Source organism: Lientehia hominis, assembly GCF_021044755.1.
Lineage (GTDB): Bacteria > Bacillota > Clostridia > Lachnospirales > Lachnospiraceae > Lientehia > Lientehia hominis.
Map to the genome: position 1 here is coordinate 57,122 of NZ_JAJNOR010000009.1, position 51,906 is coordinate 109,027.

Below are 51,906 nucleotides of genomic sequence, written 5' to 3' on the forward strand. Positions count from 1 at the left end.
TCTCATATAAATCGGAAGAAGAGATCACCCGGCTCTTTTCTCCGCATTCGACGATGAGGCTGCCGGCTTTCAGAGTATCAGATGTATAATTCCCGGCAAAGGTAGGATATTTCACCAAATCCTTCTCCACGACCTTAATATGGCCGGAATAGCTTTTGTACTGCTCCAGCAGGTTCTCCACCATATTATCCGTGGAGCCGTCGTCTGTCAGCTTGTAGATCGTCACATCTTTGGACACACCCTTCAGCATATCCTTTGACTGATCGGACAGCGTATAATACTGATTGGCCGTCATATCCTTACTGGTGAATTTGGACGGAAGCTCCGCCACGATCAGATTGAGGATGATAATGATGGCGATGACTGCCGCCGCCCATACAAGACTATAGGAGCCATGCTTGATATTTTTCTTGTTCCATTTTATATTCGGTCTTTTCATTTTGGCTCCCTCCTAACTCCACCGGCGCTTCTGGATAGACTGTACAGAAAGACAGCCACACACAGCGATCACCGATATAAAATACAACACGGACCTCAAATCCAATATCCCATTCAGAAACTTGCTGAAAGGAGAACCGAAATCAAATATCCCGATGATTTTCTGAATTCCTCCGGCAAGCCAGGAGGATTTTGCAAAATAGCACACGGTCAGAAGGATAACAGCAAGTAAAAACAAGCCTCCCGAGATCACAGAGCTCTTTGTCATAGCGTATACCAGCAGGCAGACGAGCACCGCCGCCACGATCAGCGCGATATATGTGGCAAACGAGGTCCCTGATATAAAACTTCCCAAGGAATTCGCCATATAGCACAAAAAGCAGGCTCCAAAGGTAAGAACTGCCGCGAGCACAGGGCTTTCTGTAGTCGAAGACAGAAAAAGGCCCAGAGCCAGATAGGCACAACCTGCCAGAAAATACCCGAGAAGCGCTGTATAATCCGTTTTCAGGGGAACTGAACCAAAAGACGACAGGACCAGAGGATAGCATCCGATAATCACCATGGGAATCAGGAAAATCGTGACCAGAGCCAGGTATTTACCCAATACGATCTTCCCCGGACTGACCGGGGAAGTCAGAAGAAGCTGGTCCGTTTTCTGCCGGCGTTCCTCTGCCATCACCTTCATGGTCAGAATAGGCGTCGTGACGAGAAATACAAAGCTGACTCCGGACAGCGTGTAATCCAGATACGGATACCCGTACTGCAGATTATAAAATGTAAAATAGATACCCACCAAAAGCAGGTTCAGGGCTATGAACACATAGCCCAGCATGGAAGTGAGGTAAGACTTGACCTCTCTTTTATAAATTGCCAGCATGGTTTTCCTCCTCCTCTTCTAATTCTTCTTCGGGAGTTTTTTTAAGCCTGGTTCCAAACATCGATTTTCTTCGGCCTTTTTCTTCCCCCTCAGGTTCCTCGCCGCCCTCTGTCAGCTCCAGGAACACGTCCTCCAGGCTCATGCTGGTCGTCATCAGCTCAAGAATTGGCAGCTTTCTGTCAGCCATAGCAAAAAATATCTCTTCCCTGACGTCAGCCTCCGGTTCTGCTTCCAATGATACTTTAAGTACTCCTTCCTGTTCCGATTCTTCACAGCAGAAGGAAGATACCTGGTGGATGTTCCCGACGGCACTCTCCACCTCCTGGGGACTTCCCTTTACTAAAAGAGACAGCTTCTGTGCTCCTGCCATCTCTTTGCTCAAATTCTCGGGGGTATCGCTGGCTACCAGCTTTCCTTTGGATATGATCATGATATAATCGCAGACCGCGCTGACCTCAGACAGGATATGAGAGCTCAGAATAACGGTATGGTTCTTGCTGAGTGATTTGATGAGCTCCCGTATCTCGATCATCTGTTTCGGATCCAGCCCCACCGTCGGCTCATCCAGGATCAGAATCTCCGGAAACCCAATCAGCGCCTGGGCAAGGCCGACTCTCTGACGGTATCCTTTGGAAAGGTTCTTGATGACACGGCCGCCCACATCTGTGATACCAGTCATCTCCATGACCTCCTGTATCATCTCTTTTCTCTTAGGTTTCTCCACTTGCTTTAGTTCTGCCGCAAAATTCAGATACTCCGCCACCGTCATATCGAAATACAGCGGCGGCTGTTCCGGCAGATAACCGATACATTTTTTTGCCGCCTCCGGTTCTTCCAGTATATCATGCCCATCTACTGTCACAGTCCCTTCCGTGGACGCGATATAACCGGTGATGATATTCATCGTCGTCGATTTGCCTGCGCCGTTTGGCCCAAGAAAACCATAAATCTGGCCCTTCTCAACCGTGAAGTTCAAATTGTCCACCGCCAAATGGCCGCCATATTTCTTCACCAGATTTTTTACCTCAATCAAAGCTGCTCCTCCTTTAGACATTAATCTTTTACCATCGTAAAAAAAAATTGTGCCTATTATGAAACCATTGTGTGAAAGTTCTGTGAACATCCGTATCCGATTCCATTGTAAAATGAGAAAAGAGCCTGCCATTGCAGACTCTTTCCCCACCTTCCGGTGTATCCATGCCCGATTCCACTTATTTATCCAGGATACCGGATTTTCCCATGAGATAAAAAACAGCCAGCTGTGTCCTGTCCCTCAGCTCCAGCTTATCCAGGATCGTACTCAGATAGTTTCGGACAGTCCCTTCGCTCAGATACATCTCATCGGCAATCTCTTTATTGCTCAGCCCTCTGGCGACCAGCCGTATGACTTCTAATTCCCGTTCTCCTATGGCATAAGCAGACAGATCCACATTCTGCTTCCTTTTCATCAGCTCCGGAAGCCTGGTCACGATCTCGCTGCCGAACACACTCTGGCCCGACATGACCGCTTCAAGGGCTGGGGCAATGGAGGCAATGTCCTGTTTGATCAAATATCCCTTCGCGCCGATGCGGAGTGCTTTTACTATATATTCATCATCAGAGAAGGTGGTGAGGAACAGTATTCTGGCATCAGGATACCGGCTCAGAATCTCTTCCCCCGCATCCAGCCCGTTTCCTCCTCCCATTTGGATATCCATCAGCAGTATATCCGGCCGGTGCCGCTCATACAGCTCCACTGCCTCCGGTCCGCTTCCTCCGGTGGCTGACACCTGTATTTCCCCGTCCGCCTGCAGGATTGTCTTCAATGACATGCAGACCAGCTGATCATCGTCTACGATTATAATGTTCATCTGCTCTTTACCATCCTTTCCGCCCTGTCTCCTGCTCCGGCCTCTCCTTCCGCGCTTCCTGCTGTATCGGTACGGAAATGAACAGCCGGAAGCCATTGTCTCTTTCTACCCGGAATACCCCGCCAAAAGCTTCCACACGGTCGCGGATATTCTGCAGCCCGATTCCTCCTCTTCCATCCAAGGGCTCCTGTCCGTCTCCGTCTTTCTGCACGCCGTTGTCCCGGATGATCAGCTGGTACAGCGCGGGATGCTCTACAACCGTCACCTCAGCCTGGGTGGCCTCGCTGTGCCTGGCTATATTAGAAAGGCCCTCCTTGACAATGGAAACAAAACAGTATTTCAATTCCCTTGGAAGCTCGCCCGCCTTATAAGTAAGCTTCACCGGACAAAACTGATACTCCCCGATCAGCCTCTCCAACTGAAGGCGGAGATCCATCGCCCCCTCATGGAGATCATGTACGCTGCTCCTCACGCTATCCATAGCGTCCGACAAGGTATTCTTTACCTGCTCCAGCTGTTCCTTCAATTCTTCTTCCTGCTTATGGACCACCAAAAGGGCGCTCACCTGCAAAAGCGACCTGGTCAGCAGGTGCCCCACATTATCATGGATCTCTCTGGCGATCCGGTTCCGTTCGTCCAGCGTAGCGAGACGTACCTCATAGTCCTGTTTCTCCATGAGCTCCACATTCTTTTTTTCAAGATGGAGCGCTTTCTCTCTCGTGGTGTCCTGCATATCGTAATATGCTTCCACGGCTGTCTCAAAAGACTCTGTCCGTACCTCCAGAAGGAATGCGAGGGCACAGAAAGCGGTGACCGACAAAAGTCCCGTCAAATCTCGTTCCCCCACAAAAACCACCAGGGAAAGGATCCAGGGAAATCGGAAATACCATTCCTTCTGTCCCGCGCAGTCATAGACAACCGGCGCCAGAAATGTAAGGAGCCCCGGCCTCCAGATACAGAGAAGACTGTAGATCAGACCTCCCGCGCCGGCTTTCTTTCCGCGAAAATAGCTGTTCAAAGATGATATGATCACGGCAGTCAGGAATCCTGCCACCGCACCCGTATTCGTTTTTCTGAATATCAAAAGCAGAAAAGACACTGCAAACAAAATCAGTTTATCAATCAGCTTCCGCACATTCCCCTCCTTCTTCCTCTGCCTGTCACCTAGGCCACAGCCGGCAGAGAATAATCGGTATAAAAGGCGTCAGCAGGAAATTGGCTACCTTTATCTTAGTCATCTTCATCATATTCAGCCCCAACATAATGATCAGCAGGCTGCCCGCGCAGGCCATCTCGTTTATAACAGTTTCCGTCAAATACACCGCGACAAAGCTGGATGCCAGCGTGATAACCCCCTCATACAGAAAGACCGGTATGGCCGCGAATCCGACTCCGATTCCCAAAGCTGCTGCCATCACCACAGCCATTACCCCGTCGATCAGGGCTTTGGAAAACAAAATCTCATGGTTATTGTTCATTCCACTCTGCATGGAACCGACAATCGCCATTGCCCCTATGCACACCAGCAGGGAATAGCTCACAAATCCCTCGGCAAAACGGCTGCTCCCGTCGCCCTGTCTCAGCTTTTTCTGTGCATAAACACCCAGATTTTCCATATGTCTGTCAAAGTCAAGATAATGCCCCAATACCCCTCCGATCACTATGGACAATATGGTGATCATGGTATTTTCTCCTGCCAGAGAGCCTTTTATTCCCACGTAGATCACACAGATCCCCAGTCCCTGACCCAGAAAATCGCCTAGTTCCGATGAAATCCTTTTTCGCAGCAGAATACCTGCCAGCGCTCCGATAATTATAGCTGCCGTATTCACGCCCACACCTGTCAATATCATGTCTTTCCCCTCCAGAAACATCATACCCTGTTCTGAAACATTTGTAAACGGCTGTAATGTGACATTTGTCATAAGCAAACCATGACAGAGCTCACTGTCTTTTCCGGTTTTCGTTTTCTATAATAAAGCTGAGATCAAGGAATTCAGAAAGGACATTCATTATGATAAAAGTTAAAAATCTGGTAAAACGATATGGCAGCCTGGTGGCCCTGGATCATTTTAATCTGGAAGTCCGGGACGGAGAAATCTTCGGCCTGCTCGGACCCAATGGAAGCGGCAAAACCACCGCCATCAACTGTATGCTTTCTCTGCTGAAATACGATAAAGGTGAAATCTCCCTGTTCCAAGAGCCCATGTCTCCAACCAACTATGAGAGCAAAAGGAAAATCGGAATCGTCCCCCAGAACGTAGCCGTATTCAACGAACTGACCGTCTATGAAAACATCGACTATTTCTGCGGCCTTTATGTTCCCGAAAAAAGCAAACGCAGGCCCCTTGTGGAAGAAGCCATTGAATTTGCCGGCCTTAAGGAATACCGGAAATTTCTTCCCAAAAAACTATCTGGCGGCCTTATCCGGCGTCTGAACATCGCCTGCGGCATCGCCCATAAGCCCCGGCTGATCTTTTTGGATGAGCCGACCGTAGCCGTAGACCCCCAGAGCAGGAACAGCATATTGGAGGGCATAAAAGCACTCAATGCCGGCGGCGCTACCATCGTTTATACCTCTCACTACATGGAAGAAGTGGAACAGCTCTGTTCCAGGATCATGATCATGGATAAAGGACGGCAAATCGCTACCGGAACAAAGGAGGAACTGACCGCCATGATCAACACCGGTGAAAAGCTGACCGTAGAAATCTACAGCCTGCCTCTCCGGGTCCTGGATCAGATCCGCTCTCTGGAAGACGTGATAAAGGCGGAATATTCCGACAGCCATCTGTCCGCCGAGTGCAAAACCGGCGGCCACGCCATCATCGAGGTTCTGGACCTGCTGCGGCAGAACAATCTGAAATTCGGACTGATCTATTCCGAACCGCCCACGCTGAATGATGTATTTCTGGAAATAACCGGAAAACAGCTGCGGGATTAAAGAAGGAGGTTCTCATGTTTATCAATATTTTTGGAAAACGGATCCGGGCCGCGCTCCGGAACTGGAGTACCCTCATATGGACCTGGATCTTCCCCATAATGATGGCCACCCTGTTTTACTTCGCTTTTTCCGCCCTCGACGAGGCGGACCTTCTGACTGTGATTCCGATCGGAATCGTGGATAACCAGGAATACGGAGAGGATACCGCCTTTCGCTCTGCGCTGGGTTCTCTATCCGCGGATGGAGATGATAAGCTTTTCGAAGCAACCATATATCCGTCGGCGGAGGACGCTGGAAAGGCCCTGGAAAACCAGGATATTGACGGCTATATTACTTTAGAAAACGCTGCCCCGAATCTCACCGTGTCCGGCAGCGGACTCAACCAGACCATCATCAAAAGCTTTTTAGACCAGTACAGCCAGACAAAGCACGCGATCACCAGTATCCTCGCAGAAAATCCGGGCGCGGTCTCTGAAATTTCAGAACTTTTTAACAGGGAATCCTTCACCAAGGAAATCTCCTTGACTCAGAACCCTCCTTCCCAGACAATCAACTATTTTTATGCCCTGCTCGCCATGGTCTGCATGTACGGCGCTTTTCAGGGGCATGAAAGTGTGTCTTATCTGCAGGCCAACCTGTCCCCGCTGGGCGCCAGGCGGACTTTATCCCCGGCTAAACGGCTTCCAATGGTAGTCTATGATTTATTAGCTTCCTTCGTCGTCCACGTTCTCTGTCTGATGATGCTGGTCGCCTATATCGTATTGGTTCTAGGAGTGGATTTCGGATCCAATTTATGGATGGTGATTCTCACCTGCGGTCTTGGAAGCCTTTTGGGCATCGCTTTCGGCGCACTCATATCCGCGGTGACAAAGTTCAAAGAAAACATAAAAGTGGCGCTCATCATCACCATCACAATGATCTGCAGCTACGGCGCCGGCCTGATGGTCTCCGGCATCAATTACACGATCGCCCGGACTCTTCCCGTACTGTCCTGGCTGAACCCCGCAGCCCGCATCGCGGATTCCTTCTATTGTCTGTACTATTATGACAATCTCAGTAAATATTTCCTGAACCTGGGGATCCTGGCCGCCATGACCTTCACCATGTTCACCATCACCGCGTTTTTCTTGAGGAGGCAGCGTTATGAAAGTATTTAAAGCATGTTTGCTGATCATGAAACGGCATAAAGGGCAGATACTGATTTACCTGATCATTTTCATGGGAATCTTCGTAGTCATTTCTGCTTTTATGTCCACAAAGATCACACCGGACTTCTCTGAGACCAAACCGGAGTTCACTGTCATCAACCGCGATAAAGAAACGGCATTCACCGAAGGTCTCAGAGGTTTCCTTTCCAATCATGGCACAGAAGTGATTTTGGACGATAAAAAAGACGTCCTTCAGGACGCCATGTTTTATCATGCTACCGAATATATCCTGATCATCCCGGAAGGCTTTGATGCCTCCCTCGCTACCGAAACGCCGATTTCACTGGAAATGGCTGCCGTTCCCGGCACGGGTGACAGCTATTATCTGGATAATCTGGTGAATCAATACTGGAGCTTTATTAACACCTATCAAAAGACCGGCTCCCAGATGGACGACGAGGTCCTGGTCTCCAAAGCCCTGGAGTCGCTTTCCCTGGAGACCTCGGTGGAGACAATGCGTTTCTCTACCGGACAGCCGATGGATGACGCTTATTACGCTTACAACAGGGTACAGAGCTACATCCTCCTGGTACTGATTCTTCTCTGTGTGAGCTCCGTGACCCTGTCCTTCAAGCGGCCCGAACTTCAGATGAGAAACTTATGCGCCCCCACCACCGTCCGGGCCAAAAATTTCGGACAGTTCCTTTACTGCGGCGTAGTCAGTCTTTTCGTATGGCTCCTCTTGAGCGTCATGGGAATCATCCTGTCCGCCGGCAGACTGGCCGGCACAGACTGGCGGCTTATAGGACTGATGCTCTTAAACAGCTTCCTCTTTTCCGTGACCTCCCTGGCGATTTCCATGCTGGTCAGCCATTTTATCAAAAACCCCAATACCCAAAACGCTTTCGCCAATTTCTTGGGCCTCGCCCTGAGCTTCCTGGGCGGAGCTTTTGTCCCGCTGGAATTTCTGAGTCAGAGCATTCAAGCCTTTTCAAGATTCACTCCGGTATACTGGTATTCAAAAGCAGTCACAGGCATCTACAGCCTGACCTCGCTGGACAGAGCTTCCCTTCGTCCGATCTGGCAGGCTTTCGGCATAGAACTCGCCTTTGCCGCCGCCATCCTCTGTGTCTCCCTGGCTCTGGGAAAATATAAGAGCAGGGCGGAGAATTCCTTTGGAAGTATTCGCACAGAACTGGATTCCTGATCAGACGATGAAATCAGAATTTCACGCCTTTGCTCACATTGACCACAAAATCCTGTACATTAGTCACAATTCCCTTGGCAGACAGACTTCCTCTGTCTGCCAGTTTATTTACCGCAAACTCAGCAATGTCCACACAGTAGAAATACACCTGGCGCACCGTACCGTCGGGCAGCACCCGGAAGGACGGTGTCATGTTCCCCACGGCGATGGAATGCAGGGTGGTGGCCATACAGATTACCGTCGTCGCCTTACGCACACAATCCCGCATGGCATTCTGTCCGTCATATACATTCGCATAAACCTCTGGGAGAGGACCGTCGTCACGAATGGAACCCACCAGAACAAACGGCACATCCTTTTTCACACAGCTGTATATAATGCCGTCCTGAATGTTTTCTCCTTCAATGAATTTGGGGATCGAACCATAATATTTTACCCGGTTTATGGTGTCCAGATGATTGTAGTGTCCCATAGGCCGGCTCTCCTGAGTATAAATATCCTGTCCCAGGGCTGTTTTCAGATAGGCGCCCTCGAGATCATGAGTCGCCAGGGCATTGCCCGCAAGAAGGCCGTGGACATATCCGCCCATGACCAGTTTGGAGAAAGCCGCTCTGGAATCCGCGTCAAAAGCGCAAGCCGGCCCCATCACCCACAGAATATTTCCATGCTCCCTCTCATATTCCAAAAGCTCATATAAATGGTCATAGTCCTTGGAAAACGCAGTCTCTCTGGAACGGCCGAGGCGGAACGCGAAAGAATCGTCCAGGCTGCTGCCCCTTTCATTAAAACCGTTGGTATATACATATATGCCGTCCTCACAGTTCTCTGTCCTGCCCACAAAGACAAGATCGCCCTGCTTCAGGTTTCTGAACTCCCGGACATAAATCTTTCCATTCTCGTATACCGCCACGCAATCCATCCTGCTCTCTTCTGCCAGAAGCCAATTTCCGTTCACCTTGAAATACTCCGGAAAAATGGTAGTGGAATGGTACGTTACGGGCGCCACCATATCCTTAGGCGCGGGCTCCCATTTCGCATCCGGGGCTTCCGTGAACATCCTCTGGGTAAAATCAGGCGCCGTATACTTAAGCAATTCAAAACTCATGACTCTCCTCCTTATTTTTCTCCTCATTATCAATTCCTGGCATGACCAGCGGAAGCCGACAGTTTCTATCGAAACCGCCAGCTCCATTTATAATTAGCATATCAAAATCCATGATAAAATGCAAAGCCTTTATTTCATAACTTTTTTCAGTGTCCTTATCAGCTCATCAATGTCGATCGGCTTGGCCAGATGACCGTTCATCCCGCTTTCAATGGACTTTTTCATGTCCTCGTCGAAGGCATTGGCCGTCATGGCGATAATGGGCACCGTACCGGCATCCGGCCGTTCCAGACGCCGTATGACTCTTGCCGCTTCCAGCCCGTCCATGACCGGCATACGGATGTCCATGAGGACCGCATCATAATAACCCTCATCATGTCCTGAAAACCGCTCAACAGCTATTTTCCCATTTTCGGCAGTTTCCACCAGGAACCCGTTCATTTCCAGCAGCACCTTGGCAATCTCCATGTTCAGTTCATTGTCTTCTACCAAAAGCAAGCGCTTTCCTTCGCAGCTCACATTGTCTATATTCTCTTTCTCCGGATCTCTGGCTTCTTCCTGCCCAGTCTTCAGACATATCTTGAAATAGAAATTGCTCCCTTCCCCCGGACGGCTGTTCAGGCTGATATTCCCTCCCATCATCCGAATCAGGCTGCTGCTGATGGCAAGTCCCAGCCCGGTTCCGCCATATTCTTTCGTGGTATCATCTCCCGCCTGCTCAAAAGCGTTAAATATCCGCTTGAAATTTTCCCGTTCAATGCCGATTCCAGTATCCTTAACAGAAAAACGGATGCCCGTACTGTTTCCCCGATCTTCTTCCTGTTCTACTGTCAGAGTTACAGTTCCTCCCTCCGGAGTGAACTTCACCGCATTCCCCAGAAGGTTCACAAGAACCTGGCTTAAATGAAGAGAATCTCCCATCAGCCATTTGTGCGTCAGGCTCACGCGGCGCACAAACTGAATCCTTTTGGTCTCCGCCTGCGGTTCGATAAGGCCGGCCACGCTCTCCAAAAGCTCCTCCATGTCAAAGGCCCTGATATCCAGCTTCATTTTTCCGCTCTCAATCTTTGACATATCCAGAATATCGTTGATCAGGCTCAGCAAAAACTTGGAAGAACGGTCAATCTTATCGAGACATTCCTCCAAGCGTTCCGGCTGCTTCACCTCATGGCGGGCAATGTCCGTCATGCCTATGATCGCGTTCATGGGAGTACGGATCTCATGAGACATGCGGGACAGGAAATCACTTTTTGCTCTGCTCGCCATATCGTACCGCTCCCGGTTGATATTGGTCTCTATGATTTTCGTGATCTCCTGGAGATCATTTCTGTCTTTTTCTGCCCAAAGAGGCTGGATTTCCCGGCACACATACGCCATCGCGCCGATATAATTTCCGCTGTCATACATCGGGACGCAGATACCGTTTTTCCCGGATGCCAGGCCGAAGAAGCGGCATTCCTCCCTGCTCAGGACATTTTCTTCACCAAACTCTCTGCTCCCGCCGGAAAGGAAGCCTGTCAGAGCTTCAAATTCCTGCCTGCTGAACCGGCGGACTCCCGTGCTCTGCCGGTCGCCCTGCACGTCATGCCATTGATATTTCACATAGGATGTGCAAAAATCCATATCCACCAGAGTCAGCACAATATCCGACGCACCATAAAAGTGTCCCAGCTTCACCAACAGGACCGGGAGAATATTGGAAATATCTCCTCCCTTGTCAAAAAAGGTAAAAACAAGAGAAACCATATTCCTGGCATCTGAATAGGGAAGGGCTGCAATCTCATTGATCTCCCGGCGCTCCTCCTTTATTTCATCTGCACTCAGCTCATCAAATATAGCCATGCCTCTCCGGACACCTGCTTTTACTGCGGCCAGCGCCCGCCCGGCTTCATACAGACAGTCCTTAAATTCTTCTCCTTCCTTTCTTTTGCTGATTCCGGCAGAAAAACTTAAAGGGAAACGTCTGCCATCATATATTTCATCTATCCGGGAAGCAAGCTCTTTGAGAAATACCTGTGCAGTTTCCGGCCTTATTTCAGAGAACCATATGAGAATCTCATCTCCGCCCATGCGGAGAGCCGTAATGCGCTTCTTGTCCATCTCATCCCGTTTCTGAACTTCTTTCTTCATCAGAAGAATCTGGCGTCCGGTCTCTTCCAGGACTGCATTCCCAAAGACCATACCATAGCGCTCATTCAGCTCTCGGAAATGATCAAAATCCAGGAGCACAAGGCATCCTGTCTTTCCTTTCTCGAATTCCAGCTGTATGATATCCTCACCGACGCTTCGCTCGTAAAGGCCGGTCACGCGGTCGCGTCGGGCGGATTCCAGGCGCATCAGCTCACGCACCTTCTGTTCGTGGATGTTCTTCAGGCTGCCGATGATCTTTGTCTTTTCTCCATTTGCATCACTGATGACCTTTCCGTTTAACTCCATCCACTCATAGTCCACATCCTGCTCAAAGAACCGGCCCCGGAACACCAGAAATACCGAATCATCCGGATTTTCCAATATCTGCAGAAATTTCTCCAGATCCTCCCTGTATATCCAGCCGCTGTTCAGCCTCTCTTTCAGGTTTTCCAGGTGGAATTCGGCCTGGCCGCTTTTTTTCTCCATGGCAAAATTCGATACGTCTATGGTATCCTGACGGATATCATAGGAAAACAGAAGATCCGTGCTGCTCTTTAAAGCGATCAGATACCGTTCCTTTTCTTCCATCAGGCGGTATTCTGCCTCTCTCTGCTTTTCTGTCAGGTCAGAGACCACCTCATACAATTCATCTACCTCGACGATATTGCTCTCTTTAAAGCTCTTTAGCTGGTGTTCAGAGCTCCCCCTTATACATTCCGCCAAGCTGCGGATGGGCTTCGTCACAAAACCCACGATGAGGACCGTTCCCACAAACCCGAACACCAGAGAAAGAAGAATCGCCATGGACAGGTTCCTAAGTACAGCGCTGCCGATTCCGAACAGTCCGGATTCTTCCATGACGCCGGCCAGGACCCATACTCTCTCGGAAAACGGAGCATTGGTATTGTAAAGATGCATTTCCCGCGCGGAAGCATACAGCTTTTCATCATCGGACCCAATCGCATACAGTCCGTCATATTTGGTCTCCTCCAGGCTGATACTCTCTGGCTTTTCATCTCCCAGGGATACGATAGTCCCGGTGGAGACCAGAGGAATATAAGAACCGTCCTCTGTCCGTTCCGCCAGCAGGTAGCTGCTGTACTGGCTCAGTTCTGAATACGGCATCAGATCCTGCAGGTATTTCGTAGAAATATCGATCCCCATGATGCCGTACACAGTGCCGTCATCATGGATCAGCGGAACAGAATAAGTAATGACCTCAGATCCTCCGTTCTTCCAGTCTCCCTCCAGATAGAAAGGGCGGCTCCAATAACAAAGATTTTTATACCCCAGCTGAGGATTCTCCTCTGCCTCCATGAAGGGTTCATAAAAAAAACTGTCCGCCTCTTTTTCCCCGGCGGCTCCGAAAGCGAAATCTGTCGTCCAGTAGCTGTCAAGCGGCACATTCAATTCGTGGGAAAAGCGGGAGCTTCCCCGTTTCATCAAAACATCCGAATAATCTCCGGGATTTGTCATGGGATCCGCGTCGTGAAAGTAAACACCCTGGCATTCCTGGGCGCTCAAACTGTCCCGCCCATTGGCCAGGATAATGAAAGTACCTGTCACAGAATTTTTACGCAGCATATAAAGACAGGAGGAAAGCATCTTGTGCAGAAGCTCTTCCTTCATTTCACTGCTGTTCAGAAACTCGGAAATGGACGCACCCCTGCTGCTGAGAATCTCTCCAAGCCCGTTTTCAATCGTTTCCATTTCTTCGCTCACATTAGACCACTGCTGGATCATATTGTTCTCCAGCAGGATCTGTCTGTTCTCCACCGTCCTGTCCTGAATGCTCACCAGATACTGGTCCAGAAGGGAAGTCGTTCCCCCGAAAATCACTGTCCCGAGGGAGACCACCGCCTGTACCAGCAGGATTACAAGAAGCGGTATGATAAACAGTCTGTAAATTGTACGTTTTTTCATCACTTTCACCGTTTTTGACCACTCACAAAAAACCCGTCATTCAGCATCTCACTGCGCCGGTTCCTCCGCCGCCGCGTCAAGTCCGGCCTTCAGTGACTCATACCAGGCGTCAAAGGCTTCCTCTGTGATAAATGGAGCGGCCGCTTCTTCCAGAGTTTTCCCCGCTTCCAGCTCCGCTTTCACTTGCTCCCTGTCCGCAGCAGCTTTATCTGACAGATTGTATTCCAGTACCTTTCTTGCGGCGCTTCCGCCGTCAAATGCTTTATTGGTATACATCTTATTTTCAGACACAGTATCAAAACCGATCATCAGAGAATCATATGTTTTATCCGACACATCGATATTATGCTCACGGATTGTATCGTCCAGCTTCTCTTTATCGTAGGCATCCTTCTTGACCGGCATATAACCGCTGCTGCAGCCGAAGTCATAGCTGTTCTGTTCCTCGGTAAACCATTTCAGAAATTCCACTGAAGCCTTTTCCTTGGCTTCGTCTGACTTGGTCACTACCATGCCCGCACCCTGCTGTACCGCATACGGCTCACCGCCTTCAAACTGAGGCGCCGGCATCACGATGTAATCAATAGGATATGTTTCTCCATTTTCCAGCTCCACCGTATCGGGGAAATAGGTAGCAGACGTGATGGATCCCGTAAAAGAAATGATCTCCCCGATCTTCACATCGTCCGAACGGAATCGTCCATAGGCACTGAAATACCCCTTTACAAAGGGAACATAATAATTATCCCAGATTTTTTTCATTACATCCCGGTCTGCATTATAAGTCACCTTGCCATCCTTCACCTGGAAGATCTCCGTTCCCAGCTGCATGGAACCTACAATGAAGTAATTCGCCATAGCGTCTCTTCCATAAAAAGCATGTCCGTCATTAGGCACATCCGGCGTCAGGCTGTCCGTCCAGTTGTAATAATCCTCCGCCGTTTTGGTCACGCCCTCGATGGTAGATAGCTGAGACATATCCGCTCCGGTAGCTTCTGCGAACTTCTCCCAGTCCTCCTTGTTCAGCATAAAAACTTCACTGGACTTCGCCACTGGAAAGATATAAAGCTCTTCCCCGGAGCCGATCCGACCTTCTTCTATGTAAGAATCCACATAGCTGTCAAACTCATCCTCGTCCATATACTTAGAGATATCCGCCAGGCAGCCCATCTTCTGGACGGCATAAGCCGTATCCGCATAAGACGAAAAAATGTTGGGCGCGTCGCCGCTTCCCACCTCTTTATTAAGCGCTGCCAGCACGTTAGTCTCCAGCTGGTTCACATCTCCCTGGCTGTGCCCCTCCACATGAATTCCTTTTTCCTGTCCGACTGTGCGGTTGAATTCTTCCACCAGGTTATCAAATGCCGTCTGCTGCACCCCGTTATAATAATGCCACACAGTAATCGCCACAGGGCTGTCCTTGCTCTGCTTACTTTCCTTCGGAGCCGTTCCGCAGCCCGAAAGCCCCAGAAGCATCACTGCCATCCCTGCAGCAGCAGCCCGTATCCACGCCTTCTTCTTTTGTATCTTCTTCATCTTTTCTCCTCATATGGTCTACCAGACCCATTTTTATTCTTCCTCATAATTGTAGGTGATTTTAAATCAGATGTAAAGGTATATCTACTTTTTCCTTCTTCCCGCAATCTTTGCGAAGGCCACGCCGGCGGCGGTGCTTACCAATGTGGCCAAAATTGCAGGAGCCACGATGGCAGTGGGATTCACAGCGCCATACTGCGCCCGGTAAGCGATCATGTTTATGGGTATCAGCTGAAGGGAGGAAATATTCAGAATGAGGAATGTGCACATTTCCGTGCTGGCCGTTCCTCTGGGCACCGCTTTTCTCCGCCCGCGGAGTCTCTTTTCTGTCCGTCCTCGCTCATTGCCGCCGTCACTTCCGAAAGCAGCGCCGTTTCTCCGTTCTTCCTCCAGCTCCTCCAGGCTTTCCATGGCTTTCAGGCCGGCGGGGGTGGCCGCCCATCCAAGCCCCATGACATTTGCCACGATATTTGTAGAAATCTCGTCCCTGGCCTTGTGTCCGGGCGGGATATCAGGGAACATGAAGCCCACAAACGGCTTTAAGAGCCTGGTGATCTTCTCTATGATCCCCGCTTCCTTGGCCACTTCCATCATGCCGGTCCAGAAGGCCATTACCCCCGCCATGGTAATGCAGAGGGAGACCGCGTCCTTTGCCCCCGTAAGAATCCCGTCAGTCAGCTCCGCCGGTCTTCCCAAAAGGACTCCCCATACGATGCCGAGAATCAGCATGGCTCCCCATAAATAATTTAACATGCTCTGTCTTCTCCTGAATCATCTTCTTTTCCACCACCATATGAAAAACGGACGGAAATCATTCCGTCCGTTTCTGCATGAAATGCGGTTTTTGCCTCTCCGCCTGCCCTGTCATCTCCGAAGCCGGAAGGTCTTTGGCGCATACCGGTAGACCAGAATAAGCGCCAGCACAATATACACCGCGCAGAAAACAATCACCAAAACGCCAAACAGGAGGACCGGGATTCTCTTTCCCACCAGCACATAGCAGACCAGATAAGTAACGCCGTCCGCAATGCTGTAGAGCATACTTTTCATCTCGATCTCCACATTATAGGGCTGCAATAGATAATAGAGCACCAGATTATGAACAGAGAAAAATACGCTCATAAAAAGGATGGACACAAACAATATGGCATAGTTCATGTATTGATCTGTACCGCCCGTCAGATACAGTAAGAGCGGCAGCCCAGCGGCCAGGACCAGCGTAGGCGGAAGATTCAGCCAGATTACTGATTTAAGCCGTTCCCTGAACAGGCTCAGGATCACATGGGGCTGCCGGTAAAACCGGTATGTCAGCATACTGTGGTCACAGTTCATGAACATGGCCTGGGAAACCACCTTTCCCCGGTTAGTCAAATACATCACAAACATAAAATATGGAAGAATAGTCAGCATCAGCCCGTTTACCTGAATACCTAACTCGGGCTTTATCAAGCATGCCGCAGCAGTCATCCCCCAAAGGAGGAGCAGGATGGCGGCCGTTCTTTTCGAAGACCGGATCAATATCTTTCTGTGCCTTTTCATAAAAAGATCATGGAAATAGGCGAAACCGGATTTTCCACTCTCCGCTTCTGCCGTTATATCGATTTTCTTCTGATAGCTCCCCTGCATGATCTCTCTTTTGTTTTCCGCTGTATTAAATATGACGGACGATCTGCCCAGCATCTTCCGGCACATGGCGCTGTATTTCCGGAACCGGAGGACATAGACGAGGCACGCGGCTCCCAGTACGATTCCTGAGAGTCCTGCCGCCCAGACGATCCTTTCATCAAGCGCGTATCCCCAAATCGGCGGACCGTACGCGGCCGCCAGCAAAAGGGCCACAGTAATCCAAGCCACCGCCGGCAGGTTGTTTTCGTTCCTTGCTTTTCCATGCTTCTCATAATCCCGCAGCACACAGGCGCTGATCACCAGCTTGAAGCCCACGATAAAGAATGGATATAAAATACAAAGCGGCAGAGATACCCCGGCCTTTGTCCCGAACCAAATCATAAACGGCATAAATCCCACTATCATTTTGATAAGGAAATACAGATAGTTGGATACCACATATTCCCGGGCGTCCATGTTCATGAGGGCGATCCCATAATACTTATCCTTTGTGGGGTTGAAAAGATTCGTATTCATGAAAGCCCCGATGAAGCTCAAAAACAGCAGAATGTGAGAGAACCCGGCTCCCGTTTCTGTCTTCATGAGTCCGGACATCAGAGAAACCATAAACAAAAGGTACAGAAATTTCCCCAGAAATACCGACAGAAGCTCCCACAGAACAGCTGCAATATCGGCAAATGTCTTCAGCCCCGGGCTCGCGTACAGCCGGTCAGGCAGCAGCTTTTTTATAATAGGGATCTGCTTCAGAGAATAGATCACACTGTTCGCCTTATAGGTATTTCTGAGACGGAATCCCGTCTTAAAGGTACTAATCATTTTCTTCCCCCTTAAGAGCCTGTATGATCTTATCCTTAAAGTCACGGTCGGAAAGGTTTTCTTTTGTGACCGGCTCCAGTACGCCGCCGTTCAGAACCGCGATCTCGTCACACAGATCCAGAGCAAGCTCCATTATATGTGTGGAAAAAATAATGATATGATCCTTTTTGATCTGCCGGAGCAGCTGCTTCATCTCCTCCGCCACCACCACGTCAAAAGAGGTGAGGGGCTCATCCAGCAAAAGCACAGCCGGGTCTGCGATCAGATTGACCAGAAGCTGCATCTTATTCTTCATGCCGTGGGAATAATCCTTTAGCAGCCTGTCTCTGTCCTCTGGATCAATATCCATGAAATCAAAATACTCATCCTCTGATTTCACTTCCTGGATCCGTTTCCGGTTAATATCCAGAAAAAACTTAAGAAACTCTCTTCCGGTCAGAAACTCAGGCACGACCGGCGTGGACAGTACATACCCGATATCTTCCGCCGCAGGCTTCCGCGCCGCGCCGTCCTCATCCTCCAGAAAAAACTCTCCGCCGTCAATTTCCATATCTTCATTGATACAGTTAAAAAGTGTCGTCTTGCCTGCTCCGTTCCTTCCCAGCAATCCATAGATCTTTCCCTTTTCAAAGGAAAAACTGGCCCCGCACAGAACCTCCTTATTGTCAAACGATTTCTTCAAATCCCGGATAACTAATTTCACTGCTGTTTTATCCTCCTGTCATATGTCGTTCCCAAAATTACGTATCCCTTTTATTATAGCAGATACCATATCCTATGGAAACCCTGACATTTTGAGAGCACATTTCACCGCTCTTTCCGTCACATTAGATCCGCGATCACTTCCCGGACAGTCTCGATCCTCTCGGCTCGGAAAGCATTGGCTCCGCAGAACAGCAGGGCGTCCTGAATCTTTCCTCTGGCCGCGTTCAGCAGGGCGTCCGTGATGCAGTAAGGCATCTCCTTTGGATCACACTTCTCCAGGCATTGATGGCACCTGGACGCCGGCTTCCGCCTTTCCTTCACCTCTCGGAGAAACTTATTCAAAATCGCCCTTCCCGGCATGCCTACCGGGCTTTTTGTAATGACGATATCTTCCTTTTTCGCGTCTATATAGGCCTGCTTATAAGCGGCCGGCGCGTCACATTCCCTGGTGGTCACAAACCGGGTTCCCACTTGTACGCCGTCGGCTCCCAGGTCATTCATACAGTGTTCTACGTCCATCCTGTCGTATATACCTCCGGCCACGACAACCGGAATCTTTTTTCCATACTTCATTCCGCATTGTCTGACCACTTCGGTGATCTTCCGAATTTCTCCGTCATAGTCCAGTTCCTCGATATGGGACAGCTCTTGCTCTCGAAATCCAAGATGGCCCCCGGCTTTTGGCCCTTCTATGACCACCATGTCCGGCGCTGTCTGATAATGCCGGTCCCACAGCTTGCAAATGACGACCGCCGCTTTGACAGATGAAACAATCGGAGCGATCTTCGTACGAAAACCGCGCACCAGCTCCGGAAGCTTTGACGGAAGTCCTGCCCCGGAAATAATGATATCAGATCCGGCTTTTACCGCCGCACGCACGTAATCCTCATACCGTTTTGTGGCCACCATGATATTGCAGCCGATGATTCCTCCCGGCGCTATTTCCCTGGCCTTATTAATTTCCTCACCGATACACCTTAGATTTGTCTCAATGGGAGCCTCGTCAAATTCCGGATCCCGGAACCCGATCTGTGCCGTGGAGATGACGCCGATCCCGCCTTCCTTCGCCACGGCACCTGCCAGCCCAGACAGACTGATTCCGACTCCCATGCCTCCCTGTACCAGCGGGATTTCCGCGGTAAGATCTCCAATAACCAATGGCTCTCTTTTCATATACCTTCCCTCCATTGTCCGGACTCCCGGCAGCATTCCCAGGTTTACATGGCCCGGAAACGCTCATAACGGTGGACCATGAGTTCTTCCCCGCTCATGGAACCGTACCTGTTCAGGAACTCTTCAAATCCGTTTTCCAGTACTGAGCAGATAATTCCGCTGTTTGCCCGGCCGGCCGGCTCCTCCTCCGGAATAATACGCTCAATGATTCCAAGCTCCATAAGATCGGCCGCTGTGATCTTCATAATGCCGGCCGCTTCATTCGCCCTTTTGCTGTCTTTCCACAGAATTGAAGCGAAACCTTCCGGAGAGAGGATAGAATAAATAGCATTTTCCATCATCCATACCTCGTCGGCCACCGCAAGGCCCAGAGCGCCTCCGCTTCCTCCTTCTCCGATCACTACCGAAAGAACCGGCACCTTCAGTCCGGACATTTCAAATAAATTCCGGGCAATGGCTTCGCCCTGCCCCCGTTCCTCTGCTTCCAATCCACAGAATGCTCCCGGCGTGTCCACAAAGCAGAAAACGGGCCGGCCGAATTTCTCCGCCTGTTTCATCAACCGGAGGGCTTTCCGGTAGCCGTCCGGCGAAGGCATGGAAAAATTCCGTTCAATATTCTCTTTGGTATTTCTGCCCTTTTGCTGTGCGATCACTGTCACCGGACGTCCATGGAATTTCGCGATCCCTCCCACAACAGCCTTATCGTCATGGCAGTACCGGTCTCCATGAAATTCGATGAAATCTTCAAATATGCCTTCAATATAATCAATCCCGGTGAGGCGTCCCGGTTTTCTGGATAGTTTTACTTTTTCCCAGGCAGGCAGACCCTGCTGTCTTCCGGAGTTCCGATCAGCCGCCGCCCTGCCTGCCGGCGTCAGATCTTCTTTTTTATTTTGGTCTTTTGCACCGCATTTATTATCTTCATGGAGCATGAGAATCCTGGTGAGCATTTCTCTGGATTCCTCTCTTTTCATGATAGCATCCACAAATCCATGGTCCTCCAGAAACTCTGAACGCTGAAATCCTTCCGGAAGCTTTTGTCCTATGGTCTGCTCGATCACCCGGGGGCCGGCAAAACCCACCAGCGCTCCCGGCTCTGCCAGAATGATATCTCCCAGCATGGCAAAGCTGGCGGTCACGCCTCCCATGGTGGGCTCTGTCAGTACCGAAATGTAGAGAAGCCCTGCGTCGCTGTGCCTTTTCAGCGCGGCAGAGGTCTTAGCCATCTGCATCAGCGACACGATTCCTTCCTGCATCCTGGCTCCGCCGGAGCAGCAAAACAAGATTACCGGAAGCCTTTCTTCTGTAGCGCGCTCCACCAGCCTAGTGATTTTTTCACCCACGTTATGGCCCATGCTCCCCATAATAAACCGGCCGTCCATAACGCCCACTGCCGTTCCATGACCTCCCATGGTCATTTTTCCCGTAATGACCGCCTCATCAAGTCCAGTCTTTTCCTGAAGCTCCGCCACCTTTCTGGGATAGCCGGGAAGCTGCAGGGGATTCTTCACCGGAAACCCTTTATCCCACTCTTCAAAGCTTCCTTCATCTGCCAGCATATCGATCCGGCGGTAGGCGTGTACGCGGAAATATCCTTTACATTTGGGACAAATATAATTGCCTTCAATGACATCTTCCGTATAAATAGGAGCGCCGCATTTATTGCATTTACGCCACATGCCCTTGGGCACTTCCGGCTGCGCCGTTCCTTTTTTCTCCGGCATTTCAATTTTAATATAAGTATTGGACGGTGTCCTCTTAAATAAATGTTTCCGCATATTCTCTGCCTCTTATTTAAAATAGGTCTCCATAAAACCGGTGTCTACAGGACCGGCTTCATAAACAGGGTGGGTGAATATTTCATACTGATTCTCCAGATTTGTATCCACCCCTTCTATTACAAGTTCACCCAGCGCGCACTGCATTTTTCTGACTGCATCTCTTCGGTCTCTGTCATGGACAATGAGCTTCAGCAGCATGGCGTCATAGTTGGGCGGAATTAAATATCCGTTGTATACCGCCGTATCCACCCGGATGCCGTTTCCTCCCGGCACCAGGATATTCTTGATCCTCCCCGCCATCCGGGCGTTGATCCTGCATTCAATGGAACAGCCCGTCAGGTGAATATCTTCCTGGCGGACAGACAATGGCTCTCCCGCGGCGATCCGAATCTGCTCTTTGACCAAATCCAATCCCGTAACTGCCTCTGTCACCGGATGCTCCACCTGTATCCGGGTATTCATCTCTATAAAATAGTAATGGCCCTCGCGGTCCAGCAGAAATTCGATGGTGCCGGCATTCACATATCCGGCCGCTTTTGCCGCTCTTACCGCCGTTTTTCCCATTTCTTTCCTGAGCTCTTCCGATATGGCGGCCGACGGTGATTCCTCGATCAGCTTCTGGTGGTTCCTCTGCACGGAGCAGTCACGCTCGCCCAGATGGACCACGTGACCGTGTTCATCAGCCAATATCTGAAATTCAATATGTCTCGGATTCTCCACATATCTCTCCAGATACATCGTATTATCTGAAAACCCTTTTACGGATTCTCTTTGAGCGTTCAGGAAATTCGTCTCAAATTCCTCCTCCCGCTCTACGACCCTCATTCCTTTTCCGCCACCGCCGGACGCTGCCTTTATCATAATCGGATAACCGATCTCTGCCGCCATCCGGAGCCCCGTCTCCGCGTCCCATACCGGTTCTCTGCCTCCCGGCACCACCGGCACTCCCGCGGCGATCATGGTATTCCTCGCCTCAGACTTGTTTCCCATCCTGGCTATGACCTGGCTGTCCGGACCTATAAATTTAATGCCGCAAAGCGCGCACAGCTCTGCAAACCGGGCGTTTTCGGACAAAAAGCCGAAGCCGGGATGGATGGCATCGGCTCCCAGAGATACGGCAGCCGACAGGATCCTCTCCATATTCAGATAGCTTTCCGACGAATTGGCCGGGCCGATGCAGATGGCCTCATCCGCCAGCAAAGTATGGAGCGCCTCGCTGTCGGCCTCTGAATATATCGCTACCGTATGGATTCCTATCTCCCGGCAGGCCCGGATGATCCGCACCGCGATTTCCCCTCTATTGGCAATCAAAACCTTGTTAAACATGCCGCTCCTCCATTTCAGGCCCGCTTATGTCAGCCCACCATAAAGGTCAGCTCAGCCGTCACCGCTGCCTGTCCGTCCACCGTTGCCGTAGCTTTTCCGACACCCAGGGGGCCTTTTCTTTTAATCAGCTCGCATTCCAGCTTCAGCTTATCTCCAGGCTGCACCTTTTTTTTAAATCTGGCGTTATTAATGGCTCCGAAATACGCCACCTTGCCTTTATTTTCTTCCAGGCTCAATATCGCCACGGCCCCTACCTGTGCAAGAGCCTCGACGATCAGGACTCCCGGCATCACCGGTTCCTGTGGAAAATGTCCTTTAAAAAAATCCTCGTGATAGGTCACGCATTTATAGCCTGACGCCCTGACTCCCGGCTCCAGCTCCTCAATACAGTCCACCAGCAAAAAAGGATGTCTGTGAGGAATGATCGCCTCAATTTCTTTTATACCTAACATTTCCTGTGCTCCTTTCCCCTGTCCTCCGATGTCCTTCCCCTTCATAATCCCAAACTTGTATTGTCCAAATCAGCGGATGCGGAACAACGGCTGCCCATATTCCACCACCTGCTCATTTTCGATCAGCACCGCTTCCACGACTCCGTCATATTCGCATTCAATCTCATTCATAAGCTTCATGGCCTCTATGATACCCAATACCTGGCCTTTTTTCACCGTATCCCCTGCTTTTACGAAAGGCTCCGCATCCTCAGACGGCGCGGCATAAAAAATACCGACCAACGGGGATTTCACAATCTGATCGGACTGAAACCCTTCATCCGGCCGCGGTCTCTCCTGAATGAGAGCTCCGGAAGCCTGACTGTCGGAAAAGACTTGCGTCTTCCTGTCCTCCGTGCAGTTTCTTCCGGCAGTAAGTGAAATCTTTGTTCCGCCTTCCTCCAGATTAAAGCTGGTCAGGCTGGACGCCGACACCGTTTCTATTAATTTTATTATCTGTCCGAATTCCATACTATTTCCTCCTGTCCCGGCACTCATTTTTAGTCCCTGTATTTTTTTACCAGGACGGTGGCATTGTGACCGCCAAAACCCAGAGAATTACTCATGGCATATTCCACGTCCATATGAATCCCGTTTCCGATGGTATAGTCCAGATCGCAGTCCTCATCCGGTACTTTAAACCCTACCGTGGGATGGATATATCTCTCCTCGATGGACTTCACACATGTGATAAATTCTACGCCTCCAGCTGCTCCCAGGAGATGGCCTGTCATGGATTTGGTGGAGTTTATCTTCACTGCAGCCGCCGCCTTTCCCATGGCCAGCTTTATGGCCCTTGTCTCAAACAGGTCATTATGGTGGGTTCCGGTGCCGTGGGCATTGATATAGCTTATCTGGTCAGGAGAGACCCCTCCGTCTTTCATCGCTTCCTCCATTGCCCTGGCCGCGCCGGCACCGTCTTCCGCCGGGGAGGTGATATGATAGGCGTCGCAGGTGGATCCATATCCTGCCACTTCGGCATAGATATGAGCATTTCTGGAAAGGGCGTGACCAAGCTCTTCCAGAATCACCACTCCGGCCCCTTCTCCCATGACAAAGCCTCCCCGCTCTTTATCAAAGGGAATAGAAGCTCTGTAAGGGTCCTCTGCGGTACTGAGGGCCGTGAGGGCCGCAAAGCCGGCGATTCCCAGAGGCGTGATGGAGCTCTCGCTCCCTCCCGCAGCCATTATGTCCGCTTCCCCATACTGAATGGAACGGTAGGCTTCCCCAATGGAATGAGTGCCAGTGGCGCAGGCCGTCACCACATTGATGTTCTTTCCTTTAAGGCCAAACTGGATTCCCACATTTCCGGCCGCCATATTGCATATCATGAGCGGTACCATCAGCGGGCTGATCCTCCCAGGTCCTTTTTCAAGAAGCCTTGTGTGCTCCCGTTCCATGGCCTGAAGGCTGCCAATCCCTGAGCCGATGCTGACACCCAGACGATATGGGTCTTCCTTATCCATATGGATTTCTGCATCCTTAAGAGCCTCTCCTGTGGCTGCCACCGCGTACTGGCTGAAAAGCTCCATACGCTTCGCCGCCTTGAAGTCCATGTGCTCTTTCCCTACAAAGCCTTTGACTTCTGCCGCCAGCTTCACTTTATAGTCTGTGGTATCAAATCTGGTGATCTCCCCGATTCCCACTTTATTTTCTTTGATGTTCTTCCAGAATTCCTCCGCGGTATTCCCGATGGGAGTGACGGCGCCCAGCCCGGTCACTACTACTCTCCTGCTCATGGGTTCTCCTTTCCTGCCTGTGTTTCTCTGATCTACATAGCCATGCCGCCGTCTACCCGGAGTACCTGGCCCGTGATATATCCCGCCCGGTCGGACGCCAAAAATGCTACAGCGTCTGCGATATCCGCAGGGGTTCCAAAATGACCCAGCGGAATCTGAGCCTCTGCCTTTTTTCTGACTTCTTCAGACAACACTCTTGTCATCTCCGTGTCCACAAAACCGGGGGCCACCGCATTCACCGTAATCCCTCTAGTCGCCAGCTCTCTGGCCACAGCTTTGGTCAGACCAATGACTCCCGCTTTGGACGCGCAGTAATTGGCCTGGCCCGGATTTCCCAAAACGCCGGAAACAGAAGAAATATTGATGATCCGCCCGTTTCTCTGTTTCAGCATCTGCCGGGATACGTGGCGGATACAATTGAAGGTGCCTTTAAGATTTATATCCAGCACCGCGTCAAAATCCTCCTCGCTCATCTTCATGAGCAGGCCGTCTCTGGTGATACCGGCATTATTCACCAGAATATCGATTCTGCTGTACTTTTTTATCACTTCACCAAGGAATGCACCCGCGGCTTCAAAGTCAGCTACGTTACAGCGCATCGCCTCGGCGCATCCTCCGGTCTCTCGGATCTCCCCTGCCGTTTCTTCCGCCTTCCCGGCAGAACCATTATAATTTATAATGACAGACGCACCGGCTCCTGCGAGGGCCAGGGCGATTTCTCTCCCGATACCTCTGGATGCTCCGGTCACTACTGCAACTTTCCTTTCTGGCATTTCAATTCCTCCCAAGCACTGCTTCCAACGTGTCAAGATCCTCCCAGATCTCCACATTATAGACCACCGCATCCCGGCTTATCTTTTTAATGAAAGAACTAAGTGTCTTTCCCGGCCCTATTTCCACAAATGTATCAACTCCAGACGAGAGCATAGTTTCTACACTCTGCTGCCATTTCACCGGTGAGAATACCTGCCTTTTCAGATAATCCTTTACGCTATCTGTTCCAGTCACATATTCTGCCGTTACATTGGATACGTAGGGAATCTCATGTTCCATAAGCTTCACCGGCGCCAGCGCTTCATAAAGCTTTTCACCGGCTTCCCTGAGAAGTGACGAATGAAAAGGCCCGCTGACGTTCAGTTTTACCGTCCGTCTCGCACCGGCCTCCTGTAAAGCGGCGCACGCCCTATCCACCGCTTCTGCCTTCCCGGAGATCACGGTCTGCCCGGGACAGTTATAATTGGCGATCTGCACCTCTTCCATATTCTCCAGAATATGTTCGATATCTTCCGCTTTCATGGACAGAACCGCCGCCATGGCTCCCTGCCCTGCGGGCACTGCCTCCTGCATGAGGATTCCCCTCCGGCGCACAGTCTTGATGGCATCCTCACCGCTCATGACACCCGCCGCCGCCATGGCACAATATTCTCCGAGACTTAAACCCGCCGTCACATCCGGCTCCCGCAAGCCGCGGTCCTTCATTGCCGCCAGCATGGACAGGCTCGTCGTCACCATGGCCGCCTGTGTGTACTCTGTGATATCCAGTCTTTCATTCTGTTCAAAGCAAAGCGCCTTCATATCCAGGGAGAGGATGTCTCCTGCCCGTTCAAACACATTCGCCGCAGCCGGACTGTTCTCATAGAAATCCCTGCCCATTCCGGCTTTCTGGGCGCCCTGTCCGGGGAACACATATGCTATCCTACCCATGTATTACATCTCCTGAACAGAGCCTCTGTCTGTGTCATCAGCTCCTCTATAATTTCCCGGCACGACTGTTCTTTGTGAATCAGCCCCGCAATCTGGCCTGCCATTACGCTTCCTTCCGAAACATCCCCGTCCATGACGGCTTTTCTCAGCCCTCCCAGGGTCAAATATTCCAGCTCTTCAAAGGTCGCGCCGCTGTTCTCCAGCTTTATGTACTCTCTGGTCATTTTGTTGCGGATCGCACGGACCGGATGTCCTGTGCTTCTTCCTGTTACCACACTGTCGATATCTTTGGAAGAAAGAATCTTCTTTTTGTAATTGTCATGGACGATGGATTCGTGAGACACTACGAAGCGTGTGCCGATCTGCACCGCCTCCGCGCCCAGCATAAACATGGCCGCCATCCCTCTGCCGTCACCTGCGCCGCCGGCGCCAATGACAGGGACCGAAACCGCGTCCGCAATCTGAGGAACAAGCGCCATGGTCGTCAGCTCGCCGATATGGCCCCCGGATTCACATCCCTCTGCCACCACGGCATCGACGCCGCAGCGCTCCATCCTCTTTGCCAGCGCCACAGATGCCACAACGGGTATTACCTTCACTCCGGCTTCCTTCCACATCTCCAGGTATTTCTCAGGATTTCCGGCGCCGGTGGTGACCACCTTGACTCCCTCTTCCACGATTATCCGCGCCACGGCATCCGCGTGAGGACTGAGCAGCATGATATTTACGCCAAAGGGCTTTTTTGTCAGTTCCTTGGCTTTGCGGATCTCTCCCTGTACCCATTCCGCGGGGGCGCTGGCCGCACCGATCAGACCCAGGCCGCCTGCCTCCGATACGCCGGCCGCCAGATTATGTTCGGCCACCCAGGCCATACCGCCCTGGATGACCGGATGTTCTATCCCTAAAAGCTCTGTAACTCTCGTCTTCATGACCATCTGTCCCTTCCCTGTTTTCTTTCCTGTTCAAAGCTTTTGCAGGCTTTATGCATCCACGCCTTTCGCTTTTAAATATTCCATAACCGCACCCACAGTAGTAAGGCTTTCCAGGTCCTCTGAAGGAATCTCCACGCCGTATTCCTCTTCCAAGGACATGACCAGTTCAAACAAATCCAGGGAATCTGCCCCCAGATCATCCTTAAAGGACGTAGCTTCTGTGATATCCTCTGCTTCTGCGTTCAGCTGCTGTGCGATAATTTCTTTCATTTTTTCTAACATGATCATGTTCTCCTTCATATCTGACATTTTTATTTAATTTATATACAAGCCAAAAGCGGTACAGCCGCCCGCGCTTATACTCTTTACCAGACGACCAGTGTCGCCCCCCATGTAAGTCCTGCCCCAAATCCTGATATTACCAGCTTATCCCCCGGCTTCAGGAGCCCTTTTCTGTTTATCTCATCCAGCAGCACCGGTATACTGGCTCCTGATGTATTCCCATATTGAGCCAGGTTCATGGGAAATTTAGCGGTATCCTGCTTCATTCTCTTTGCCACAGATGCAATGATCCTTTCGTTTGCCTGATGAAGAATAAAATATTTTACGTCATTTGGGGACAATTCCGCTTTTTTCAGCACCTCTTCTATGGACCGGGGCACCGTCTTAACAGCAAAGCGAAAGACCTCCTGTCCATTCATAGTCATAAACCCAGAAGTCTTTTTTTCTTCCATGAAGGGACTGCAAAGCTCTGTGGAACGGCAGGTAAGACATCCCCCCCGGCTTCCGTCGGATCCCATGGTAAAATCTCCGATTCCCCGGTTCCATGAAGCCTGCTCATCTTCGGTACTGGAAAGTACCGCAGCCCCCGCTCCGTCTCCAAACAGAATACATGTGCTTCTGTCACTCCAATCTACTGTTTTAGAAAGAGTATCTGCACCTACGACCAGAGCAGTCTTGTATGCACCGGACTCCAGATAGACCTTTGCGGTATTCAGAGAAAATAGAAATCCGGAACAAGCGGCGCTCAGGTCAAAACAGACGGCTTTTTCCGCTCCCAGGTCAGCCTGCACCTCACAGGCTGTATTGGGAAACAGGCAGTCGCCGGTGGAGGTCGCCACAACGATCAATTCCAGCTCCTCCGGCGGCAGCCCGGCATTTTCCATGGCTTTTTTCGCCGCCCGGACTGCCATATCTGTCGTTCCCGTTTCTGTTATCCTGCGTGAACGGATACCCGTCCGCTCTACAATCCAGGCGTCACTGGTCTCCACCATCTCTGCCAAATCATCATTTGTTATAATCCTGTCCGGAACGTAGCTTCCGGTGCCGATAATTCTAGCCGCCATAATATTTTTATATCCTTATTATTTGAATATCAAACTATTTTACTACAAAAGTATATGGGATGGTTTGAGATTTGTCAAGCAGATTTTAATTTTCTATAATCCAAATTCCTTTTTAAGCGCATCGGTCATGACATCCAACGGTGCCTCTGTTCCTGTCCAAAGAGTAAAATTGAGGGCTCCCTGATTTACCAGCATCCCCAATCCGTTGACCGTATGAGACCCTCTTTTCGCCGCCTCCTGTAAAAACAGCGTATTCGGGTCATTAAATACCACGTCGCTGACCACCATGGACGGCGTTATGGTATTATAATCCACATCCGGTTTTTTGTCCACGTCAGGATAAAGGCCGATACTGGTAGCGTTGATCAGGATATCCGTATTCGGTTCCACCCTATAGGAAGCGTCCCAGGACACGTATTGAGAATCCGCAGAAGTTTTTTCCGCAATCAGATGCGCCAGGTCCTGTCCTCTTTCCCGGCTGCGGTTCACCACGGTAATCTTCTTTGCTCCTGCAAGCGCACACTCCACACCAATCGCTTTTGCTGCACCTCCCGCCCCCAAAATGACCACATTCTTTCCGTCCACTGATACGTCCTCATTTTTCAGAGAGATCAGAAAACCTTTTCCATCTGTGTTCTCTCCCCACAACTTCCCGTCCTTATTCACCACCATATTCACGGCTCCGATGATACGGGCAGCTTCGGAAAGTTCATCCAGGTATTCCAGCACCCTCACCTTGTGGGGAATCGTCAGGTTGATCCCTTTCATCTGAAAAGCCTTTACCCCGTTCATGGCCGCTTCAAGGTCCTCTTTATCCACCTTCACCGTCAGATATCGAAAATTAAGGCCCTTCGCCGCAAAGGCTGCCTCCTCCATCACCCCCGTCGGATTCTCATCAATGGGATTTCCAAATGCTCCAACCAATTCCGCACGATAATTTTTACTCATATTGATTACCTCCTGTCTTTCTTCATTATAGCACGGGGCTGCGCTGCTATCCAGCACGAAACGCCTGCGCGCCTGAATCCCCTTGACTGACCATCGGCGGGAGCTTATAATTTCATATATACCTTTAGGAGGACTTATCCATGTGTACAATTCAGGCTGTCTTCTGTGATATTGACGGCACTCTGCTGAACAGCAGCCATCAGATCACGCCTGATACGAAAGAAAAGATCCGGACACTTCACGGAGGTGGTATTCCTTTTGTGCTGGTATCTGCCAGGATGCCCGCAGCCATTTATCCGATTCAGGAAGAACTGGGCATTCAAGCCCCCATCATAAGCTACGGCGGCGCTCTGATCTTAGATAAAAACAGAAACGCACTAAACAGCATCGGTCTTTCTTTGTCTCTGGCGGCAGAAATTGAAAAACATGTCCCTCCAGACACGGATACCTATTGTTTCTGCGCCTATTCCTATGACAAGTGGATCACCAGAGACAGCCTTCATCCCATTATACGCCGGGAAGAAGAAGTCACCCAGGTCATATCCATGACCGGCACTATGGAGACTCTCCTCAATCCGGAGGACCCAGTCCATAAACTCATGTGCTTTGGACCTTCCTGTCTCCTCGACCAGATCGCCGGGCAGCTGAAAACAGAATTTCCCCAGTGCACCATTTACAAATCTTTTCATACTCTTTTGGAGATCATGGATGGACAAGCTTCCAAATCGAGAGCAGTCCACACCCTTTGTAAAAAGCTGGGGATATCTCCGCAAAACGCGGCCGCATTTGGGGATAACTATAATGATGCCGATATGCTTCAGGCCGTGGGATGTGGAATCGCCATGGGCAATGCCCCAGAGGAAGTGAAACAGATGGCATCGGGTGTGACCGGCGATCACGACCATGAAGGGCTGCTGCAGGCTCTTGATCGTTTGTTTCCATAAATAAAACAAGAATTGAGAATCTTTTTATTTTGGAAACGGTTACATGTTTAAAGGGAATATGATAGAATTGTATATATAATTGAAACGACCGACAGGAGGAAAAAGTAATTGTCCGATGAAATAGTGATTGTGCCGGCGGTGATGCGGGCTTTAAATGTTATAGAAGCATTATTTTCCGGTACGGCGCCGAAGTCTCTCAGCGATCTTTCCAAGGAACTAGATATCCCTACGGCTTCCTTGTTCCGCATCATGAAAAACCTGGCCAAGCGGGAATATGTGACGGTATTGGAGGGTAACCCTGTCCGTTATACCATAGGGCACAAGCCCTTCCAGCTGGTGACCGAATACCGGAGCCGCCTCGACCAGAAGGATGTCATCAAACCGGTGATGCAGGAGCTCACTTCCAAGACTAGCCAAACTGCCCAATACGCCGTATTTCAAAACGGGCAGTTTATTTATATAGAACAAGTACTTTCTACGGCAGAACTGAATATCATCGCTCAGCTCTATATGCCCCTTGAAGTCAATACCAGCGCCGGTGCAAAGGTCATTTTGGCCAACCAGCCGGAAGAGCTGATCGATCAATATCTGTTGGGAATCCTGCTTCACAAAAGAACTGTTCATACCATTGACGAAAGAGAAGCCTTTAAAAGGGAACTGGAATTAACAAAAAAACGCGGTTTCGGAATGGACAATGAAGAGTTTACCATTGGGATCGGATGTATGGCAGTACCGGTTTTCGACGGTGACGGCCGATGCACCGCGGCCATTGGCGTAACAGGATACATCGAAGAGTATCGCAACAAAGAAAATTTTGAATACATAAAAAAATGCCTGCAGGAAGCCGCAGGCAAAATAAAAGGAAAGCTGTCCATATAAAGGAAACAGAAATGTTTCCAAAAAAGTATATTACATCATTGCACACTGAGACTATCAAAAGCGGCCCGCATGCATAAAGCAGCGGGCCATGCTTGTTTCAATGATAGATATGTATAGGATCAGCTTTCTACGACCTCTAAAATATCCATAGGACATGCTTTGGCACAGATACCGCAGGCAATACATTTCGTAGGCGCGGAAGCCTCTGCGGGCATGACCATCACGCCGAAAGGACATACTTCTACGCACTTCCCGCAGCCGACACAGAGTTTCTTGTCAATCATATACACTCCTTTGGCATTCTGTTTGATAGCGCCCTGCTCACATGCTTTGGCACATTTCCCGCACTGGATACAGACCATAGGCTTAATAGCGCCTTTCTTTTCAGTTATCTGGATGCAGGACTTATCCGGATCAAACTCTTTATAAAACGCCTGGGAACATGCGATTACACACTCCAGACATGCGTGGCAGTCTCCGCCCTTTTTCATTGTCAGCTTCTTCATGATACTTCCTCCTATCGCATTTTCCGGCCGCCGGAAAACACCCTTATTGATATTATTTTCTCATAAATACTTTACCATATCGGCCGTGCGATAACAAGATTATATTGTAATTTCCTGTCGAAAGGCATCATCTTCCAATTATGTATTTCATTTTTTCAGTCTTCTAAAAGTCCCTGATATACGTCGCGCCTGGAAATCCCCCGATCCTTAGCCACCATCCGCATGGCTTCTTTTTTTTCTATTCCCTGACGCAGATAATAATTCATATGCTCTTCCAGAGACATGCTCTCCCACGCCCTTTCTGCTTCCTCTTTAAGCTCTGTCCTGCTCTTTCCGGAAATGATCAGCACCTGCTCCCCTCTGGGAACCTCTGCTTCAAAGCGTTTTACCGCATTGCTCAACGTCGTCTGAAATACTTTCTCAAAAGTCTTTGTCAGTTCCTTGCAAATGGAAATCTTCCGGTCTCCCAATGCTTCCAAAAGCTCCTCCAGAGTCTTCAGCAGATGATGCGGCGCTTCATAAAGAATAATGGTCCTGGTCTCATTCTCCAATTCCTTCAGAATCTCTCTCCGCTCCTTTTTATCAGAGGGCAAAAAGGCTTCAAAACAAAAGCGCCTGGTGGGAAGTCCCGATACGGTCAGCGCCGTCACACACGCCGCCGGACCCGGAAGTGATGTGAGGGGAATCCCCGCCTCATAGCACTGTTTCACCAGTTCTTCGCCAGGATCCGATATCCCCGGAGTTCCGGCATCTGTCACAAGAGCGACGCTTATCCCCTCCCTCATCTGATCCACCAAATATCTGGCCTTGTCCACTTTATTATATTCATGGTAGCTGGTCATCGGCGTCTTTATCTCAAAATGATTCAGCAGCTTTATGGTATTCCTGGTATCCTCTGCCGCAATCAAGTCCACTTCTTTGAGCGTACGGAGCACCCGCAGAGTAATATCCTCCAGGTTTCCGATCGGTGTAGCACAAATGTATAACTGTCCTGTCATCTGCATCCCCCTTCCTAATATCCGTATATTTCATAGATTTCCGGGGTATATACGCCCGGCCGTTCGTACACGATGATGGGTGCTTCTACCCGCATCTGAGGCCGGCCGCCCCGAAACGCTTCAATCAAGACCATGTTAGCCTCTTCATCCTCATAAGGATGGACATACTTCATCCGTTTCGGCTCCAGACGATATTCCTTCAGTGTACAGATGATCTCAACCAAACGATGGGGTCTGTGCACCAGATAAAACCGCCCTCCGGTCCGCAGAAGAGCCGCCGCCTCCCGCGCCACATCCCGAAATGTACAGAGGACTTCATGGCGGGCCACTGCTTTCGGCTCATCGGGATTCTTTAATCCATGATTCTGATCCATATAAGGCGGATTACATGTAACTACATCAAAAGAAGCCTTTCCGAATATCTTCGAGGCCTCTTTGATATCTCCTGCCACTATGGTTATTTTCTCCTCCAGGTTATTTAGGATCACACTCCGCCTGGCCATCTCAGCCATATCTTTCTGAATCTCCAGCGCGGAAAAATGCTTCCCGTCTGTCTTTGCCTCCATCAATATAGGAATGATCCCTGTACCCGTTCCCAGGTCCAGAACTTCCTCATGTCTTTCAGCTTTGGCAAATCCAGATAACAGCACGGCATCCATACCAAAACAAAATTTTTTTTCGTTCTGAATGATGCGGTAGCCGTTTCTCTGAAGCTCGTCTATGCGCTCATGCTCCAAAAGCTCAATTGTCATCTAGCTTCGACTTTCCTTCCTTTTTCTCCAGGGCCTCCAGTTTTTTGAGCTCCTGTTCTTCTCGGGTATTCAGCCTTTCTTTATCTTTTTTCTTTTTCGGACGAAATTTAAGCTGTTCTGACCGATATTCCCGGATATCCTTCTCATCATTATCCAGGTATACGATCACCTTTACCCTCTGGCGGAGCACATTGACGCTGGACACCTCGCCCTTCAGCCCATCATCTGTCGTCACATGGTCTCCCACATTTGGCAGCTTGCTGTTTAAATACCGGTATGTTTCCTCTTCGTTCTTTAAGCAGCACATCAGCCTTCCACACGTCCCGGAAATCTTCGTGGGGTTCAGAGACAGATTCTGCTCCTTTGCCATCTTAATAGACACCGGAATAAATTCCGACAGATAGGAATGGCAGCATAACGCCCTGCCGCAGATCCCCACACCTCCCAGAATCTTTGTCTCGTCCCTGACACCAATCTGGCGCAGCTCAATCCTTGTTTTAAACACCGATGCCAGATCCTTGACCAGCTCACGGAAATCAATACGGCCGTCCGCCGTAAAATAAAACAGCACCTTATTATTGTCAAAGGTGTATTCCGCATCTATAAGCTTCATCTCCAGATTATGCTTTTCAATTTTTTTCTGGCAGATCTTAAACGCTTCTTTTTCTTTCTTTTTATTCTTTTCCTCGACCGCATCATCTTCCTTCGTGGCGATCCGGATGACCGGTTTCAGCGGCTGTACTACCTTTTCATCCTCAACCTCCCGCTCTCCCATCATCACATAGCCATATTCCACTCCACGGGCAGTCTCCACGATCACATTCTGCCCCTTCTTGATCTGAAACTTTCCGGGATCAAAAAAATATATCTTGCCTGCCGTACGAAACCGTACGCCTATCACTCTCGTCATACAATGTTCTCCTTCATCACAAGCAGCATGAGCTCCATGGCGAGCTCAAAATTTACATTGGCGTCCAGACGCACTTTCACCTTATCAAGGGCCGCCAATATTTTTTCTATTCCGTCAAAGGAACTGTGATCTGCAATTTCCTTTATATATTTATACTCATCCTTAAAGATGAACAAGGATGTATCCATCGTGGCCTTAAACATCAGAATGTCCCGGAACCAAAGCTGCATAAAGTCCAGGCAGTCCTTAATATTCAGGTTCGCCTCCTTCATTTCTTTAAGCGACGCCACCATCTCATATACCGGCATGTCCGGTACATGCTTCAATAAATTCAGAACAATCTCCTGCATCTGCACAAACTCTTCTGAGGAAGACAGGGCGATCGCTTTTCCCAGATTCCCCCGTGCAAATGCTGTACAGATATCCGCCTGATGGGCCGGTACCTTCATCTGATTCTTCAGATAATCTTTGATGACCTGGTCATACAGCGGTTTCAGCTTGAGAACCGTGCATCGGGACAAGATCGTAGGCAGAAAAGAATCTGAATTCGTGGTCAGGAAAAATATCACCGCATATTCCGGCGGCTCCTCAATGGTTTTCAGCAGAGCATTCTGCGCCTGCACCGTCAAAAGCTCCGCCTGGTCTACAATATAGATTTTGTACGGGCCGCTGTATGGTTTGATGGTCACATCATTGATAATCTGTTCTCTCACATCATCCACGCCTATGCTTCCTGCCTTTTCGTGGCGGATATAAATTACATCAGGATGATTTCCACTTAAAAACTGACGGCAGGAATGACACTCGCCGCATGGATCCGCTGTTCCTCCCTCGCACTGCAGCGCCATGGCAAAGGCATTGGCAAGCGTCTTCCTGCCCATGCCAACCTCTCCGGTCAGAATATATGCGTGGGACACCTGATGACGTTCCAAAGCATTCTTGAAATATTCTTTTATCTGTTCGTGGCCCAAAATATCCTCGAATCTCATCATCATGAAAGCCCCCTTGTTCCGTCTGGCTCTGTCTGATTTTCTCAGACCTGTCCTTTACGGACATTATATCATATATCCTTTCAGGAATATATAAAATATTTTAGGTTAATTGTTCCAAAATTGTTGTTTTTATCTTTTTGACACAGGAATCCAGATCCTGATTTTCGAAAATTCTGTCGATTCCGCACCGATCCAGATTTTCCTTTTTAAAGTCCTCTTCATCCGCCAGGAATCTGCGGCAGAGTTCCGCATACTGGGGCACGGCCTGCATTCGTTCCCGTTTCACGGCACGCATAAGCCTCTCTCCCGCCTCCACATGAACATAAAGTGGTATCATCACGCTTCTTCCCTTCCTGCCAAAATAGCTTTTCGTCTTTTCATATGAGTCCGGCGTCCCGATCATCACATAATCATGTTTATCCAAGTCAATCTGACCATCATCCAGCGTAAAATAACTCCAGGGACCGCAGGCAGTCTCATATGTACGGCTCTCGATCAGTTTTTCCTCCGTTTCCATCCTGTGCAGAAACGCAGCGTCACGGAAAAAATACTCTCTGCCGTCCTCTTCTCCGTCTCTGGGAGGCCTGGTCGTATACATCGTCACCGTCCTCAGACCGAGCTGCTTGTCGGACACCAGCATTTTAAATACACTGTCCTTACCACACGCACTTTTACCCATGATATAAAATATTTTACCCATAGCAGTCCCTCCATTCACAAAGCTTTTTCCTGAAGCCCGCCTGAAACCAGATTTACTCCAGGACACGGATCGTCCCGCCGCCGGAATCCTCCAGCCCGAGGATCTTAAATCCGTTCTCGCTATAGCTGCTGATTACCTCCAATACCTCTCCGGTAATTCTTTCTCCCGGCGCCAGCACTGGAACACCCGGCGGATAGATATACGCAAATTCTCCGGAAATCAGTCCTTCACTGGCCTCCTTCCTGCATGTCCTCACTCTCTTCCCCTCTGCCTCGGCCGGTGTAAGTACCACCTGCGGTCTCGGATAGAGGGCAGCCTTTTTCCGGGATGGCCATCCGCCGTCTGCCGCCATCTTTTTGTCTATTTCCATAAGCGCGTTTTTCAGCCTTTCAAATGCTTTTTCAGAGTCTGCCACCGATGTCATCAAAATCACATATGTCTCCGTGCACATTTCCGGCTGTATCCGGTATTCCCTGCGGAGCAGTTCATACAGTTCCGGCCCGCTCATGGAGCCTCCCCGGATGATCAGCTTGGAAGGATCATAATAAGCTTCTCCAATACCTGATTCCAGCTCCGACAGCAGGCGTATGTGTGAAAATTCCTTGAACGCTCTCCTGAGACCTTCCAAAGAAGACTCATACTTTGTCATGGCCTTTCGGCCATCCTCACTCCCCATATAAGAAATGCAGGAATCTATGGATGCCATCAGCACATAAGACGGGCTGGAGCTTTGATATACCTGCAGATACCATTCAAGATCCTGTTCCTTTATCATGTCTGATCTCTTATGCAGAATCGCTGTCTGCGTCAGGGAAGGAAGCGTTTTATGAAGGCTTTCTATTACGATATCTGCCCCTGCCTCCAGCGCAGGTACGGGAAACATAGATCCACCGCTCTTTTTCCGAAAGGGCAGATGTGCTCCATGGGCAGAATCCACGATGAGCGGTACTCCATGGGAATGTGCGATCCTGCTGATTTTTTGGATATCCGAACAGATTCCCTCGTATGTAGGAGACGTCAAAAACACGGCCTCCCCATGGGGATGTTCTGAGAGAGTTTTCTCCACATCCTCCGCTGAAACGCCGCCGCACATTCCCCAGTCAGAAATGGCCGGCGGACATAAATATTCCGGTCTCAGCCCCCGCAGGAATAAAGCATGATAGGCAGATTTATGGCAATTTCTCGCCATGAGAATCTCTCCTCCCGGTCTCACACAGGCCGATATCGCCGCCAGAATTCCGCCACTGCTTCCATTTACCAGAAAATAGCTTTTCTCCGATCCATAGATAAAAGCTGCCTGCTCCATTGCCTCCTTCAAGATCCCTTCCGGATGATGCAGATTGTCGAATCCGTCAATCTCCGTGATGTCAAAGGAAAAAGGATTCTCAAAGCAGAACGTTTCCCCGTCTCTCTTATGGCCGGGCATATGAAAGGGGCAAGCATCTGTTTTTCCGTATGAGATCAGCTTATCATATAAGCCTGCCATCTGCCCATCCTCCCGGCTTAATTTTTCTCTTCGAATAAAAGTCTCTCTATGATCTCTGCCGCATCCATGATACAGCCCTCGCAGGAACGGAGAATCTGTTTTGTCTCCACGCCTTTCAGCTCCTTGCATATGATACTTCCGTTCTTTTTCCGGAATTCCTCGGCGATCTCTTTGGAAAGCTTATAGGTCTTCCCTTTGCTGACCGGCCGTTTTAAATCCCCGCAGCTGTTTTTGAGCCCTGCCAGGAACACAGCGGCGGATACAGCCCCGCAGGTACCTTGCATGCCTCCCATTCCCGCGCCAAAAGCCTCGCACGCCTTAAACGCAGTCTCCTCATCCATCCCGACCAGATCACAATACGTACATGCCACTGCCTGACAGCAGTTAAATCCCTTATCATGCCGTTCCTTGGTCTGCATGACCCGTGTTTTCATTGCGCATCCTCCTCCTTCAGAGAATAACTTCTGATCTCTTCTCCATCCATGTTTTTTATGGTAAACACTCCATCCTCATAGATCATATAGCTGTTTTCATTTCCATTTTTAGGAATGGCAACGGATCCCGGGTTCAGATAGAGATGTCCTCCGCAGTTATCCATGGCTTGTACATGCGTATGTCCGTGGAGGATGATATCCCCTTTTTTGAGAGGCGGAAGATTTTCTTCATTGTGGATATGCCCGTGAGTCGCAAAGACCATCCGTTTATCCAAGTATAATATCATATAATCTGCCATGATAGGAAACTGCAGCACCATCTGGTCCACCTCAGCATCACAGTTTCCTCTGACACAGAGAAGCTCATCCTTTTTCTCATTGAGCAATGCGATCACAGCCTTTGGATCATAATCTTTCGGGAGGTCATTTCTGGGACCGTGATACAGCAGGTCCCCCAGGAGCAAAAGCTTTTCGGCCTTTTCTTCCTCATAGCGGACCAGCATCTTTTCACAGTAATACCTGGAACCATGGATATCTGATGCAATCATTAACTTCATATACCGTATCCTCCTCTGTCATTTCCGTATTGTAACTACTTTTCTTCCAGAACACCGGCCGCTTCATCCATACAGGAACCTTCAAACTCCTCAATGAATCCCTTATCACAGGCTTCTGCCAGTGAGGGGTCAATGGGAATCCTTGCCAGAACCTTAAGATCATGGTAATCAGCTACCTCATCAATATGACTCTCACCAAATATCTGATAGGATTTCCCGTTGTCGGGACATTTAAAATAAGACATATTTTCCACCAGGCCTAACACAGGAACCTTCATAAGCTCTGCCATTTTCACAGCCTTTTCCACGATCATGGATACCAGCTCCTGGGGAGAAGTCACCACGATGATACCGTCCACCGGCAGGGACTGGAACACTGTCAGCGGCACATCCCCGGTTCCCGGAGGCATATCAATAAACAGATAATCCAGATCTCCCCAGATCACATCCGACCAAAACTGCTTGACCGTATTCGCGATCACAGGTCCCCGCCAGACGACGGGATCCGTGTCGTTCTCCAGGATCAGATTTATGGACATGATCGGAATCCCGCTGCTGCTGCATACCGGCAGCATCCCCTGGGCTGATGCCATGGCCTTATCCTTTACACCAAATGCCTTCGGTATAGAAGGTCCTGTAATATCCGCGTCCAGAATCCCGCATTTATATCCTTTCTTGCTCATTGTCACGGTCAACAGGGAGGTCACCAGAGATTTCCCTACCCCGCCCTTTCCGCTGACAACACCGATGACTTTTTTCACATGACTCATTTTATGCGGTTTCACGGAAAAATCAACCTTCGCCTTATCACAGCCGTTGCAGGATTCCTTTCCGCATGTAGTGCTGGAACATTTTCTTTCTTCCGCCATTTTCTTTTCCCTCTTTCTTTTCCTTCTATTTTTTATGTCATTCTGAATTTTATTTAAATCGTATATCCGCGCTATACCGGTCCACCGTATCCGGAGGCTTATCTATTATAGCAGACAAGAGCCGGTTTCTTCAAGCAGAACAAATTCGGCATTCCCTTATTTTAATGCTGTTACAAATAAATTTCACTCCCTGCTGATAAATATGAAATACGATCACCCATCCGTTCCTTTAAAATTCCAAAGGCTTCCGTTCCGGTGCAGTGGCAGGTATAATAACTGGTGACATTTTTTTCTCCTTCGTAGCACAGAAGCCTGTCCGCTACTGCCTCGACCTGATATCGGGGAATGGACCGTCCGCTTCCCGGCTCCATCAAGTGAAAACCGCCTATCACCACATCCGGTGCTGCGCCTTCAAGTTCTTTAAATCTCTCTATGATGTTGACAATACCGCTGTGTGCACATCCTGATATCAGCAGCCTCGCCCCGTCTTTTTTCCGGACAATCAGATTCTGCTCATGGGAGAATCTGTCTTTCTGATATTCTCCATCTTTTCTTTCAAGCAGGATGTCATTCGCTTCCGATCGAAGCTCCTGCCCTGTGACATCAGAAAAAATCGTGAAGTCTTTGTCAATATCCACAGTGCCATTTATGGGACGTATCTGGGAGTTCTCACGCAGGGTCTGGTCAATCCCGATATAATCGATTCCCCCGCCTCCCCGCCTCACAAAATACGGTTCCAGGGCTTCTTCATGGAGATATACGACCGCCTCTTTATTCTGTTCAAGAAAAGCTGGCAGGCCGCCGCCATGGTCGTAGTGTCCATGGGAGATCACTACTGTATCGATCTTCGATACATCCACTTCCATCCTTGCGGCATTGGTAAGAAACAGACCGCTCTTCCCCGTATCAAACAAAAGTCTGTGCCTGTCTGTCTCCAGATAAAGGGACAAACCATGTTCCTTTTCCCAAAGCTCTCCGATGCTGGTATCCTCCATTAAAGTTTTGATCACCATATTCAACAACCTCTTTTCCGTTATAGTTTTATTATACTTTATCTGCCGGTTAAAATCCATAGATATTCCATTCAATGCACATCCGATTCCGCCTGTTCCGGCGTTACGCCTGAATCTGTTTCCATGGACAGCTGGCCCTTTTCCTACAATAGCCTTACTCCATGGCTGACACTTGGTTTAAACCGCTGCAGAAATCTGAAGCTTCTGCGTGAGCGGTAAACTTCATGCCGCATTTTTTAAGCCTTAAGCAATAAAAAAACACCCCCACTGCCAGGAGCCGCTTTTAATAAACGGTTCCTGTCTGGGAGTGAATATCGCTGCTGCGCTTTGATACAGCGGCTATGTATCGTGATTCTGTTTATTTATGGAAATGCAGCTTACATACTTCACAGCCTTTGGCGATGGTATCTGTAAGATCCAGCTTAAGTCCCATTTCCTCAGCGATGGCCCTGTCCCCGTCCATGGCGATATCACAAAGCTTCGCACATGTCTCGTCGTCGATGCCCAGCTTCTGCCATGCACTCAGCAGAGGACAGTAATGGAACTCCACTTTCAGATTGTCCTCGTTCAGTTCTGTTACATCCTGCTGGAACGTAGATTTGCCAAGGTCATTCAGGAATGCCTTCTCAAACTGCACGCAGTTGGTCGGGTCCTCACACATTGCCTTGAAATTCTTTCCATGGACATGTCCCGTTTCCGTGATCGCTTTCCTAGCGTAGGCTTCACCGTCCGCTCCGGCTTCCACAGCAGCTTTGTAGGTCAGTCCCATCCAGGTCGCGCGGTGCTCGATGGCGCTTCTGTTGATATCCACCTTCTCGTCATAAACCAAAGAAATATTTTTGATGCTCATTGTAGTATCCTCCTATATTTTAATATTATTGTCCTATCATGATATTTAAAATTTCAACATCCGTTGATGCCATGCCGACACGCCCCATCCTTCCCACATTCCGGATTGTAGTCTCGGCATCCTTTTCAACCAATCCCTCGCCGCTCTGATACACTCTTCCGTCCTTAGCCAGACGGTATGCCAGCATGGCGGTGTCCACAGCACTCCGGATCTTTGCGGCACAGGAGGGCTTCGCTCCATCGCAGACCATCCCGCCGATGGTAGCTATGGAATTAATGATGGTATTGGATATGACCTCCATGGATTCATCATACAGATATGCCACCCCGCAGGCTGCGGCTGTCGCCGCGCTGGTCGCTCCGCAATATGCCGACAAGTTTCCGATGAACCTCTTTTGATGAATCGAGATCAGATTTGCCAGGACCATCGCCCGGATGAGCTTTTCTTCTGAAGCCTTCAGATCCTTCGCATAGGTGACCACCGGCGCGGTCAGTGTGATCCCCTGATTTCCGCTTCCGGAATTGATAACTACTGGCATGGGACAACCACTCATCCTGGCATCGGAGCCGGCAGCCGCCAAAGCTTCCGCCCTCCGCAGCGTATCATCTCCGGACATCTTCAGGCATTCGGCGCCCACATTCACCCCCCAGGAATTCTGTACCCCTTCCTCGGCAATGGCCATATTCATCTGAATCTGGCGATCAATAATCTCTTTGACATCATCAATCTTTACACAATTCGCAAATTCGTAGATTTCTTCCAGATTCAGGAGTTTTTTGTTTCCTGCTTCCTCTGTCACCACATCCGGCTGAGAAAAGACCACTTTGCCGTTTTTTTCAATTTTGGAGATATGATTATGCTTGGTCTTCAGTTCTACCGATGCCGTATCCGTTCCGCTCTTCAGGGTGCACATCACATACAGATTCTCCTCCCCCTCCTGAAGGGATACCGTGCATTTCCCGGTCTTCAAAAAAGCTTCTGTCTCTTCAATATCTCTGCCTGAAACATGCTCCAGGACTTCCAGTTCTTTATCCGCATCACCGCCGATGATACCCAGGACCGCCGCTGCTTCTACTCCTTTTAGACCGCCGGAATTGGGAACAGTCACACCCTTTACATTTTTGATGATGTTCCCGCTGCACGCCACGCTGATCGTATCCGGCATACATCCTAACGTCTGTCTGGCTTTTGCGGCACAATAGGCGATCGCGATCGGTTCCGTACATCCCAGCGCCGGAAGCAGCTCACTCCTGAGGATAGCAACGTAATTGTTATAGCTTGATTTGTTCATATATTTCCCTCGATTGTAACTATCTTATGTTTGGATTCTTCTAGTCATCTGCGCCAAGATACAATCTCTTGACATCTTCATTATGGAGTAATTCTATTCCTTTTCCCTGAAGGGCGATCCTTCCGTTCTGAAGCACATAGCCTCTGTCAGCAATGCTCAGCGCCATGGCTGCATTCTGCTCGATCAGCAGTACCGTCTTCCCTGTATCACGGATCTTTAAGATCAGTTCGAAAATTTCTTCTACCACGATGGGTGCAAGACCCAAGGACGGTTCATCCAACATGATCAGATCTGGATCCATCATCAGACCTCTGGCGATTGCCAGCATCTGCTGCTCTCCTCCCGAAAGGCTTCCGCCTCCCTGATTTCTTCTTTCCTTCAGTCTGGGAAATAAATCATATTGTTTTTCCACAAGCTCCTGGACATCTTTCTTTTTGATATTCTGGTTCCCGATCGTACCCAGCCACAGGTTTTCATAGACCGTCAGCGCCGGGAATATCTTCCGCCCTTCCGGAACGTGGCATAAACCGTTTTTAACAATTTTATGAGACGGCATCCTACTGATGTTCTTTTCCTTAAAGAATATCTGACCCTGATTTTTCTGCACAAGGTTTGAAATAGACATCAACATCGTCGTCTTTCCCGCTCCGTTACTTCCGATCAGAGTGATGATCTCACCCTGGTCCACTTCAATACTGGCATTAGTCAGCGCGGTAATATATCCATAATTCACTGAAAGGTTCTGAACTTTAAGCATTTCCATCTGTCATTACCTCCCCCCGTGCGATTCTGCCTTTCCCGAAGTAAGCTTCATTTACCAGTTTATCCGCCTGTACGATCTCCGGCGTACCCTCGCAGATCTTTTCTCCGAAGTTTAACACCATAATCCTGTGGCAGGTCCTCATGACGAATTTCATATCATGCTCGATGACTGCCACTGTATAGCCGTCCTTGTTGATATTCTGGATGAATTCGCTGAGAGACGCCGTTTCATTGGGATTCATTCCGGCTGCCGGCTCATCCAGCAGTATGATCTTAGGGTCAGTAGCCAAAGCCCGGGCTATCTCCACTTTTCTCTGAACTCCGTATGCCAGATTCCCGGCACGAGTCCCCGCCAGATTCTGAAGACCCAGGTATTCCAGAAGCTCCATTCCTTTTTCCTGAATCAGCTTCTCATCTTCTTTATAACGCTTTGTATGAAGGATAGCGTCGGCCATCGTGGTCTTCGTCTTAATATGGAATCCAATCTTCACATTTTCCAGTACAGTCATATATTTAAACAGCTGGATATTCTGGAAGGTACGGGCCATTCCAAGTCTCGCTATCTTCTCCGGGGCAAAGCCGGATATATCTTTTCCCTCCAGCACTACCTGACCTGCCGTGGGTGCATAAATTCCGGAGCAAATATTGAAAAAGGTGGTTTTTCCGGCTCCATTGGGGCCGATGATTCCAAAGATCTCACCTTTGTTGATATTCATGTTTACTCCGTCGACAGCCTTAAGACCGCCAAAATGCTTGCTTATATTTTTTGCTTCCAGAAGTACACTCATCAGCACACCTCCTCTTTCGTTTCCGCATCCTGCTTTACCTTCTGTTCTTTCTCTCCGGCAAGGATACTGTTGGATGCGCCTGCGATTCCCTGCGGTCTTACCCACATCACTACCAGAATCAAGAGTGCATATACCACATATCTCCAGTCACCGAAGGATCGGAGTGCTTCCGTCAGCGTATTAATGACCGTCGAGCCCACAAGTGCTCCAGACAGTGTACCCTGGCCTCCGATGATCAGCATCGCCAGCACGTTCCATCCGGTATCAAGAGTAAACAAAGTGGAATCTATGTAAGAAACGTAAGGGGCATATACCGCGCCGATCGCTCCTACCCAAAAGGCTCCATACATAAAGCTGGTAATCTTGTAGGTGCCGTTTTCCACACCAAGTGATTTCGCTGCCAGCTCATCTTCACGGATGGACATCCACGCACGGCCGATTCTGGAATTGACCACACGGCGTGTACAGAATAAAAAGATGATAGCCAGTACCAAAAAGATATAATAATAATGTCTCGGCCTTGAGAATACAAAACCGAACAAAGTCGGCGCCGGGATATCCTTGATCCCCATGGTTCCTCCCGTAAGGCCTGTCCAGTTGAGACAGACGATTCGGATGACCTCAGAAAATCCCAATGTGATGATCGCCAGGTAAATACCCGACAGTCTCTTTGTGGGAAGTGCCAGCACCGCTCCGAAGATCATGGAGACGATTCCGGACAAAAGAATACAAACCCACATACTGAGACCAAACTTCGTGGCTAATATGGCTTCCGTATAAGAACCAATGGCGAAGAATCCAGCCACACCCAGGCACATCTGACCGGAATAACCGTTGATAACATTCAGGGCGCCTGCCATGGTTCCATAAAACAGAATCCGGCAGAACACACCGCATATATATCCTCCCGGGAAAACCAGAGGGAGCAGAATACTGAGGACCACGCCTATCAGCAGACACAGCTTTTTATGTTTTAAAAAAGCAGAACGTATGGTATCAAGCGTTCCTGATACCGGTTTCATCAATTCCTTCATCAAGGCCTTCCTCCTTTCTTAGAAGCAAATCCCTGAGGACGGATTAAAAGTATGATGATCAAGAAAACAAAAGCAAAAATATCACGATATGTAGCGGAGGTGACGGTAATTCCTATGTTCTCCACAAGACCTATGCACATACCGCCAACTGCTGCCAGCGGCACGCTTGTCAATCCGCCCAGCACACTTGCTGTAAATGCTTTCATACCGAAAGTGGAACCCATACTGGGATACAGGATGGCGTAGCTCATAGCTATCAAAAGTCCTGCTACTCCGGCCAGTCCGGAGCCTATACAGTTTCCAACCATTGCATCACGTTTTACATTGATGCCGATCAATGCAGCAGCACTTTTATCCTGACTGATCGCTCTAAGAGATACTCCCCAGCGGGTCTTCTTAAAGATAAACAGCAGCAGAAGCGATAAAACAACAACTGTCAGGATGATCACGATCTGGAGCCTTGAAATCTGAACCGGTCCCATAGTATAGATCTTATTATCGATAACGTTGATCATCGGCTTTCTGGCTGCTCCGAATACAATCTGCATCAGATTCTTAAGCAGTATGCTGACTGCTATGGTACAGATCAGAGCAATATGCCTGGGGGCTTTGAAAAAGCGCTCGTAACAGACTTTATAAACAAATATCCCCACCAGCCAGGATGCCACAAACGCCGCCAGGATGCCCAACGGCAGGTTCATGCTCCCCACAAATTCAAACGCATAGTATGCCGCGAAAGCGCCCATGATTATTACTTCACCATGTGTAAATGTGACAAAACCGACGACTCCCACGATTACGGAATATCCAATAGCCATCAACGCGTAGATGGAACCTTGGCAAAGCCCGTTCACAATCTGACTAATGAAATATTGCATCCGATTACCTCCTTTTCTTTTGATGCCCCGCATGCAGGTCTGTTCCCCGTACGGGCCTTATCCTATAGGAGTATCAGAAAACATCTCCTATACGACAGGAAAGCACCCTTTCATTTACAGAACTGGTGCTTTCCTAAAATCATTTACGTTCTGTTTAAACTCCGTCAGTCAAAATATCCGTAATCACATTTAACAACATATTCCCCATTCTCCACCGCAACTATCAGCATATCTCTGTTGGAACCATGGAGTTCATTGAATTTTACAAGCCCGATGGGGCTATCAAATTCAGCAGTTTCCAAATAATCTTTGATCACTGTACGATTAATTTCTGTTTTTCCGTCAGCCACCGCATTTTCAATGGCAGTTGCAATCATGTAAACCGTGTTGTAAGCGCATATTGCATGGTCTGCTGCGTCAAATCCTGCCTGCTCATAAAATGTCTTCATGAAGCCAGATACTTTTTCATTGTCATATGTCAGTAAAGATGCCGTGTTGGTCACAACACCTTCGGAATTATCACCGGTCTGATCAACGATCTGTACTGCTGCCCCAGGCCCTAACAGCTGAATCTGAGTTTCAACTCCAGCGCTGCGAATCTGATTGATGATAGTCGCCGCATTACTCTGGTCTACTACCACAATCACGTCAGGTTTTTCACTGCTGAGTTTAGAAACGATAGAACTGAAATTTGTCTCAGTATCCAGATAGGACTCATTGGCAAGAACTTCGATGCCAAGCTCTTCATAAGCTTTCAGCAAGAATCCGTCCACCTGTGTTCCCCAGTCTGTGTTCAGATACATGATGCCAACTGATTTTGCACCCAGATAATCTTTTGTTACATGCTCTGCAGCCCAGGGTGATTCATATTCCTGCGTATGAGACATGGAGAAGAACCAGTCGCTGATGCCGGGAAGCTGAGAACCGGAAGCCGTAGGTGTGATCATCGGAATCTGGTATTTATCTACGATTTCTGCATCCACTACGCAGCAGCTGGTAGTAAAGTCCCCAATGATCACGGAGTATTTATCATTTTCAGCGTACTGTCTCACGATATCCGCACTTTGGTTTGCGTCACTGGCAGAGTCATTGCTGTCATATGTAAGCTTATAGCCTGCAGCACCACCCGCCGCATTGATCTCGTCAACGGCAATTCCAACCGCCACCTTAAAACCGATCCCGTCTTCTGCATTCGCCCCCGTCATCGGGCCGACTACGCCGATGTTGATCTCACCTGTTGTATTGCTCTCCTGCTGTTCTTTGTTATCTGCCGCTTTTGTTGTGTCTTTTGCATCTCCGCCCCCGTTTGAACATGCGGTCAGTCCGATCACCATGCTTATCGCGGCCGCCAATGCCACTACTCGCTTCATTGTCTGTTTTTTCATAGCTTTACCTCTTCCTTTACCTTTCCTTTAATCTAAACTTTGGCGTATAAAATGCGCCTATTTTTTGATTCTTATCGATTTCATATAAATAATACTTTGTCCTCTCTTTATTCCACCTCCTCTTGGCATTTTTTCAGGAACATCATATTATTGGGCATTATGTATAGTTAATCCCCGATTTGTTCCTTTTTCACCGCCATTATTATGTTTTTATTTCCCTTACCGTATAAATACATTATAATGATATCGTTTGCATATGTCAATACAGCTTTTTTATTTTGACTATTCTGCACAATTATATCTTGTTTTTAATGGAAAAAAAGTTCATTAATTTGTCTAATTTGCCAGATTTATGTATTATTATGTCTTTAATACAGTTTGCTTATGGCATATTTTATCTTTGATAACGTTACCATCTTTAAATTACATCAAGTCTTTTAGTAATAAAAAAAGACAGATATGCTCTGTCATAAGATTCATATCCGCCCTCTTTATTTATATTTTATAACACATCAGCTGCGGCATTTTCCGGTTGATTCCCGTATGATCAATTCCGGCTCCATAATCACAATATCTGCCTTATATTCCTCGCCCAGCTCTATTTCCTCCATGATCATCTCAACAGACTTTTCCGCCATATTTTTAAGGGGCTGTCCGATCGTTGTAAGAGAAGGATATATCATATCTGTAAGTCCTATGTTATCCACTCCCATAACAGATATCTCTTCTGGTATCTTTATTTTTCTTCTGTGCAGCTCTTTGATCACGCCGGAAGCAACGTTATCATTGTGAGCCCAGATCGCTGTGGGAATATCTCTGTCACTTCTTCCATCCAAAAATGCACGCGCCGCGTCTTCCCCACTCACAAAGTTGGGGACACGATAGTTAAAATCACATTCAAGCACATTTTGTTTTTTAATTTCTATTCCCTGCACCGTGAGCTCATCTCGAAATCCAAAAAAACGGTCCTGAACATAATGCATCCCCATGGGGCCAACGGTACACGCAATATTTTTATGATTTAAACCAGCAAGATATTTTGCCGCCATCTTTCCTGCTTTATAATTGTCAAATCGTATTCCTCCCATTCGGTTATTATTAAAAGTTCGTTCATACATTACCGTAGGGACACTTATATATTCCATTAAATTATTTGACAGATTCTGCTCATCTATAGCCAGACATAGTATAAGCCCATCCACATTTCTTCGCTGAAACTCATCTACCAGAGATTTTTCCAGTTCGCATTCGTTATGATGGAGGCCCAGAAGCATACTGTAACCCTTCTCCATACATGAGCCCTCCACAAATTGGGCAAAACTCGCATATGTATAATGATTCATCTCCGGGAGAATCAGACCGACAAGCTTGCTGCTTTTAGCCCGAAGTCCATATGCAACCAGGTTGGGTTTATAATTCAGCTTTTTAATAGCGCTTTCAACAATTTGTTTCGTCTTTTCATCCACAAGGCTGCTCTCATTCAGTACTCTGGACACCGTTGAAACAGACACTCCCGCCAAACGCGCAACGTCTTTCTGTGTAATCATCTCCCTATTGTATGATATTCTTCAGAAGCCACTCATCATACACCCCTTTCCTTTAATCTGGGTCCCAACAAGCAGATAGTTCCCACTTGTTTTCATCCCCTTTGATATACCGGCATAGATATTCCCATTGTAAGCATTTAATCCGTCCCTTTCTATGAAATCTATTACAACTGTGATGGCCTCTGCAAACTTCCCCTTCGGCTGACCGCTTCCATAAACCGTTACAGCTCAAGGGTCCCTTTCATCAAAAGTCGTAAAACCTATGCCGGCTATAAATTTCTAATTAATCTATTTTAATTACTTCTTTACTCCGCTTACTGTTTTCCCATGTTCTGAGATCGATCTTGCAACATCATATGCAATTTCTTCAATTGTCATTTCTGCATTGGGATCTTTCTTTCCCGCCAGCCTATTCTTTAATTCTCCGGTAATGTAATCATAACCTTTCTTATGGAATGTAATCAAGCACATTTCCAGAAAACCGCCCGGCGTAGCGTGGTTTTTGGTATTCTGAACCAGAATCTCTTTCTTTTCCAGCTGTGCCTCCATCTGATAAGTCTCCATGGTGCCGCAAATAAGTCTATGTGCAGCATCATTGGGAATATTTTCCGATTCTGCGAATTTCAGTACACCATTATACCATGACTTCATCAGCATTTCCATAAATTCCAGCAATTTTTTTTCTGCAGCTCCCTGAGAACAGGGCAATACCTTCACGCAGGGCTCGTCAAAAATTTCTCGGAATACAGAGCGATATGCACTAGCTGATTCTGCAAGGGACATTTTCCTGCCTGTCTCCGCCTCTACATCCTGAGCAATATAATTGAATTCAAACATCAAATGGCAGGCACATTGGCAGGCCAAAAAAGGAATAGCCTTATCTCCGTCTACCATGAGAACAGTACCTGTGGGTGTCATAAACTCCAAGGCAGCTTTCTTATTTTCTTCCGGCCATATTCTCCTGGGATCAAAGGCAACGAAAGAAACACCAACTTGTGATACATCATATCCTTCAATATCGCTCACCATATTGGGAATCATATTTGCCGCATTTACATCACTGCCCAAAGTATCATAAAAATAATCAACGGAAGGATCTGGCGCGAAGGAATACAAATCCGGAAGTTTTTTTCTTCCATCACGAAGCTTCTGATAATAAGGTACAAGCGTCTGCTCCGTCATGTCAGCAATTTGGTCCGGTTTAACAGCCAGTACGATGATATCCGGCTCCATTTCATTTAAATGCTCCCATACATTTCCAACCACTACTGGAAAAGGACAAATTTGCTGTTTCTCTTTTAAACCGCGCTCACTGCCCTTTATACCGATTAAATTGGCATCGATATTCTTTCCCAGCAGCTTTTTATAACAGGGCATGATATAAGTAGCCAGATACCCTAATCCGATAATTACCATTTTTGAATCTTCTTTTTTCATAATTAACGCCTTTCTTTTTATAAATCCATACAAATCCTAGATTTCTAAAATTTTCTTTTTTATTCATTATACCGTAAGGCGTGATTCTTTGCATCTTTAATATGCCTATATTGCATTTGATACAAAGAATATTATCAAAACATTTTTATGGCAATATAAATATGAAATCGATTGTATATCAGATTATATAATAATTTAAAGATATAATCAATATACTTTATATCGATTTCATTAAATAATATTTGATTTGTTTTCTATACAGATTTCTGCTCTTTTATCCAAGGAACAAGAAGCAGCCGCAAAAAATAGCGGTAAATCCAACAAAATCAAGGATTTTCCGCTATTATAAAGTCCTGAGCCACTGGGGATTCGAACCCCAGACAACTTGATTAAAAGTCAAGTGCTCTACCACCTGAGCTAGTGGCCCTTTTAATCTCTTATAGGAATAAGAAAATGCCCAGAGCCGGAATCGAACCAGCGACACGAGGATTTTCAGTCCTCTGCTCTACCAACTGAGCTATCTGGGCAAAGACACAAAATATGTCGAGTTGCGGGGGCAGGATTTGAACCTGCGACCTTCGGGTTATGAGCCCGACGAGCTTCCGAACTGCTCCACCCCGCGCCATTATCAATATTTAGTTGTATGAGTGGGGGAAGGTGGATTCGAACCACCGAAAGCGCTGCTAACAGATTTACAGTCTGCCCCCTTTGGCCACTCGGGAATTCCCCCATATAAAGCCGATGATCGGACTCGAACCGATAACCTGCTGATTACAAATCAGCTGCTCTGCCAATTGAGCCACATCGGCGTATAAATACGCCAACATTACAATCACCATGTTTTAAAGAAAAAGTGGGGCCTATAGGGCTCGAACCTATGACCCTCTGCTTGTAAGGCAGATGCTCTCCCAGCTGAGCTAAGACCCCTATTAAATTATGATAAATAGCGACCCGGATGGGGTTCGAACCCACGACCTCCGCCGTGACAGGGCGGCGCTCTAACCAGCTGAGCCACCGGGCCTCATTAACACATACCTTCAAAACTGCACATTGTCATCCATCTCCAGAACATCCTAAACCGCCTGGACAAGCCCTCGGCCGATTAGTACTGGTCAGCTCCATACATTGCTGCACTTCCACCTCCAGCCT

Annotated in this window: 49 protein-coding genes and 7 tRNA genes (1 of these 56 running past the window's edge); 5 read left to right on the forward strand and 51 right to left on the reverse strand. The window is 48.7% G+C overall.

All coding sequences use genetic code 11. The features are described 5' to 3' along the window. The 6 genes from LQE92_RS12920 to LQE92_RS12945 form a co-directional block, all read right to left on the reverse strand. A protein-coding gene (locus LQE92_RS12920; protein ID WP_231063366.1) for a GldG family protein crosses the window boundary here: on the reverse strand, positions 1 to 439 show its start. It extends 1,085 nt beyond the left edge of the window; the window shows 439 of its 1,524 coding nt (coding positions 1-439); it begins with the start codon at positions 437 to 439; the stop codon falls past the left edge of the window. A 12-nt stretch (positions 440 to 451) separates the two neighbouring features. Beyond that, positions 452 to 1,315: an ABC transporter permease gene (locus LQE92_RS12925; RefSeq protein ID WP_231063367.1), complete on the reverse strand. Its 864-nt coding sequence runs from the start codon at positions 1,313 to 1,315 to the stop codon at positions 452 to 454. Next, positions 1,299 to 2,348: an ABC transporter ATP-binding protein gene (locus LQE92_RS12930; protein ID WP_231063368.1), complete on the reverse strand. Its 1,050-nt coding sequence runs from the start codon at positions 2,346 to 2,348 to the stop codon at positions 1,299 to 1,301. The genes LQE92_RS12925 and LQE92_RS12930 overlap by 17 nt, the downstream gene beginning before the upstream one ends. A 178-nt stretch (positions 2,349 to 2,526) precedes the next feature. Continuing rightward, complete coding sequence (locus LQE92_RS12935; RefSeq protein ID WP_231063369.1) at positions 2,527 to 3,165, reverse strand: response regulator transcription factor; 639 nt, start codon at positions 3,163 to 3,165, stop codon at positions 2,527 to 2,529. A gap of 7 nt (positions 3,166 to 3,172) precedes the next feature. Next, positions 3,173 to 4,300, reverse strand: coding sequence for a sensor histidine kinase (locus tag LQE92_RS12940; protein WP_231063370.1), 1,128 nt, complete (start codon positions 4,298 to 4,300; stop codon positions 3,173 to 3,175). A gap of 25 nt (positions 4,301 to 4,325) precedes the next feature. Further along, positions 4,326 to 5,018 carry a DUF554 domain-containing protein gene (locus tag LQE92_RS12945; RefSeq protein WP_231063371.1) on the reverse strand — a complete coding sequence of 231 codons (693 nt, stop codon included), beginning with the start codon at positions 5,016 to 5,018 and terminating at the stop codon, positions 4,326 to 4,328. Between the two features lie 161 nt (positions 5,019 to 5,179). Here LQE92_RS12945 and LQE92_RS12950 point away from each other — a divergent pair, with 161 nt between their 5' ends. From LQE92_RS12950 to LQE92_RS12960, 3 genes are read left to right on the forward strand one after another with little or no spacing between them, the layout of a single operon-like run. Beyond that, positions 5,180 to 6,109, forward strand: a complete 930-nt coding sequence (locus LQE92_RS12950) for an ABC transporter ATP-binding protein (protein WP_231063372.1) — start codon at positions 5,180 to 5,182, stop codon at positions 6,107 to 6,109. Between the two features lie 14 nt (positions 6,110 to 6,123). Further along, on the forward strand, positions 6,124 to 7,266 hold the full coding sequence (locus tag LQE92_RS12955; RefSeq protein ID WP_231063373.1) for an ABC transporter permease: 1,143 nt from the start codon (positions 6,124 to 6,126) through the stop codon (positions 7,264 to 7,266). Then, a complete protein-coding gene (locus LQE92_RS12960; RefSeq protein WP_231063374.1) occupies positions 7,253 to 8,464 on the forward strand; it encodes an ABC transporter permease in 1,212 nt (403 codons plus the stop codon). Before LQE92_RS12955 ends, LQE92_RS12960 begins: the two co-directional genes overlap by 14 nt. A gap of 13 nt (positions 8,465 to 8,477) precedes the next feature. Here the strand turns inward: LQE92_RS12960 and LQE92_RS12965 are convergent, their stop codons facing one another. The 18 genes from LQE92_RS12965 to aroE all read right to left on the reverse strand — a co-directional run bounded on the left by LQE92_RS12965 (position 8,478) and on the right by aroE (position 29,745). Beyond that, entirely contained in the window at positions 8,478 to 9,569 is a 1,092-nt protein-coding gene (locus tag LQE92_RS12965; RefSeq protein WP_231063375.1) for a putative NPN-dependent ornithine cyclodeaminase, read from the reverse strand. A gap of 129 nt (positions 9,570 to 9,698) precedes the next feature. Continuing rightward, positions 9,699 to 13,622 (reverse strand): ATP-binding protein, encoded by a 3,924-nt coding sequence (locus tag LQE92_RS12970; protein ID WP_231063376.1) that lies wholly within the window; start codon positions 13,620 to 13,622, stop codon positions 9,699 to 9,701. A gap of 48 nt (positions 13,623 to 13,670) precedes the next feature. Next, positions 13,671 to 15,158 carry an extracellular solute-binding protein gene (locus LQE92_RS12975; protein WP_231063377.1) on the reverse strand — a complete coding sequence of 496 codons (1,488 nt, stop codon included), beginning with the start codon at positions 15,156 to 15,158 and terminating at the stop codon, positions 13,671 to 13,673. A gap of 84 nt (positions 15,159 to 15,242) precedes the next feature. Continuing rightward, complete coding sequence (locus LQE92_RS12980) at positions 15,243 to 15,911, reverse strand: nucleoside recognition protein (RefSeq protein ID WP_231063378.1); 669 nt, start codon at positions 15,909 to 15,911, stop codon at positions 15,243 to 15,245. A gap of 111 nt (positions 15,912 to 16,022) precedes the next feature. Next, positions 16,023 to 17,600, reverse strand: coding sequence for a hypothetical protein (locus LQE92_RS12985; protein ID WP_231063379.1), 1,578 nt, complete (start codon positions 17,598 to 17,600; stop codon positions 16,023 to 16,025). Next, a complete protein-coding gene (locus LQE92_RS12990; protein WP_231063380.1) occupies positions 17,593 to 18,303 on the reverse strand; it encodes an ABC transporter ATP-binding protein in 711 nt (236 codons plus the stop codon). Before LQE92_RS12990 ends, LQE92_RS12985 begins: the two co-directional genes overlap by 8 nt. Positions 18,304 to 18,422: 119 nt before the next feature. Beyond that, positions 18,423 to 19,478: an NAD(P)H-dependent flavin oxidoreductase gene (locus LQE92_RS12995; protein ID WP_231063381.1), complete on the reverse strand. Its 1,056-nt coding sequence runs from the start codon at positions 19,476 to 19,478 to the stop codon at positions 18,423 to 18,425. Between the two features lie 44 nt (positions 19,479 to 19,522). Then, positions 19,523 to 21,256: an acetyl-CoA carboxylase carboxyltransferase subunit alpha gene (locus LQE92_RS13000; RefSeq protein WP_231063382.1), complete on the reverse strand. Its 1,734-nt coding sequence runs from the start codon at positions 21,254 to 21,256 to the stop codon at positions 19,523 to 19,525. A gap of 12 nt (positions 21,257 to 21,268) precedes the next feature. Next, the gene (gene accC, locus LQE92_RS13005; protein ID WP_231063383.1) at positions 21,269 to 22,585 is read right to left on the reverse strand and encodes an acetyl-CoA carboxylase biotin carboxylase subunit; all 1,317 of its coding nucleotides are present in this window, start codon (positions 22,583 to 22,585) and stop codon (positions 21,269 to 21,271) included. Positions 22,586 to 22,614: 29 nt separating this feature from the next. Then, complete coding sequence (fabZ, locus tag LQE92_RS13010; protein ID WP_231063384.1) at positions 22,615 to 23,037, reverse strand: 3-hydroxyacyl-ACP dehydratase FabZ; 423 nt, start codon at positions 23,035 to 23,037, stop codon at positions 22,615 to 22,617. A 69-nt stretch (positions 23,038 to 23,106) separates the two neighbouring features. Continuing rightward, a complete protein-coding gene (accB, locus tag LQE92_RS13015; protein WP_231063385.1) occupies positions 23,107 to 23,547 on the reverse strand; it encodes an acetyl-CoA carboxylase biotin carboxyl carrier protein in 441 nt (146 codons plus the stop codon). A gap of 29 nt (positions 23,548 to 23,576) precedes the next feature. Continuing rightward, the gene (gene fabF, locus LQE92_RS13020; RefSeq protein ID WP_231063386.1) at positions 23,577 to 24,815 is read right to left on the reverse strand and encodes a beta-ketoacyl-ACP synthase II; all 1,239 of its coding nucleotides are present in this window, start codon (positions 24,813 to 24,815) and stop codon (positions 23,577 to 23,579) included. A 32-nt stretch (positions 24,816 to 24,847) separates the two neighbouring features. Next, on the reverse strand, positions 24,848 to 25,588 hold the full coding sequence (fabG, locus tag LQE92_RS13025; RefSeq protein ID WP_231063387.1) for a 3-oxoacyl-[acyl-carrier-protein] reductase: 741 nt from the start codon (positions 25,586 to 25,588) through the stop codon (positions 24,848 to 24,850). Between the two features lies 1 nt (position 25,589). After that, a complete protein-coding gene (gene fabD / locus LQE92_RS13030; RefSeq protein WP_231063388.1) occupies positions 25,590 to 26,519 on the reverse strand; it encodes an ACP S-malonyltransferase in 930 nt (309 codons plus the stop codon). After that, positions 26,507 to 27,448 carry an enoyl-[acyl-carrier-protein] reductase FabK gene (fabK, locus tag LQE92_RS13035; protein ID WP_231063389.1) on the reverse strand — a complete coding sequence of 314 codons (942 nt, stop codon included), beginning with the start codon at positions 27,446 to 27,448 and terminating at the stop codon, positions 26,507 to 26,509. The genes fabD and fabK overlap by 13 nt, the downstream gene beginning before the upstream one ends. Positions 27,449 to 27,499: 51 nt before the next feature. After that, positions 27,500 to 27,733, reverse strand: coding sequence for an acyl carrier protein (acpP, locus tag LQE92_RS13040; protein WP_231063390.1), 234 nt, complete (start codon positions 27,731 to 27,733; stop codon positions 27,500 to 27,502). An 83-nt stretch (positions 27,734 to 27,816) separates the two neighbouring features. After that, complete coding sequence (locus tag LQE92_RS13045; protein ID WP_231063391.1) at positions 27,817 to 28,797, reverse strand: beta-ketoacyl-ACP synthase III; 981 nt, start codon at positions 28,795 to 28,797, stop codon at positions 27,817 to 27,819. A gap of 93 nt (positions 28,798 to 28,890) precedes the next feature. Further along, entirely contained in the window at positions 28,891 to 29,745 is an 855-nt protein-coding gene (aroE, locus tag LQE92_RS13050) for a shikimate dehydrogenase (protein ID WP_231063392.1), read from the reverse strand. 140 nt (positions 29,746 to 29,885) lie between these two features. On the opposite strand from aroE, the gene LQE92_RS13055 reads away from it, so the two are divergent. Together LQE92_RS13055 and LQE92_RS13060 are read left to right on the forward strand one after the other, a co-directional pair. Continuing rightward, the gene (locus tag LQE92_RS13055; RefSeq protein ID WP_231063393.1) at positions 29,886 to 30,689 is read left to right on the forward strand and encodes a Cof-type HAD-IIB family hydrolase; all 804 of its coding nucleotides are present in this window, start codon (positions 29,886 to 29,888) and stop codon (positions 30,687 to 30,689) included. 108 nt (positions 30,690 to 30,797) lie between these two features. Continuing rightward, positions 30,798 to 31,568, forward strand: coding sequence for an IclR family transcriptional regulator (locus tag LQE92_RS13060; RefSeq protein WP_231063394.1), 771 nt, complete (start codon positions 30,798 to 30,800; stop codon positions 31,566 to 31,568). Between the two features lie 119 nt (positions 31,569 to 31,687). Here the strand turns inward: LQE92_RS13060 and LQE92_RS13065 are convergent, their stop codons facing one another. The 27 genes from LQE92_RS13065 to LQE92_RS13195 form a co-directional block, all read right to left on the reverse strand. After that, positions 31,688 to 32,074 (reverse strand): 4Fe-4S binding protein, encoded by a 387-nt coding sequence (locus LQE92_RS13065; protein WP_231063395.1) that lies wholly within the window; start codon positions 32,072 to 32,074, stop codon positions 31,688 to 31,690. Between the two features lie 155 nt (positions 32,075 to 32,229). Further along, on the reverse strand, positions 32,230 to 33,072 hold the full coding sequence (gene rsmI / locus LQE92_RS13070; protein ID WP_231063396.1) for a 16S rRNA (cytidine(1402)-2'-O)-methyltransferase: 843 nt from the start codon (positions 33,070 to 33,072) through the stop codon (positions 32,230 to 32,232). A gap of 14 nt (positions 33,073 to 33,086) precedes the next feature. Then, positions 33,087 to 33,824 carry a tRNA1(Val) (adenine(37)-N6)-methyltransferase gene (locus LQE92_RS13075; RefSeq protein ID WP_231063397.1) on the reverse strand — a complete coding sequence of 246 codons (738 nt, stop codon included), beginning with the start codon at positions 33,822 to 33,824 and terminating at the stop codon, positions 33,087 to 33,089. After that, positions 33,814 to 34,734 carry a PSP1 domain-containing protein gene (locus LQE92_RS13080; RefSeq protein WP_231063398.1) on the reverse strand — a complete coding sequence of 307 codons (921 nt, stop codon included), beginning with the start codon at positions 34,732 to 34,734 and terminating at the stop codon, positions 33,814 to 33,816. The genes LQE92_RS13075 and LQE92_RS13080 overlap by 11 nt, the downstream gene beginning before the upstream one ends. Further along, positions 34,731 to 35,726 (reverse strand): DNA polymerase III subunit delta', encoded by a 996-nt coding sequence (gene holB / locus LQE92_RS13085; protein WP_231063414.1) that lies wholly within the window; start codon positions 35,724 to 35,726, stop codon positions 34,731 to 34,733. The genes LQE92_RS13080 and holB overlap by 4 nt, the downstream gene beginning before the upstream one ends. A gap of 100 nt (positions 35,727 to 35,826) precedes the next feature. Beyond that, positions 35,827 to 36,426 (reverse strand): nucleoside/nucleotide kinase family protein, encoded by a 600-nt coding sequence (locus LQE92_RS13090; RefSeq protein ID WP_231063399.1) that lies wholly within the window; start codon positions 36,424 to 36,426, stop codon positions 35,827 to 35,829. A 52-nt stretch (positions 36,427 to 36,478) separates the two neighbouring features. After that, a complete protein-coding gene (locus tag LQE92_RS13095) occupies positions 36,479 to 37,912 on the reverse strand; it encodes an aminotransferase class I/II-fold pyridoxal phosphate-dependent enzyme (protein ID WP_231063400.1) in 1,434 nt (477 codons plus the stop codon). 17 nt (positions 37,913 to 37,929) lie between these two features. After that, positions 37,930 to 38,346 (reverse strand): C-GCAxxG-C-C family protein, encoded by a 417-nt coding sequence (locus LQE92_RS13100; RefSeq protein WP_231063401.1) that lies wholly within the window; start codon positions 38,344 to 38,346, stop codon positions 37,930 to 37,932. Then, positions 38,343 to 38,903, reverse strand: a complete 561-nt coding sequence (gene yfcE, locus LQE92_RS13105) for a phosphodiesterase (RefSeq protein ID WP_231063402.1) — start codon at positions 38,901 to 38,903, stop codon at positions 38,343 to 38,345. Before yfcE ends, LQE92_RS13100 begins: the two co-directional genes overlap by 4 nt. A 35-nt stretch (positions 38,904 to 38,938) precedes the next feature. Beyond that, complete coding sequence (locus LQE92_RS13110; protein ID WP_231063403.1) at positions 38,939 to 39,772, reverse strand: Mrp/NBP35 family ATP-binding protein; 834 nt, start codon at positions 39,770 to 39,772, stop codon at positions 38,939 to 38,941. 170 nt (positions 39,773 to 39,942) lie between these two features. Continuing rightward, complete coding sequence (locus tag LQE92_RS13115) at positions 39,943 to 40,785, reverse strand: MBL fold metallo-hydrolase (protein ID WP_231063404.1); 843 nt, start codon at positions 40,783 to 40,785, stop codon at positions 39,943 to 39,945. Between the two features lie 358 nt (positions 40,786 to 41,143). Then, a complete protein-coding gene (locus LQE92_RS13120) occupies positions 41,144 to 41,635 on the reverse strand; it encodes an L-2-amino-thiazoline-4-carboxylic acid hydrolase (protein WP_231063405.1) in 492 nt (163 codons plus the stop codon). A gap of 25 nt (positions 41,636 to 41,660) precedes the next feature. Beyond that, positions 41,661 to 42,926 (reverse strand): L-cysteine desulfidase family protein, encoded by a 1,266-nt coding sequence (locus LQE92_RS13125; protein WP_231063406.1) that lies wholly within the window; start codon positions 42,924 to 42,926, stop codon positions 41,661 to 41,663. Positions 42,927 to 42,966: 40 nt separating this feature from the next. Beyond that, positions 42,967 to 43,689, reverse strand: a complete 723-nt coding sequence (locus LQE92_RS13130) for an ABC transporter ATP-binding protein (RefSeq protein ID WP_231063407.1) — start codon at positions 43,687 to 43,689, stop codon at positions 42,967 to 42,969. Next, positions 43,676 to 44,476, reverse strand: coding sequence for an ABC transporter ATP-binding protein (locus LQE92_RS13135; RefSeq protein WP_231063408.1), 801 nt, complete (start codon positions 44,474 to 44,476; stop codon positions 43,676 to 43,678). Before LQE92_RS13135 ends, LQE92_RS13130 begins: the two co-directional genes overlap by 14 nt. Next, positions 44,476 to 45,510, reverse strand: a complete 1,035-nt coding sequence (locus tag LQE92_RS13140; protein WP_231063409.1) for a branched-chain amino acid ABC transporter permease — start codon at positions 45,508 to 45,510, stop codon at positions 44,476 to 44,478. The genes LQE92_RS13135 and LQE92_RS13140 overlap by 1 nt, the downstream gene beginning before the upstream one ends. Further along, the gene (locus LQE92_RS13145; protein WP_147597066.1) at positions 45,510 to 46,388 is read right to left on the reverse strand and encodes a branched-chain amino acid ABC transporter permease; all 879 of its coding nucleotides are present in this window, start codon (positions 46,386 to 46,388) and stop codon (positions 45,510 to 45,512) included. Before LQE92_RS13145 ends, LQE92_RS13140 begins: the two co-directional genes overlap by 1 nt. 164 nt (positions 46,389 to 46,552) lie before the next feature. Then, the gene (locus tag LQE92_RS13150) at positions 46,553 to 47,773 is read right to left on the reverse strand and encodes an ABC transporter substrate-binding protein (RefSeq protein WP_231063410.1); all 1,221 of its coding nucleotides are present in this window, start codon (positions 47,771 to 47,773) and stop codon (positions 46,553 to 46,555) included. 512 nt (positions 47,774 to 48,285) lie between these two features. Next, positions 48,286 to 49,320, reverse strand: a complete 1,035-nt coding sequence (locus tag LQE92_RS13155; protein WP_231063411.1) for a LacI family DNA-binding transcriptional regulator — start codon at positions 49,318 to 49,320, stop codon at positions 48,286 to 48,288. A 297-nt stretch (positions 49,321 to 49,617) separates the two neighbouring features. After that, positions 49,618 to 50,757 (reverse strand): hypothetical protein, encoded by a 1,140-nt coding sequence (locus LQE92_RS13160; RefSeq protein WP_231063412.1) that lies wholly within the window; start codon positions 50,755 to 50,757, stop codon positions 49,618 to 49,620. 354 nt (positions 50,758 to 51,111) lie between these two features. Next, a tRNA-Lys gene (locus tag LQE92_RS13165) sits at positions 51,112 to 51,184 on the reverse strand. A gap of 27 nt (positions 51,185 to 51,211) precedes the next feature. Next, positions 51,212 to 51,284 (reverse strand) — tRNA-Phe (locus tag LQE92_RS13170). Positions 51,285 to 51,305: 21 nt separating this feature from the next. Next, positions 51,306 to 51,379, reverse strand: a tRNA-Met gene (locus LQE92_RS13175). 26 nt (positions 51,380 to 51,405) lie between these two features. Continuing rightward, positions 51,406 to 51,487 (reverse strand) — tRNA-Tyr (locus LQE92_RS13180). Between the two features lie 6 nt (positions 51,488 to 51,493). After that, positions 51,494 to 51,566 (reverse strand) — tRNA-Thr (locus LQE92_RS13185). Positions 51,567 to 51,611: 45 nt separating this feature from the next. Beyond that, positions 51,612 to 51,684, reverse strand: a tRNA-Val gene (locus LQE92_RS13190). A 20-nt stretch (positions 51,685 to 51,704) separates the two neighbouring features. Continuing rightward, positions 51,705 to 51,778 (reverse strand) — tRNA-Asp (locus LQE92_RS13195). Positions 51,779 to 51,906: the final 128 nt, after the last annotated feature.

Bases quoted from the DNA above. Each gene is read 5' to 3' on its own strand.
- fabD (WP_231063388.1), bottom strand. From the start codon at position 26,519: ATGGGTAGGATAGCATATGTGTTCCCCGGACAGGGCGCCCAGAAAGCC.
- LQE92_RS12985 (WP_231063379.1), bottom strand. From the start codon at position 17,600: ATGATTAGTACCTTTAAGACGGGATTCCGTCTCAGAAATACCTATAAG.
- LQE92_RS13055 (WP_231063393.1), top strand. From the start codon at position 29,886: ATGTGTACAATTCAGGCTGTCTTCTGTGATATTGACGGCACTCTGCTG.
- LQE92_RS13160 (WP_231063412.1), bottom strand. From the start codon at position 50,757: ATGAAAAAAGAAGATTCAAAAATGGTAATTATCGGATTAGGGTATCTG.
- LQE92_RS12995 (WP_231063381.1), bottom strand. From the start codon at position 19,478: ATGAAAAGAGAGCCATTGGTTATTGGAGATCTTACCGCGGAAATCCCG.
- LQE92_RS13140 (WP_231063409.1), bottom strand. From the start codon at position 45,510: ATGAAGGAATTGATGAAACCGGTATCAGGAACGCTTGATACCATACGT.
- LQE92_RS13110 (WP_231063403.1), bottom strand. From the start codon at position 39,772: ATGGCGGAAGAAAGAAAATGTTCCAGCACTACATGCGGAAAGGAATCC.
- fabG (WP_231063387.1), bottom strand. From the start codon at position 25,588: ATGCCAGAAAGGAAAGTTGCAGTAGTGACCGGAGCATCCAGAGGTATC.
- LQE92_RS12970 (WP_231063376.1), bottom strand. From the start codon at position 13,622: ATGAAAAAACGTACAATTTACAGACTGTTTATCATACCGCTTCTTGTA.
- LQE92_RS13135 (WP_231063408.1), bottom strand. From the start codon at position 44,476: ATGAGTGTACTTCTGGAAGCAAAAAATATAAGCAAGCATTTTGGCGGT.
- LQE92_RS13095 (WP_231063400.1), bottom strand. From the start codon at position 37,912: ATGGCAGGCTTATATGATAAGCTGATCTCATACGGAAAAACAGATGCT.
- LQE92_RS12945 (WP_231063371.1), bottom strand. From the start codon at position 5,018: ATGATATTGACAGGTGTGGGCGTGAATACGGCAGCTATAATTATCGGA.
- LQE92_RS13130 (WP_231063407.1), bottom strand. From the start codon at position 43,689: ATGGAAATGCTTAAAGTTCAGAACCTTTCAGTGAATTATGGATATATT.
- rsmI (WP_231063396.1), bottom strand. From the start codon at position 33,072: ATGACAGGACAGTTATACATTTGTGCTACACCGATCGGAAACCTGGAG.
- fabZ (WP_231063384.1), bottom strand. From the start codon at position 23,037: ATGTTAGGTATAAAAGAAATTGAGGCGATCATTCCTCACAGACATCCT.
- LQE92_RS13125 (WP_231063406.1), bottom strand. From the start codon at position 42,926: ATGAACAAATCAAGCTATAACAATTACGTTGCTATCCTCAGGAGTGAG.
- LQE92_RS13155 (WP_231063411.1), bottom strand. From the start codon at position 49,320: ATGATTACACAGAAAGACGTTGCGCGTTTGGCGGGAGTGTCTGTTTCA.
- aroE (WP_231063392.1), bottom strand. From the start codon at position 29,745: ATGAGTAAAAATTATCGTGCGGAATTGGTTGGAGCATTTGGAAATCCC.
- LQE92_RS12955 (WP_231063373.1), top strand. From the start codon at position 6,124: ATGTTTATCAATATTTTTGGAAAACGGATCCGGGCCGCGCTCCGGAAC.
- LQE92_RS13115 (WP_231063404.1), bottom strand. From the start codon at position 40,785: ATGGTGATCAAAACTTTAATGGAGGATACCAGCATCGGAGAGCTTTGG.
- LQE92_RS13150 (WP_231063410.1), bottom strand. From the start codon at position 47,773: ATGAAAAAACAGACAATGAAGCGAGTAGTGGCATTGGCGGCCGCGATA.
- LQE92_RS12965 (WP_231063375.1), bottom strand. From the start codon at position 9,569: ATGAGTTTTGAATTGCTTAAGTATACGGCGCCTGATTTTACCCAGAGG.
- LQE92_RS13080 (WP_231063398.1), bottom strand. From the start codon at position 34,734: ATGACGAGAGTGATAGGCGTACGGTTTCGTACGGCAGGCAAGATATAT.
- LQE92_RS12960 (WP_231063374.1), top strand. From the start codon at position 7,253: ATGAAAGTATTTAAAGCATGTTTGCTGATCATGAAACGGCATAAAGGG.
- accB (WP_231063385.1), bottom strand. From the start codon at position 23,547: ATGGAATTCGGACAGATAATAAAATTAATAGAAACGGTGTCGGCGTCC.
- yfcE (WP_231063402.1), bottom strand. From the start codon at position 38,903: ATGAAGTTAATGATTGCATCAGATATCCATGGTTCCAGGTATTACTGT.
- fabK (WP_231063389.1), bottom strand. From the start codon at position 27,448: ATGAAGACGAGAGTTACAGAGCTTTTAGGGATAGAACATCCGGTCATC.
- LQE92_RS13120 (WP_231063405.1), bottom strand. From the start codon at position 41,635: ATGAGCATCAAAAATATTTCTTTGGTTTATGACGAGAAGGTGGATATC.
- LQE92_RS13100 (WP_231063401.1), bottom strand. From the start codon at position 38,346: ATGAAAACACGGGTCATGCAGACCAAGGAACGGCATGATAAGGGATTT.
- LQE92_RS13000 (WP_231063382.1), bottom strand. From the start codon at position 21,256: ATGCGGAAACATTTATTTAAGAGGACACCGTCCAATACTTATATTAAA.
- fabF (WP_231063386.1), bottom strand. From the start codon at position 24,815: ATGAGCAGGAGAGTAGTAGTGACCGGGCTGGGCGCCGTCACTCCCATC.
- LQE92_RS12925 (WP_231063367.1), bottom strand. From the start codon at position 1,315: ATGCTGGCAATTTATAAAAGAGAGGTCAAGTCTTACCTCACTTCCATG.
- LQE92_RS13145 (WP_147597066.1), bottom strand. From the start codon at position 46,388: ATGCAATATTTCATTAGTCAGATTGTGAACGGGCTTTGCCAAGGTTCC.
- acpP (WP_231063390.1), bottom strand. From the start codon at position 27,733: ATGTTAGAAAAAATGAAAGAAATTATCGCACAGCAGCTGAACGCAGAA.
- LQE92_RS12980 (WP_231063378.1), bottom strand. From the start codon at position 15,911: ATGTTAAATTATTTATGGGGAGCCATGCTGATTCTCGGCATCGTATGG.
- accC (WP_231063383.1), bottom strand. From the start codon at position 22,585: ATGTTTAACAAGGTTTTGATTGCCAATAGAGGGGAAATCGCGGTGCGG.
- LQE92_RS13065 (WP_231063395.1), bottom strand. From the start codon at position 32,074: ATGAAGAAGCTGACAATGAAAAAGGGCGGAGACTGCCACGCATGTCTG.
- LQE92_RS13045 (WP_231063391.1), bottom strand. From the start codon at position 28,797: ATGGCGGCTAGAATTATCGGCACCGGAAGCTACGTTCCGGACAGGATT.
- LQE92_RS13090 (WP_231063399.1), bottom strand. From the start codon at position 36,426: ATGGGTAAAATATTTTATATCATGGGTAAAAGTGCGTGTGGTAAGGAC.
- holB (WP_231063414.1), bottom strand. From the start codon at position 35,726: ATGATGAGATTCGAGGATATTTTGGGCCACGAACAGATAAAAGAATAT.
- LQE92_RS12935 (WP_231063369.1), bottom strand. From the start codon at position 3,165: ATGAACATTATAATCGTAGACGATGATCAGCTGGTCTGCATGTCATTG.
- LQE92_RS13075 (WP_231063397.1), bottom strand. From the start codon at position 33,824: ATGACAATTGAGCTTTTGGAGCATGAGCGCATAGACGAGCTTCAGAGA.
- LQE92_RS12975 (WP_231063377.1), bottom strand. From the start codon at position 15,158: ATGAAGAAGATACAAAAGAAGAAGGCGTGGATACGGGCTGCTGCTGCA.
- LQE92_RS12950 (WP_231063372.1), top strand. From the start codon at position 5,180: ATGATAAAAGTTAAAAATCTGGTAAAACGATATGGCAGCCTGGTGGCC.